The sequence below is a fragment of the Sphingobacterium sp. JUb56 genome, from assembly GCF_014191365.1.
Taxonomy (GTDB): Bacteria; Bacteroidota; Bacteroidia; order Sphingobacteriales; family Sphingobacteriaceae; genus Sphingobacterium; species Sphingobacterium anhuiense.
The window spans coordinates 461372-519042 of the sequence record NZ_JACHWL010000002.1; the positions used below are offsets into that span (position 1 = coordinate 461372).

47 protein-coding genes, 2 tRNA genes and 3 rRNA genes (2 of these 52 running past the window's edge) are annotated in these 57671 nt (G+C 36.4%); 22 read left to right on the forward strand and 30 right to left on the reverse strand.

The window, feature by feature from the left end; genetic code table 11:
• Positions 1-289 carry the end of a YjjG family noncanonical pyrimidine nucleotidase gene (locus FHR29_RS21535; protein ID WP_132770987.1) on the forward strand. The gene continues 416 nt to the left of window position 1, outside the view, so 289 of the gene's 705 nt are visible here — the last part of the coding sequence; the start codon falls outside the window, past its left edge; it ends in the stop codon at positions 287-289.
• Between the two features lie 85 nt (positions 290-374).
• Here the strand turns inward: FHR29_RS21535 and FHR29_RS21540 are convergent, their stop codons facing one another.
• From FHR29_RS21540 to FHR29_RS21550, 3 genes are all read right to left on the reverse strand, one after another.
• Positions 375-1181 (reverse strand): DUF1080 domain-containing protein, encoded by an 807-nt coding sequence (locus FHR29_RS21540; RefSeq protein WP_132770988.1) that lies wholly within the window; start codon positions 1179-1181, stop codon positions 375-377.
• A 57-nt stretch (positions 1182-1238) separates the two neighbouring features.
• Positions 1239-3686 (reverse strand): TonB-dependent receptor domain-containing protein, encoded by a 2448-nt coding sequence (locus FHR29_RS21545; protein WP_183917175.1) that lies wholly within the window; start codon positions 3684-3686, stop codon positions 1239-1241.
• A 108-nt stretch (positions 3687-3794) separates the two neighbouring features.
• Positions 3795-4076 (reverse strand): ATP-dependent Clp protease adaptor ClpS, encoded by a 282-nt coding sequence (locus FHR29_RS21550; RefSeq protein ID WP_132770990.1) that lies wholly within the window; start codon positions 4074-4076, stop codon positions 3795-3797.
• 72 nt (positions 4077-4148) lie between these two features.
• On the opposite strand from FHR29_RS21550, the gene FHR29_RS21555 reads away from it, so the two are divergent.
• From FHR29_RS21555 to FHR29_RS21570, 4 genes are all read left to right on the forward strand, one after another.
• Positions 4149-5195 carry a 3-oxoacyl-ACP synthase III family protein gene (locus FHR29_RS21555; RefSeq protein WP_132770991.1) on the forward strand — a complete coding sequence of 349 codons (1047 nt, stop codon included), beginning with the start codon at positions 4149-4151 and terminating at the stop codon, positions 5193-5195.
• Between the two features lie 102 nt (positions 5196-5297).
• Entirely contained in the window at positions 5298-6362 is a 1065-nt protein-coding gene (locus tag FHR29_RS21560) for a DUF2157 domain-containing protein (protein ID WP_183917177.1), read from the forward strand.
• Positions 6352-7443, forward strand: coding sequence for a DUF4401 domain-containing protein (locus FHR29_RS21565; RefSeq protein WP_183917178.1), 1092 nt, complete (start codon positions 6352-6354; stop codon positions 7441-7443). Before FHR29_RS21560 ends, FHR29_RS21565 begins: the two co-directional genes overlap by 11 nt.
• On the forward strand, positions 7430-7918 hold the full coding sequence (locus tag FHR29_RS21570) for a GDYXXLXY domain-containing protein (protein WP_132770994.1): 489 nt from the start codon (positions 7430-7432) through the stop codon (positions 7916-7918). Before FHR29_RS21565 ends, FHR29_RS21570 begins: the two co-directional genes overlap by 14 nt.
• 61 nt (positions 7919-7979) lie before the next feature.
• On the opposite strand, the gene atpG is transcribed toward FHR29_RS21570, so the two are convergent.
• The 9 genes from atpG to FHR29_RS21615 all read right to left on the reverse strand — a co-directional run bounded on the left by atpG (position 7980) and on the right by FHR29_RS21615 (position 16069).
• Positions 7980-8873 carry an ATP synthase F1 subunit gamma gene (gene atpG, locus FHR29_RS21575; protein ID WP_021188670.1) on the reverse strand — a complete coding sequence of 298 codons (894 nt, stop codon included), beginning with the start codon at positions 8871-8873 and terminating at the stop codon, positions 7980-7982.
• 79 nt (positions 8874-8952) lie between these two features.
• On the reverse strand, positions 8953-10527 hold the full coding sequence (gene atpA / locus FHR29_RS21580) for a F0F1 ATP synthase subunit alpha (RefSeq protein ID WP_021188669.1): 1575 nt from the start codon (positions 10525-10527) through the stop codon (positions 8953-8955).
• A gap of 49 nt (positions 10528-10576) precedes the next feature.
• Positions 10577-11122 carry a F0F1 ATP synthase subunit delta gene (locus tag FHR29_RS21585; RefSeq protein WP_021188668.1) on the reverse strand — a complete coding sequence of 182 codons (546 nt, stop codon included), beginning with the start codon at positions 11120-11122 and terminating at the stop codon, positions 10577-10579.
• Between the two features lie 31 nt (positions 11123-11153).
• Positions 11154-11654 carry a F0F1 ATP synthase subunit B gene (locus FHR29_RS21590; protein ID WP_021188667.1) on the reverse strand — a complete coding sequence of 167 codons (501 nt, stop codon included), beginning with the start codon at positions 11652-11654 and terminating at the stop codon, positions 11154-11156.
• Positions 11655-11746: 92 nt separating this feature from the next.
• The gene (atpE, locus tag FHR29_RS21595) at positions 11747-11935 is read right to left on the reverse strand and encodes an ATP synthase F0 subunit C (protein ID WP_021188666.1); all 189 of its coding nucleotides are present in this window, start codon (positions 11933-11935) and stop codon (positions 11747-11749) included.
• Between the two features lie 36 nt (positions 11936-11971).
• Entirely contained in the window at positions 11972-13084 is a 1113-nt protein-coding gene (gene atpB, locus FHR29_RS21600; protein WP_132771069.1) for a F0F1 ATP synthase subunit A, read from the reverse strand.
• Between the two features lie 77 nt (positions 13085-13161).
• Entirely contained in the window at positions 13162-13566 is a 405-nt protein-coding gene (locus FHR29_RS21605; protein WP_183917180.1) for a hypothetical protein, read from the reverse strand.
• Positions 13559-13780, reverse strand: coding sequence for an AtpZ/AtpI family protein (locus FHR29_RS21610; RefSeq protein WP_021188663.1), 222 nt, complete (start codon positions 13778-13780; stop codon positions 13559-13561). The genes FHR29_RS21605 and FHR29_RS21610 overlap by 8 nt, the downstream gene beginning before the upstream one ends.
• 48 nt (positions 13781-13828) lie before the next feature.
• On the reverse strand, positions 13829-16069 hold the full coding sequence (locus FHR29_RS21615) for a helix-turn-helix domain-containing protein (RefSeq protein WP_183917182.1): 2241 nt from the start codon (positions 16067-16069) through the stop codon (positions 13829-13831).
• 258 nt (positions 16070-16327) lie between these two features.
• Between FHR29_RS21615 and FHR29_RS21620 the strand changes: the two genes are divergently transcribed.
• From FHR29_RS21620 to FHR29_RS21635, 4 genes are all read left to right on the forward strand, one after another.
• The gene (locus FHR29_RS21620; RefSeq protein WP_021188662.1) at positions 16328-16825 is read left to right on the forward strand and encodes a phosphomannose isomerase; all 498 of its coding nucleotides are present in this window, start codon (positions 16328-16330) and stop codon (positions 16823-16825) included.
• A gap of 255 nt (positions 16826-17080) precedes the next feature.
• On the forward strand, positions 17081-17812 hold the full coding sequence (locus FHR29_RS21625) for a hypothetical protein (RefSeq protein ID WP_183917184.1): 732 nt from the start codon (positions 17081-17083) through the stop codon (positions 17810-17812).
• 11 nt (positions 17813-17823) lie between these two features.
• Positions 17824-18933: a hypothetical protein gene (locus FHR29_RS21630; protein WP_021188659.1), complete on the forward strand. Its 1110-nt coding sequence runs from the start codon at positions 17824-17826 to the stop codon at positions 18931-18933.
• Positions 18934-18961: 28 nt separating this feature from the next.
• On the forward strand, positions 18962-19954 hold the full coding sequence (locus FHR29_RS21635; protein ID WP_183917186.1) for a hypothetical protein: 993 nt from the start codon (positions 18962-18964) through the stop codon (positions 19952-19954).
• Positions 19955-20025: 71 nt separating this feature from the next.
• Here FHR29_RS21635 and FHR29_RS21640 read toward each other — a convergent pair whose 3' ends face one another.
• Together FHR29_RS21640 and FHR29_RS21645 are read right to left on the reverse strand one after the other, a co-directional pair.
• Positions 20026-21135: a zinc finger domain-containing protein gene (locus FHR29_RS21640; RefSeq protein WP_168127093.1), complete on the reverse strand. Its 1110-nt coding sequence runs from the start codon at positions 21133-21135 to the stop codon at positions 20026-20028.
• A gap of 9 nt (positions 21136-21144) precedes the next feature.
• A complete protein-coding gene (locus tag FHR29_RS21645; protein WP_132771001.1) occupies positions 21145-22275 on the reverse strand; it encodes an SPFH domain-containing protein in 1131 nt (376 codons plus the stop codon).
• 203 nt (positions 22276-22478) lie between these two features.
• On the opposite strand from FHR29_RS21645, the gene FHR29_RS21650 reads away from it, so the two are divergent.
• Both FHR29_RS21650 and FHR29_RS21655 read left to right on the forward strand, forming a co-directional pair.
• Positions 22479-24350 (forward strand): DNA topoisomerase IV subunit B, encoded by a 1872-nt coding sequence (locus FHR29_RS21650; RefSeq protein WP_021188656.1) that lies wholly within the window; start codon positions 22479-22481, stop codon positions 24348-24350.
• A 235-nt stretch (positions 24351-24585) separates the two neighbouring features.
• Positions 24586-26367: a hypothetical protein gene (locus FHR29_RS21655; RefSeq protein ID WP_183917188.1), complete on the forward strand. Its 1782-nt coding sequence runs from the start codon at positions 24586-24588 to the stop codon at positions 26365-26367.
• A gap of 104 nt (positions 26368-26471) precedes the next feature.
• Here FHR29_RS21655 and FHR29_RS21660 read toward each other — a convergent pair whose 3' ends face one another.
• Genes FHR29_RS21660 through FHR29_RS21670 form a run of 3 tightly spaced genes read right to left on the reverse strand, consistent with a single transcriptional unit; the run spans position 26472 to position 28936 of the window.
• Positions 26472-27377 carry a class I SAM-dependent methyltransferase gene (locus FHR29_RS21660; RefSeq protein WP_132771003.1) on the reverse strand — a complete coding sequence of 302 codons (906 nt, stop codon included), beginning with the start codon at positions 27375-27377 and terminating at the stop codon, positions 26472-26474.
• Between the two features lie 54 nt (positions 27378-27431).
• Complete coding sequence (locus FHR29_RS21665) at positions 27432-28184, reverse strand: ABC transporter ATP-binding protein (protein WP_132771004.1); 753 nt, start codon at positions 28182-28184, stop codon at positions 27432-27434.
• A gap of 17 nt (positions 28185-28201) precedes the next feature.
• A complete protein-coding gene (locus tag FHR29_RS21670; protein WP_183917190.1) occupies positions 28202-28936 on the reverse strand; it encodes an ABC transporter permease in 735 nt (244 codons plus the stop codon).
• Positions 28937-29225: 289 nt separating this feature from the next.
• Between FHR29_RS21670 and FHR29_RS21675 the strand changes: the two genes are divergently transcribed.
• Both FHR29_RS21675 and ispG read left to right on the forward strand, forming a co-directional pair.
• Positions 29226-30170, forward strand: a complete 945-nt coding sequence (locus FHR29_RS21675; protein WP_132843025.1) for a LiaI-LiaF-like domain-containing protein — start codon at positions 29226-29228, stop codon at positions 30168-30170.
• Positions 30171-30216: 46 nt separating this feature from the next.
• Positions 30217-32229: a (E)-4-hydroxy-3-methylbut-2-enyl-diphosphate synthase gene (gene ispG, locus FHR29_RS21680; RefSeq protein ID WP_183917192.1), complete on the forward strand. Its 2013-nt coding sequence runs from the start codon at positions 30217-30219 to the stop codon at positions 32227-32229.
• A gap of 57 nt (positions 32230-32286) precedes the next feature.
• Here the strand turns inward: ispG and FHR29_RS21685 are convergent, their stop codons facing one another.
• Positions 32287-32760 carry a T9SS type A sorting domain-containing protein gene (locus FHR29_RS21685; protein WP_052764493.1) on the reverse strand — a complete coding sequence of 158 codons (474 nt, stop codon included), beginning with the start codon at positions 32758-32760 and terminating at the stop codon, positions 32287-32289.
• 257 nt (positions 32761-33017) lie between these two features.
• On the opposite strand from FHR29_RS21685, the gene FHR29_RS21690 reads away from it, so the two are divergent.
• On the forward strand, positions 33018-34964 hold the full coding sequence (locus FHR29_RS21690; protein ID WP_132771007.1) for a KUP/HAK/KT family potassium transporter: 1947 nt from the start codon (positions 33018-33020) through the stop codon (positions 34962-34964).
• A gap of 139 nt (positions 34965-35103) precedes the next feature.
• Positions 35104-36015 (forward strand): 23S rRNA (adenine(1618)-N(6))-methyltransferase RlmF, encoded by a 912-nt coding sequence (gene rlmF / locus FHR29_RS21695; RefSeq protein ID WP_168127091.1) that lies wholly within the window; start codon positions 35104-35106, stop codon positions 36013-36015.
• Between the two features lie 62 nt (positions 36016-36077).
• On the opposite strand, the gene FHR29_RS21700 is transcribed toward rlmF, so the two are convergent.
• Together FHR29_RS21700 and FHR29_RS21705 are read right to left on the reverse strand one after the other, a co-directional pair.
• Positions 36078-37772 (reverse strand): amino acid permease, encoded by a 1695-nt coding sequence (locus FHR29_RS21700; protein ID WP_183917195.1) that lies wholly within the window; start codon positions 37770-37772, stop codon positions 36078-36080.
• 80 nt (positions 37773-37852) lie between these two features.
• Positions 37853-38536 (reverse strand): hypothetical protein, encoded by a 684-nt coding sequence (locus tag FHR29_RS21705; protein ID WP_183917197.1) that lies wholly within the window; start codon positions 38534-38536, stop codon positions 37853-37855.
• A 112-nt stretch (positions 38537-38648) separates the two neighbouring features.
• Between FHR29_RS21705 and tyrS the strand changes: the two genes are divergently transcribed.
• Positions 38649-39932 (forward strand): tyrosine--tRNA ligase, encoded by a 1284-nt coding sequence (gene tyrS, locus FHR29_RS21710; protein ID WP_132771011.1) that lies wholly within the window; start codon positions 38649-38651, stop codon positions 39930-39932.
• A 116-nt stretch (positions 39933-40048) separates the two neighbouring features.
• A complete protein-coding gene (locus FHR29_RS21715) occupies positions 40049-41026 on the forward strand; it encodes an energy transducer TonB (RefSeq protein WP_183917199.1) in 978 nt (325 codons plus the stop codon).
• A 68-nt stretch (positions 41027-41094) separates the two neighbouring features.
• Here FHR29_RS21715 and FHR29_RS21720 read toward each other — a convergent pair whose 3' ends face one another.
• Positions 41095-41793, reverse strand: coding sequence for a DUF4397 domain-containing protein (locus FHR29_RS21720; protein ID WP_165902431.1), 699 nt, complete (start codon positions 41791-41793; stop codon positions 41095-41097).
• A gap of 154 nt (positions 41794-41947) precedes the next feature.
• Here FHR29_RS21720 and FHR29_RS21725 point away from each other — a divergent pair, with 154 nt between their 5' ends.
• Together FHR29_RS21725 and FHR29_RS21730 are read left to right on the forward strand one after the other, a co-directional pair.
• Complete coding sequence (locus tag FHR29_RS21725) at positions 41948-44635, forward strand: DNA translocase FtsK (protein WP_183917202.1); 2688 nt, start codon at positions 41948-41950, stop codon at positions 44633-44635.
• A gap of 3 nt (positions 44636-44638) precedes the next feature.
• Positions 44639-45295, forward strand: a complete 657-nt coding sequence (locus FHR29_RS21730) for an outer membrane lipoprotein carrier protein LolA (RefSeq protein WP_183917204.1) — start codon at positions 44639-44641, stop codon at positions 45293-45295.
• Between the two features lie 53 nt (positions 45296-45348).
• Here FHR29_RS21730 and FHR29_RS21735 read toward each other — a convergent pair whose 3' ends face one another.
• Complete coding sequence (locus FHR29_RS21735; protein ID WP_031289146.1) at positions 45349-46161, reverse strand: lytic transglycosylase domain-containing protein; 813 nt, start codon at positions 46159-46161, stop codon at positions 45349-45351.
• Between the two features lie 246 nt (positions 46162-46407).
• On the opposite strand from FHR29_RS21735, the gene FHR29_RS21740 reads away from it, so the two are divergent.
• Entirely contained in the window at positions 46408-48036 is a 1629-nt protein-coding gene (locus tag FHR29_RS21740; RefSeq protein WP_168127085.1) for a pseudouridine synthase, read from the forward strand.
• 104 nt (positions 48037-48140) lie between these two features.
• Complete coding sequence (locus tag FHR29_RS21745; protein WP_021191669.1) at positions 48141-48611, forward strand: nucleoside triphosphate pyrophosphohydrolase family protein; 471 nt, start codon at positions 48141-48143, stop codon at positions 48609-48611.
• 33 nt (positions 48612-48644) lie between these two features.
• On the opposite strand, the gene FHR29_RS21750 is transcribed toward FHR29_RS21745, so the two are convergent.
• Positions 48645-49592: a TIGR01212 family radical SAM protein gene (locus tag FHR29_RS21750; RefSeq protein WP_183917206.1), complete on the reverse strand. Its 948-nt coding sequence runs from the start codon at positions 49590-49592 to the stop codon at positions 48645-48647.
• A 114-nt stretch (positions 49593-49706) separates the two neighbouring features.
• Here FHR29_RS21750 and FHR29_RS21755 point away from each other — a divergent pair, with 114 nt between their 5' ends.
• On the forward strand, positions 49707-50732 hold the full coding sequence (locus FHR29_RS21755) for a LacI family DNA-binding transcriptional regulator (RefSeq protein WP_132771020.1): 1026 nt from the start codon (positions 49707-49709) through the stop codon (positions 50730-50732).
• Between the two features lie 61 nt (positions 50733-50793).
• On the opposite strand, the gene FHR29_RS21760 is transcribed toward FHR29_RS21755, so the two are convergent.
• The 7 genes from FHR29_RS21760 to FHR29_RS21790 form a co-directional block, all read right to left on the reverse strand.
• Complete coding sequence (locus tag FHR29_RS21760; RefSeq protein WP_132771021.1) at positions 50794-50997, reverse strand: hypothetical protein; 204 nt, start codon at positions 50995-50997, stop codon at positions 50794-50796.
• A gap of 310 nt (positions 50998-51307) precedes the next feature.
• The gene (locus FHR29_RS21765) at positions 51308-52849 is read right to left on the reverse strand and encodes a sulfatase (RefSeq protein ID WP_183917208.1); all 1542 of its coding nucleotides are present in this window, start codon (positions 52847-52849) and stop codon (positions 51308-51310) included.
• Positions 52850-52944: 95 nt separating this feature from the next.
• Positions 52945-53056 (reverse strand): 5S ribosomal RNA (rrf, locus tag FHR29_RS21770).
• A gap of 93 nt (positions 53057-53149) precedes the next feature.
• A 23S ribosomal RNA gene (locus tag FHR29_RS21775) occupies positions 53150-56037 on the reverse strand.
• 222 nt (positions 56038-56259) lie between these two features.
• Positions 56260-56333, reverse strand: a tRNA-Ala gene (locus FHR29_RS21780).
• Between the two features lie 79 nt (positions 56334-56412).
• Positions 56413-56489, reverse strand: a tRNA-Ile gene (locus FHR29_RS21785).
• A gap of 190 nt (positions 56490-56679) precedes the next feature.
• A 16S ribosomal RNA gene (locus FHR29_RS21790) occupies positions 56680-57671 on the reverse strand; it runs 538 nt beyond the window's last position.
• The 16S, 23S and 5S rRNA genes sit together here with 2 tRNA genes alongside, the layout of an rRNA operon.

Here is a 57671-nt window from a genome sequence, read left to right on the forward strand (position 1 = left end):
CGAAGTAAAGCTTGATAAAAGTGATCTCAATAAATATTTTAAAAATATCTTCATTTCCGAAGTGGTTGGGGTCAACAAACCTGATCCCAGAATATTCAATTTCGCACTAGATAAAGCCGATGCAAAAATTGACAATTCCATCATGATCGGTGATAATATTGATGCAGATGTTCGAGGAGCAATGAATGTAGGTATGGATGCCATATTCTTTAATCCTAATCAAGGTGAAAAACCAGAAGATGTAATACATATGATCAGTAATTTAAAAGAATTACAGTCCATTCTATAAAATATAGGAAGGAAATAACAGAATCATAAAGCATAAAAAAAGCGAGCTTGATTTTCAAGCTCGCTTTTTTTATGCTTTATGGTAATTACAATTTTTTTACAGTAATATTTTTGAACCATACGTCATCACCATGATCCTGAAATCCGATAACGCCTGATTTAGTTTTGCCACCGACATTCTTCAATAATTCGTAAGCTAAAGGCCATTTTTCTTCACTAAATTTACTTTTTTGTAATAGATCAATCCATGATTGATCCCATAGTGTATATTCAACAACTTTGACGTCATTCTGCCACTGTTCAACTTTACCCTTATTAACAACGATTTTCACTTTATTCCATTCACCATAAGGCTTAGCATTTTGAGGCTTCGCAGGGATCATATCATATAACGACGTTGATTTACGATTTCCATCAACCCCCATCTTCGCGTCAGGATGATTTTCATTATCCAACACTTGACATTCTGGACTGGAAATATAAATTGGTTGTCCTTCAATTTCCTTTGCTAAAAAGAAAATACCAGAGTTCGCTCCTTTTGCCACTTTCCATTCCAGTTCCAATTCAAAGTTTTTGAAATCATGAGCAAAAATTAAATCTCCACCTTCATTATTTCCAACATTTGCCTTGCTGTCAAATTTTATAGCACCACCATCAATGATCCATTTTTTAGGCAATACAGCTTTATCATAACCACGCCATCCTGTTAAAGAAGTACCATCAAAAATGACATATGCACCTTGTTTATTTTTTTTAAAATTTTTCAAATCTACCTTAGGTAGATCCAAAACCTTATATGCAGGGACTTCTTTCTTCTGTTGAGCGACAGCAGTACCAACACTTGCAGTACCCGCGAGCATAGTAGCTGCTAAAACGATTGTTCTTAATTTCATATCTAGTATTTATATGGATTAAATTTAAAAAAAAATCATCGGAATCAAGAATATATCTTAATATTCTTCTCCGGATATTTCATTTGTATTAGTCTCCCTTTTCTTAGACTTTGTTAAATCCTGACCTCCGAATCGATACGAAACTGACAAAGTAACCATTCTTTTCATCCAGCGTCTTTCAAAATTAGAAATCAACTGAGGCGTTTCCGTATACCCTTCCATTTTTCTAGAATTGAATACGTCACGTACATTCAACATAACAGAAGCTTTCTTATTAAAGACATCTTTTTTCAAAGCTACATCTATACCTTTCATCGCATTCATCTTTCCTTGAGCCATTACACGAGAAGAATTATATTCACCCCTAACCTGTGCAGAAAATGTTGGTGTCATCCTATAGTTCATGGTTAAATTAGAATTATATGCAAATCCATTTGAGCTTTTAAGTTGATAAGCTTCATTCGCTTTAAAATTGATATTAATCAAGTTCAGATTGAATGTAAAATCAAAATCTTTTGTTGCATTTACCTTAGCAATAAATTCTAAACCAGATAAACTACGGCTTGTTAAATTCTCCCATTTACTATAAGTTACGCTATTCGTTGTATCGACAAAGAAGACATAAGGTTGGATTACTTCACTGGTATGGTTAAAATATGCTGAACTGACCAAATTTACTTTACCATAAGTTTTCGCATAACTCAACTCAAAAGCATGCACATCTTCTGGTTTTAGATTTGGGTTACCCTGACGTCGGTTCATATCATCAGTCACATCTGGAAATGGATTGATTTGCCATCCGCGAGCACGTTGCACTCTTCGGGAATAACTCAACTGTAACTTATCACCACTATCATCTAAATCATACGTTAAGAATACAGTGGGATATAGACGAAAGAAATTTTGATTTGCAGGAGTTTCTAATGGCGCTTCGGGATCTTTTGAAAAGTAAGTTGATTTTAATTCAAATTGCTCGCCACGTAACCCCAATTGATAGCCAATTTTTTTACTTAATTTATTTTGATAATTAACATATAGAGCATGAACCGAACTCGTAAAGTCAAAATCATTACTGATGTTATAATCTGGCAAATAATCCCCGTTGCTTACAACTAATGTATCTGAAAATTGTGTATCAAAAGATTTTCTAATCTGCGTCCGGTATCCAGCTTCAAACTTACTCGTCTCAGAAAATGGCAATACATAATCAGCTTGTAGATTAATCACCTTTCCGTTTTCAGAAGTCACATTTTTACGACCACTTCCGAGATTTGGATCACTAAACTTCTGTACGAAATCATTTGTTCCATCTTCCTTATCATTTCCATAACTTGCATTCGCAGTCAGCTCTTCTCCAGATCGCTTAAATTGATGTCTAAAATCAAAATTTAAATCATAAGCAAAGTCATCTTCAAATTGACGTGAATTACGATTACTAGTCCCCGAAAGTTTAGGATGATTAGAATATTGGTAATTCAAATCTTCAGAACGATCACTATTACGGATACTCATATTACCAGAAAGCCCCAAAGTAGTACGATCCGTTATATTATAATCAACTCCTGCCTTAATATTATGTCCGTTTCCTTTACGGGAAGACTCAGATTCATTATAGATACGGCTGTTATTATCTAAAAAAGTGTTATCAACCTTCCCGCTCCCAACCATATTACGGCGATTAAAATTATAACTACCAAAATAGTTGAACTTCTTATCTCTGTAATTAAGCGTCAATCCAGCCATATAGTTATCATAAGAACCTGCGGATGTATTAACAGCACCATTCAATCCCGTACGGATATTTTTTTTCAGAACAATGTTCACAATTCCAGTCTGCCCCTCAGCGTCATATTTGGAAGAAGGATTGGTTATAATTTCAACTTTATCAATTGAATTAGCTGGTAAACTCTGTAATAAGGCCGTCACATCATTACCTGCCATTGCAGATTCTTTACCATCAATCAAAATCTTAACATTAGATCCTCTTAAACTAACCGTCCCATCCTGATCGACTTGTAAAGTTGGTACATTTGCTAATAAATCGGTGGCTGTACCACCTGCACTCACCAAACTTTCTCCTACATTAAAAATCTTACGATCGATTCCAATCTGCATCGCCGGTGCTCTTCCTTCAATTACAACTTCACTAAGCAATTCACCAGAAGGTTTTAAAACTAATTTACCGAGATTAAGATTGGAAGAATTTGATACGACAATATTTGTTTTCACGAAGTCGGAATAGCCAACATAAGTAACACGTAACGTAAAAGTACCATTTGGAACATCTTGAAAAATGACTACGCCATTCTCATCAGATTGGGCACCCTTTAAATAAGCTTGAGCACTACCCGTCAGTAATGATGCACTAGCAAAATTGACTGGAGATCCGGTTTTTTCATCAATAAGAGTAGCAGATATTTTACCAGATTGAGCGAAAGCAATTATCGGAAAGAATAAAAACGCAATAAGAAAAGTAAAGAAATGGGTCTGATTTTTAGAGAACATAATAAAGTTATAAGCTGTAATACTACAAAAATGTATTTTTTTGTTGAACTAAAACGACTCGTAACCACTTTATTACTCAATAAAATGACCTATATCGGAAAAAAAAATCTACTCGACAGATACAGTAAGACCTTCTGCTTTTAGAATTTTTCTATAGACCTCCATCTCCGTCAAAGATCCCTCCAAGACTGCACATTTACCATCATTATGCACTTTAAAAGCAATTCTTTCAGACTCAGGTTCCGAATATTGCAAATGATGCATCATACAAAAAATAACATGGTCAAAAGTATTGATATCGTCATTCCACAAAATCAGTCGGTTGGAATCTTTAACTGAAGCTAAAATTTCGGATAAGGAATAGGTTTCTTGTGCAGTTTCTGTACTCATACTACAAAAGTACTTTAATTTTCAAAAATTACGTAATTTTACTTAATTTGAACTTAACATAAATACAATCATATGTTTCAATCCAAAATTGCAGGTATAGGATACTACGTACCAAAAAATGTTTACACCAATCAAGACTTAACCCGTTTCATGGATACAAGCGATGAATGGATTCAGGAAAGAACAGGTATTAAAGAACGTCGTTATGCGGATAGAATTGGTGAAACAACTACCACTATGGCTGTTGAAGCATCAAAAATAGCGATTGAACGCGCTAATACAACAGCTGAAGAAATTGATTTTATTATTTTTGCAACGCTTTCGCCTGATTACTATTTCCCTGGTTGTGGAGTACTTCTACAGCGGGAAATGGGTATGAAAGAAGTAGGTGCTTTAGATATCAGAAACCAATGTTCAGGTTTTATTTATGCATTATCTGTCGCTGACCAATTTATCAAAACGGGGATGTATAAAAATATTCTTGTCGTTGGCTCTGAAAAACATTCTTTTGCCCTAGATTACTCAACACGCGGAAGAAGTGTCTCCGTTATCTTTGGAGATGGCGCCGGAGCAGTTGTTCTTCAACCTACAACTGAAGCAGATAAAGGTATTCTAAGTACACATTTACATTCTGACGGTGCGGATGCTGAAAAGTTAGCGATGTATTACCCTGGTGCATCTGGTGGCATATGGTTAGATGAAAAACCAAAATGGCCTGAACAAGAGCTTGGCGGAATGTTAATGACAGCAGAAATGCTAGAAGATGGAACAGCATTTCCAGTCATGGACGGTCAGGCTGTATTTAAAAAAGCAGTGGTAAAATTTCCAGAAGTAATAGGAGAAGCATTAGCCAAAAATAATTTAACAACACAAGATATTACCCTCTTAGTACCCCACCAAGCAAATCTTAGAATTTCGCAATTCATCCAGAAGACATTGAAGCTAAATGACGATCAAGTATTTAATAACATTCAAAAATATGGAAATACAACCGCGGCATCAGTTCCAATTGCATTGTGTGAAGCATGGGAAGCTGGAAAAATTAAAGAAGGAGATCTTATTTGTTTAGCTGCTTTTGGCGCAGGATTTACATGGGGATCAGCCCTCATCCGTTGGTAGAAAACACACCGTAATTTTTTTTAAAAAATTAAAATTTACTGCTAGCCCTCCGAATTAAAACTGTGTTTTCCACATGAGTTATTAACATTGTGTTAATAACTCATGTGGAAAACATCATATAGAGTATCAGATTCCGAAGCCTCTCTCACCTTCAATCTTTTTCAGATCCATTCTATTACAGAAAATTACCACAATTTTTCGTTAGATTTAGTAATGGAAAAACTAAATCGTGAAGACATATCGATTGCAAGTATGCATAGTAATCTTTCAAGAGAGCAGATAGAAAATCTTTTAGAAGAAAATGTCTATGTAAATACCAAAGACTGGAAGCGATTCTTAGATTTATTCTTACTTGTATTAGGAATTGGATTTGTTGTATCTGGTATTATATTTTTCTTTGCATTCAATTGGGCAGATTTAAACAAATTCATTAAAATCGGAATTATACTTCTTCTATTGGTTGCAACTGTACTTTGTGCACTTATATTAAAAATAAATGAAGTATATAGAAATACATTATTGACCGCTGCTTCCATGTTAGTCGGTGTATTATTTGCGGTATTTGGACAGATATACCAAACAGGAGCTAATGCCTATGACTTTTTTCTTGCCTGGACGATATTTATCACGATTTGGGTAATCGCAACACGATTTTATCCACTTTTCCTTCTCCATATAATTCTTATTAACACAACCATTTTCCTTTTCAACGATCAAGTTCTAAATAGTTTTGACCCCGTTAGTATGTCCACGCTACTATTCTTTATCAACGGTAGTGCGTTAACGGCCTTATTATCTCTAAATCATTATCGGAAAATACAGATACCACTATGGTTTAGAAATACGTTTACTCTTATTGTAACCTCAATTGCAACAATCGGTTTGTGTTACCTCATATTTGACTCAAGACTCCTAACCGGATTATTATTAATTTTTGGTACGCTAGCATGCTACTCTTACTACATCTATTATGCCTTACAGACAAAAAGTACATTTTTCATTGGAACCATAGCTTTCAGTATTTTAATTATCACTAATTGTCTGCTTATTAGAATCTTTGAAGATGAATTTGTCTTGATCATCATCAGTCTTTTTGTAATAATAATGGTGACAGCCATTATTAAATTATTGTTAAATCTTCAAAGAAAATGGACCAATGAAAAATAAACAAGAAATACTAAACAAAATAGAACTATTGAGGAAAGGCAACGAGCCCAGTTTTCAGATCAATATAAATGATACACTAACGGCGTATCAACATTTGGAGGAAAACAGATCAAATCTGACTATAAAAATACTATCCATACTTGGAGTTATATTAAGTGTTTTAAGTTTTTTAGGAGCCTTATTTTTACTAAACATCTTAAACGACAAGTTGAATTTAATCATTTGTGGATCCATCTTTCTTGTTCTTTCTCTTTATTGCATTAAAAAATATAATGCCATTATCATTGATACCGCAAGTATTGCATTTTATATTGCGGGAGGATGGATGCTCATATATGGTTTCGATATCCATGATTTAAATTACATATTTATACTCTGTTTTATCATCAGCTTATGTACACTATTAATTGTACAACGCCACCTGTTATCCCTGTTAAATATACTTGGCATTATTTATTCCATAATAGCTTTAATCAATCACAATTATCAAAATATATTATTCATTACACTGATCAATGCTATTCTCATAATTGCATTGATCTATTTTTTATCACATGAAGCAGCTGTACTATCCAAACGAAATTTAATCAGTACAATCTATAATCCATTGCGCTTAGGGCTTATTCTTGCAACAGTAGCCACGACAGCATTCATTATACTATCCCATTATGAGACTTACAATGAGCAAGTAAATAACAACTCATTCGCATTATATATATTATCGGTACTATATGCATTTGCAATTTTATGGGTGGTTTATAAAATCACAAGTAAATTTGAGATCACAACATCCAAAGTACTTTTTCCTACATATGCACTTCTCATACTGATGCTAGGTTCAACAGTTATTAATCCTGGTATCGCATGTTCAATACTACTCATCTTAACTTGTTTTAATTATCAATATAGGATGGGTCTATCAATTGGTCTTATTTCCCTACTCCTTTCCTTATGGCATTTTTACTATAATCTAACCTTTTCATTATTGGTAAAGTCATTGATTTTAGTTATTTCCGGACTGTTATTTTTAGCCATTTACTTTGTTATAAATTCAAACAAAATCAACAATGAAAAAATATAAAAACTGGATCATTGCAGTGAACTTATTGGCCATCATTGCTTATTTCGCTTTTACGATCCTGCAGAAGGAAAAAATTCTAAAAGAGGGTAAACTGATTCTTTTAGAGTTAGCACCTGTCGATCCGAGATCACTTATGCAAGGCGATTACATGCGCTTAAGATATAGTATAGCAGACAGTATAACGCCTTCTGAAGTGCCTCCACGTGGATACGTTGTTGTCAAATTAAATACTAAAGGTATAGCAAGTGGGGTTCGCTTGCAAAACAATACGACACCGTTAAAGAAAGACGAACTCTTAATCAAATACACTATGTCTAATAGACATAGTTTAAATATTGGTGCCGAATCCTTCTTTTTTCAAGAAGGGCATGCCACAAAATATGAACAAGCAAAGTTCGGAGGGATCAGAGTAGATAATAAAGGAAATAGTTTGTTAGTCGGGCTTTATGACGAGCGGGAAAAAATGATCAGGTAAAGCATAAAAAAGGCGATGAAAATAAATTCACCGCCTTTTTCTATATTGATATTACTCTTAATTATCCGTTTGATAATGCCGCTGCACCAGAAACAATCTCTGTTAATTCTGTTGTAATAGCAGCTTGACGTGCTTGGTTGTATGAAAGCTTCAATGCTTTTAACAAATCTCCAGCATTATCAGTTGCTTTGTCCATTGCAGTCATACGGGCACCATGCTCAGAAGCATGAGAATCCAAAATAGCCTTATACAATTGAATTTTAATAGCTTTAGGAATTAATTCCTCAATAATCTTCTCTTTCGAAGGTTCGATAATATAATCAACCTCAGCAGTTTTTTCCTTAGTCGAAAGGGTATCTTCCGTAGGAAGTAATGGTAAAATTTGTTCCGAAGTCAAGATTTGTACCGCTGCATTTCTGAATTGGTTATACACCACTTCTACACGGTCAAAGTTACCTTCTTTGAATTGTTCCATTACAAATTCAGTGATTTTTGAAGTATTCTCAAAATTTAAAGCACCGAATAAATCACTATGATTGGCAATAATATTATAAGCAGGCTTTTTAGCATAGAAATCATATCCTTTCTTACCTACAGTAATGATACTTACATCACCTTTACGTAATTGATCAGCATACTTTTCAGCAACTAAATTATTTGCAGTTTTGATTGCATTCGCATTAAAAGCACCAGCCAAACCTCTATTAGAAGAAACAACAATAATCAACACTTTATTTGGTTCACGATCTACCGTATAAGGAGAATTACTTCCTTCTACACTTGCAGATACATCTGCCAAAATTTCACGAAGTTTATTCGCATACGGACGCAATTGAACAATTGCATTAGTAGCGCGTTTTAGTTTCGCTGCAGATACCATTTTCATCGCTTTAGTAATCTGCTGTGTTGATGTTACCGATGCGATACGGATTCTTACTTCTTTTAAATTTGCCATATTTAATTTGAGATTTGAGTATTGAGTACTGTGTATTGAGTATAACTCGCTATACTCAATACTCTATACTCATATCTAATTAATATTTTGATGCTAAATCTTTAGCTACTGTTTCTAATACTGAAGTTAACTCATCTGAGAATTTACCTGCTTTAAAAGCATTTAAAACTTCTGGATGACGTTGCTCTAACAACGTTAAGTATTCTTCTTCAAATTCTCTCACTTTATTTACTGGAACTGAACGGAATAAACCTTTAGTACCTGCATAAATAATTGCTACTTGTTTTTCAACAGAAACCGGAGAGTATTGAGCTTGTTTCAAAATCTCAACGTTACGGATACCTTTGTCTAAAACTCCTTTAGTTGCTGCATCTAAATCAGAACCAAATTTCGCGAAAGCTTCTAGCTCACGGTATTGTGCCTGATCTAATTTCAATGTACCAGCTACCTTCTTCATCGGCTTAATCTGAGCATTACCCCCTACACGAGATACAGAAATACCTACGTTGATCGCTGGACGGATACCTGCGTTAAACAAGTTAGACTCCAAGAAAATCTGACCATCAGTAATTGAAATTACGTTTGTAGGAATATAAGCAGAAACGTCACCCGCTTGAGTCTCAATAATTGGAAGAGCAGTCAATGAACCACCACCTTTTACCAAGTGTTTGATAGACTCAGGAAGATCATTCATATTTCTAGCAATCTCATCAGAAGCATTGATTTTCGCAGCTCTTTCTAATAAACGGCTATGTAAGTAGAAAACGTCACCTGGGTATGCTTCACGTCCCGGAGGTCTTTTCAATAATAAAGAAACCTCACGGTAAGCTACCGCTTGTTTTGATAAATCATCATATACGATCAATGCTGGACGACCTGTATCACGGAAAAATTCTCCGATAGCAGCACCCGCCATTGGCGCGTAAAACTGTAATGGAGCTGGATCAGCAGCAGAAGCCGCAACAACAACTGTATAAGCCATAGCACCACGTTCCTCTAAAGTACGAACGATATTCGCAACTGTAGAGTTCTTTTGACCAATAGCAACATAAATACAGAATACTGGTTGACCAGCATCATAAAATTCCTTTTGGTTTAAGATTGTATCGATACATACTGCAGTCTTACCTGTCTGACGGTCACCGATTACTAGCTCACGCTGTCCACGACCTACTGGAATCATTGCATCGATCGCTTTGATACCTGTTTGTAATGGCTCCGTTACTGGCTGACGGAACAATACACCTGGAGCTTTACGCTCGATTGGCATTTCGTATGTCTCACCTGTAATAGGTCCTTTACCATCGATTGGCTGACCTAATGTATTTACAACACGTCCGCACATACCTTCACCTACTTTAATAGATGCAATACGATTAGTACGTTTAATAGTATCACCTTCTTTCACGATGTCTGAAGGACCTAAAAGTACAACACCAACGTTGTCTTCTTCTAAGTTTAATACGATACCTTGTAATCCGTTATCAAATTCAACCAATTCACCGGACTGAACTTTAGTTAAGCCGTAAATACGAGCAATACCGTCACCAATACTAAGTACGGTACCAACTTCCTCTAGTTCGGCTTCTGATTTAAAGCCCGACAATTGTTCTCTTAAAACTGCCGAAACCTCATCTGGTCTTACCTCTATCATTGTTATTATTATAAGGGGTTCTTGATTTTGTTAAATGCTAAAATCAACACTAAACGCGTTGACCTTCAAAATATCTTTCTAATCTATTTAATTTACCTGCAATACTTGCATCATATTGTTTGTCACCAATAGTGATTACAAACCCACCGATCAAAGATTGATCAACTTTATTTGTAATCAAAACCTGCGCATTAACTTGATTTGCAATTGTTGCTTTTAATTCTGATAAATTAGTATCAGAAAGTGGTGCTGCAGATATCACTGTAGCTTTTACAATTCCTTTTACTTCATTGTACTCGCGAACAAATTCATGAGCAGCAGCCTCGATCACTTCAGCACGACCTTTTTCAATCATGATCTTGAAGAATGATAAAATAGCAGGATTGATTTTATCTTTAAATAATGCCTCTAAGATATTTACTTTCTTGTCCAATTTAATAATTGGATTAGACAATACTGCACGTAGCTCAGGATTAGCTTTCAAAACCTCGATGAATTGATCCATATCCGTTTTGATAGCGTCCAAACTACCTTGTTCTTTTGCCAAATCAATTAATGATTTCGCATATCTTGATGCTACTTTAAATACTGACATACTTCTTTAATGATAAAATTTGAATGACCGATTAGTTTACTTTCACGTCTTTAAGCAAATCTGCAATTAACGTTTCTTGCTTATTTTGGTCTTCAAATTCTTTGCTTAATACTTTACGAGCAATATCCAATGCCAAAGTAGAAACTTGATTCTTTACTTCTGCCATTGCTTTGTTTTTTTGCTCATTGATTTCAATTGATGCTTGAGCTATCATCTTAGCACCTTCAGTATGGGCTACATTTTTTGCTTCAGCAACAATCTTATCTTTCATTTCTTTAGCCTCTTTCAAGATTAGATCACGTTCTACACGAGCTTCCTTTAGTAAGGATTCGTTTTCATTGGTTAAGCGCGCCATCTCTAATTTAGCTTTTTCAGCAGATTCCAAAGCATCAGAAATACCTTGTTCACGTTCTGCTAAAGCAGCGATGATAGGTTTCCAAGCAAATTTACCTAATAAAAAGATAATGATTAATAAGATGATGACTTGCCAGAAAAACAAACCAAATGAAAACTGTTCTATTAATTTTTCCATTGATGTATGATAATATTTTTTGTATTTCGTCTAATTGAAAGTATTATTTATGACCAACCGTCATAAATAATACTTTTAAATTCATTGGGTGATTATTTACCTAATAATAACGCACCGAAAGCTAAACCTTCTAATAAGGCTCCGATAATGATCATCGCAGTTTGGATTTTAGATGCTGCTTCTGGTTGACGTGCGATAGCTTCCATTGCTGAACCACCGATTTTACCTAGACCTAATCCTGCTCCGATAACGATTAAACCCGCTCCAATTAAATTGTACATAATAAATGATTTAAATATAATTAAACAAAAAATTTCTTAGTGATGTGCTTCGTTGTGCTCTTCAACAGCCATTCCAATAAATAGCGATGACAACATCGTGAAGATAAACGCTTGTAAAAATGCTACTAATATTTCAATTACCATCAGGAAAGTTGTCAATAGCATAGACACCCCGATACTACCTCCCAATGTTAATTGTTGTTGCAATACATAAACAATTGCAATCAATCCCATAATAACAGTGTGTCCAGCTGTAATATTGGCAAACAAACGAACCATTAGAGAGAATGGTTTTGTAAACATTCCTAATACTTCAATTGGTGCCAAAACAAATTTAAAAGGAACTGGTACTCCTGGCATCCAGAAAATATGCTTCCAGTAGTCCTTATTTGCTTTAATATTCACAAATAAAAATGTAAAGATTGCTAAACATATCGTTACTGAAATATTACCTGTAACATTGAATCCCAGCGGTGTTAAACCTAATAGGTTTAAAACTAGAATTAAGAAGAAAACAGACAATAAGTACGGCATAAATTCTCTATAACGATGTCCAATATTTGGAACCGCCATCTCGTCACGTACATATAAAACTAAAGGTTCTAACACGCGACCTGCACCCTTAGGTAAATTATTCGCTCCCTTTTTGTATGTTTTTGCTAGGCCAATAAATCCCCAGAATAACAAAACAGTTGCTAAAATTAAACCCACAACATTTTTAGTAATTGATAGATCTAATGCCTTAGCATTTGTCGGGTGATGGTGTTCATCATAATTAAGTGTACCGGTAGCATCTGTTTTGTAGATTTTACCATGGTATAATTTATAAAACTGTCCATCTTTTTCAACAGTATTTTTACCAAAATCAAATTCTGAGGACATAAAAATTTTAACACCCCCGTCAATGATAATCACTGGCAAAGGAAATCCATAAGTCTTACCTTCTTTTTTATCTGTATACAAAGAGAAATAATGATCGTCTTGTAAGTGGTGATCAATATACTCATCTATTTCCTCCCGCTGAGTTTTTGGCTCTTCTGCGTGAGTTGAAATCTCAGCTGTATGAGACTCAGATGCCTTTACTAAAAATGGACTAACAGCAAATAAAATTACTGCAAAAAAAAGAAATGCTTTCTTAACGCTCCCCATGTTCTGTTTTTTATTTTTGCGCAAAAATACAATATTATTTGTCAATTTTTGCGATTAATTTGAACTTTTTATTAAAACTACTTATTGACTGATTCCACTTCTTTATTAATGACCTTAAAAGCAACTAATACGTCAAAAAACAAGTGTAGAAAAAATACGATTAAAAAATTATATTCGAATATATCATCCGACGAATGATTCAATCCTCCTCTAAAAAAAACATAACTTAATGCTGCTTTTAACGTAATTAGGCCCAAAAAAATGAAACCTATATTTTTAGGCATTACGGAATCGGAGATCAGGATAACAATTAATACAACTAATGAAGCAACAGATTCAAATGCGTATAAACTATACAATTCAAAACCAGTTAAACTTTTAAAATCAGCAATCCCAAAAGAGGGTAGTGCAAAGTAGTGCGCCCCAAAGAGGACCGCAGTAAAAATTAGAAGTATTGCAATAAATTTAATGTAATTATTCATCCCTGTTCAATCGATTAGCTTCTCGTATAAAATGATAAAGTGAGGCGAAAATACCTATAAATGTGCATATTTTCATGGCAAGACCATTAGAAAAATGGTATTTCTCATCTAGCCAGGTGCCTAACATATACATCAAATAAATTGTGACTCCCATTTGCAGAGGCAATGAGATAAAAACCATCCACTTATTTGGGTTTTTATTAGACTTTCCCATGGCTATTTATAGCTAACTTTTACAAACATACACATATTTTGAAACATCTTAATCATGAACTGGATTTTCTAAAACTTTTTGTCCGATTTTAATATGCGGATAGTCTATACTAGCTCCCAGCATCATCTTTAATTCTGACGAAGATTTACCTGGATGTGCTTTTATGGTATTAATGATGAGATCCAGCTTATCCTGTTCAATCAATTCTGTGGCCTCCACTTCTGTCCCAACAAAATGAATAAGATGTCCATAAATTGTTCCCGCTACCATACCTCTTTTCACCGCGATCTCTTCAATACTAGCACCATCCTTGTAGAGTTCAAGAGTTACCTGCTTTGTATCCAACTTTTTAGAGCTCTCCCCCTCTTCACTTTGCACGACTAAATCTTCTTTTTCTTTTGTCTTTGACTGCTCCTGCACCTGTTCCAAAGCTTCCTGAAAATTATCTTTTTTAGATAATGCATCTGCGATAATCAAACACTGCTGAAGTTGCTCACGCTTACGCTTAAAATCCAACAACAGTTCTTTAGCCTCATCAATGTATTTTTTAGTTCGTTTCTTAATCTGCCATTCCTTAATATGCTGTTCCAACGCACCAACGAGATCATGATCCATCTTAGGTAAGAACCAATTGACCGCTGAAGTCGTACGGTCACAGATCAAAGCGTAGTCTACATGTTGATCTGTTTTTTTTAAAAGCTCATATAATTGTGTAATGAATTTATGTGCTACTTTTTCTTGTGTGAGCAGATTTGACTGTATGGTAGACCAAAAAGCCTCTGCCTCCACTTTATTATCGATATTACGATCAGCTAATGCAGTAACTTGCTCTTGACATGAAGTAGTTAGATAATCCCAGCGAAAACATTGAATTAGGTTTTGTGCCAAATAAGACCTCTGACACTGTTCCAATATTTCTTTAATATCGGTTTGAAAAGAAGAGCGCAATGCAAAATCAACAACCTGACTATCTGTTCTAATTGCGTAGGTCGGTATAATGGATTTCAGGACCAACCCTTTTAAACTCGTCAATCTACTTAATGCAACATAAACCTGTCCTGCAGCAAATGAAGTACCCGCATCTATAATTGCTTTATCAAATGTCAGTCCCTGGCTCTTGTGAATAGTAATCGCCCAAGCTAACCGCAACGGAAACTGTGAAAATGTCCCCAGTACTTCTTCTTTGATCTGATCCTGCCCTTTATCATAGTTGTATTTGATATTTTCCCAAGTTTCTCTCTTAGCCGTCACATCCTCACTTCCATCGGGGAATTTAACAACCACAGTTCCAGCTTGCAAATTTATATCTTTCACAGTACCGATCTTACCATTATAATATTTCCGATCCTCACCGGTATCATTACGTATAAACATCACCTGGGCACCAATTTTCAAAGAAAGAATCTCTTCTGCGGGATAAGATCCTTGAGAAAAATCATCTTTAACAACAGCCTTTAAATTCAGCATCTTACCAGACAGATTAGCCAATGCTTTTCCATTAATATCATCAGCATTTCGATTATGTGAAGTAAGCGTAATAAACTGCTCTCCTTCCTTTGGCTCAAAATCTGGCTTATAGTAGGTATTCAATTCTTTCAACATTTCGCTATCACAGTTATTATTTCGAATTGCATTTAATATGGAAATAAAACCTTCATCCTGCTGTCTATAAATCTTATCTAACTCTAATAAAATCGGTGGATTGTCACGAAGAACCTTAGCATTAAAAAAGAATACAGAGCTGTAGTGATTTCGCAAAACCTGCCACTCATGATCACGCACTACGGGTGGTAATTGATAAAGATCGCCGATAAAAAGTAATTGTAAACCTCCAAATGGTCGCATATCACGACGCACAGATTGCAGAATAACATTAATAGCATCTAATGTATCAGCCCGAACCATCGATACCTCATCAATCACCAATAATTCCAATTCTTGAAGAATCGTCCGACGCTGTTTAGTTAGTTTAATAGTACTGAATAAGCGGCTTTTATTATAAATATGTCCATCCTGTTCATCCCATTTCAGCTCGTGATCTTCTATAAAAGTTCCGAAAGGCAACCAAAAAAGTGAATGAAGGGTTGTTCCTCCCGCATTCATAGCGGCAACACCTGTTGGCGCGGTGATCGCCATTTTTTTATAACTATGATCACGTATATATTTCAGAAATGTCGTTTTTCCGGTCCCTGCTTTTCCTGTAAGAAAAACATGTTGATTTGTCTGATTAACAAAAGCAACAGCTTGCATAAAAGACGTATTTTCACGATCTATTTTAATTTCTGACATACTGATAATTTTAATATAGGATTACAAAACTAATCAAATATTTTGAGAGGATATAATCATAGCACACTTCAAATAGGACGTATGCAACTTCTAATAAATATCAGATTCAGATGAAACCAAACGTAACTAGAAATAAAAACAATAGCTAAATTGTAAACAAAAAAAATATCGCTAAAACGTTTATGCACTTTTTATTTAAAAGATTTTATTTATATTTAGCACTAAAATAACCGTACATTCTTACTAAGACACATATTTATGGTAACTGATAAATCAACGCTATTTGAGGAATTAGATAAAGCGTTAAAAGAAAAAGGATTTGAAATTGATAAATCAGATCAGACAAGACCCTGGGGAGGTTTCTTTGTAATCAACGAAGATCAAGCACAAAAATTTGCCGATGAGTATTTCGACGGATTAGATGTAAAAGATCTAAAAATTTCTGGCAAATTAAGTCCAAAAATTCTCGTTGTAGCTCCCGAAAAAAGATTATCATGGCAGTATCACCACCGTCGTGCCGAAATTTGGAAAGTAATTCACGGAACTGTGGGCGTTATGGTATCGGATACAGATGACGAATCAGTTGTACAAACGCTAACAGCAGGTAGTGTCATCAAACTTCGTCAAGGTCAGCGCCACCGATTAATCGGATTAGATGGTTACGGTATATTAGCTGAAATATGGCAACATACCGATATCGAAAATCCTTCAAACGAAGACGATATTGTTCGTGTTCAAGATGATTTTGGTAGATAAAATAATCGTTTCAAATTATTATTTCTTATCATCACGAAAACTCGGAAATTAGCTTTCCGAGTTTTTTTTATCCCAAACTCAATAGATTGATTTATATCCCTCCTAGCCTATCCCTTATCATTAAATAGATTACAATTAAATTTCGGATTACCCGACAGAGCAATCGTGATATAAAATAAATGTTTTAAAAATGTAGTAATATGAATCAAGATTACCATTTTTTATTATTTTTACTAGACTTAACTAACAAAAATTATGACTGATCAAGGAAACAATAAAAGCTATAGTATATTGGATAGTCTTAAAAAGCTAATTTTTACAGATCAGGAAGAGACTCAGCTCAAAAACCCGTCTCCCGATATCCAAAAAAATCCACCCGCTACAGAAATAAAAGATTATTCAACATCCCCCGAAATAAAAACAGTTTCAAACCAGCAGCCTCCAGCCATACCCATTACAGCCAATGACGGTTCCACCGATATTAAACAAATGAAACTGAAAGTGCTCGGAATACTGGAAAGACTCAATGAACAAGGATTAGACTTTTTTGAGGTATGGAATGCTGCAGCTGCAATGGGAAAAGTAGACGAAACAACACTGAAAGCAGCCTATACTTCGCTTAAGTTTGTTGATAATACGTTAACAAAGGGCAAGCTGAAAACAACTGGCACTAATTATGCTAACAAACTGAAAGAAACCATAGCCAAAGAAACACAGCAAAAAGAATCGGAAAAGCATAAAGCAGAACAAGACCGTGAATTTGAAAAGACAACCTTAAATAATGAAATAAAAACATTGACCGATAGCATTGCAAAGCTTCAGGATGATTTGAAAAAGAAACAAATTACCCTAGCCCAGATTAATGATAAATATGAGCCAAAACTAAAAGAGATAGAGCAAAAGATATCAATTGGAAACGCCGCTGTCAATGAAGTCGTCAATGATATACAAACAACCTTAGCAATTATAGAAAGGTCAATCTCATAAGATATAAACCAATGGAAAAGAAAGAACAGTACATTAATATTCCAGCTGAAATAAAATCACAGCTACCAATTTTTCAAGTATTAGGAGACCATCTGCCTGCTCAGATGCAAACACCAGAAGCCAAAAAGACAATCTCCAGTATATTCTTTTGGGCATTGGTTATTGGCGGAGCAATTGCTTTTTTCAAGTTTTTACCCGTCATGCTTGAATATGCCGCTAAAAGTATTTTGTTCGTAATATTCAGTATTTTATTAATAACCTTATTACTATTAGCGCCAAAAATTATTCAGCTATTACATCGCTTTGGCACTGTCCTTTTATTTAAAGGCGAAAAAGCCATTATTCGTAATAATCCAATAGAGACCTTACAGCTTTTATCAAAAGACGCAAAAGATACCTTAAAAAGAGTAAAAGAAAAAATAAGTAATGTAGATGGCGTTCGTATCGATATGATTCAAAGCGGTGAAACCGCACAAAAAACAGCAGAAGAAAAATACATTTATGCAAAACGTTTCACTGCAGAAGCGGCAAGTCAAGATGAAAATGCCCAAAATGAATCGAAAAATAACAATACGGAGAAAGCGAATGCTTATATGCGAAATGCAAAAGAAACGCGGACAAAAGCATTTCTCTTAGGAAAAGAAGGAGAGTCTGAAGAGCAAAATGCGAGAAGCTATGTACAGTATGCTAATCAATTTGCAAAGGTACTAGAAGTACTAAAAGATAATGAAAGTGCTGCTCGAATTTATGTAAGTACTCTAGACAGCAGTATTTCGATTATCTCAAAAAAACTAGAAGCTACTCAAAAGATGAAAAATGCTACAGAAGGGCTTGCCGATGTCTTTAATATAAAAGACGGTTGGGCTTTCCAAGAAGCCATGAATGCCGCAACAGGAGCCATCAGCCAAAATATTGCTTCGATCAGATCAAACCTTGACTTTTTAGATCAAAACAATAACATAACAGTAGGAGGAGCTCCTACCCAAGTAGAATTAGAAGAATTTATCCGTAAAGTAGATGAACGAAATTTGAAAGTACTGAATGTAAGCCAGATGGCAGACGCAAGTTATGAACTCAAACCGGAAGAAAAAATAGATAAGGGATTTACATTATTAGATTAATCAATTTAAAAAAAAATACACTATAATTATGGAAGAAAAATCAACATGGGCTAGATTACGTTGGCCAATTAAAGCAATAATTATTGCAATCCCATTACTGGCTCTGGGCTATTGGGCTTTCGACTCTGGTAAATTTGATGGACAATCAACGAGCACCTCCGATACCACAGCTATTAATATATCGTCCAATCCATCGAAACAATCAACTGACGATAAAAGAACATTTAACTATCAACCTGAAAAACCTGTAAATGGTGAATATAAAGGAGTAATCGAAGTCGGAGCCTCAGGTTTCAATTCTTTTGTCGTAAATATCGATAAGCAGAATTACTGGGAAATCATTTCCAAAGATTTTGGCAAATCATTTGTCTATGAAGGTCTAGCCAGTACAGAAGATATCCGGAAAGGACTTAAAGACTACATTGGAACTATGTTTGACAAAGGTGTTAAATCAAAAAACATACACTTTGTCATCAGCTCCGGCGCACAAAAAGAACCTAAGACAGCAGTTATTGTTTCCGAACTAAAGAAAATGGGATTTGTTGTTAATTTAGTAACAGCAGAACAAGAAGGTAAATTAGCACTAAAATGCGTACTTCCTCCTTCTTATCAGGACAATTCCTTTGTCGTAGATATTGGCTCAGGTAATACTAAAATTTCATGGGTTGCTGGTGAAACAAAATCACTTGAAGCACCAGGTGCGAAATACTACGAAAAGAACTTAAAAGATGAAGATGTTTATACTGAAGTAAAAACGTTAACAGCAAAAATTCCTGCAGCCAACAGAGAAATCTGTTTTATCATAGGGGGAGTGCCATTTGAATTGGCGCAACAAACACGTACTGGCGAAGAACGTTTCACAGTATTAAATAATCCAGAAACCTATAATACCGATAAAGTAAAAATCAAAAGTGGGGTAAATATCTATAAAGCAATTAAAGATGCTACGAACTGCGATACCTTTGTATTTGACTGGGATGCCAACTTTACAATAGGCTTCTTACTTTCTTTAAACAAATAAAGCTATCGATCATATCATAAAAAATGGTCTTATTGTATTTTCAATAAGACCATTTTTTATTTATAAGAAGATTATCCCATTTGGCTTAACAAAACAACTAGAATTATTACAAACAATATCAAGAGCGCAATCTTCCAAAAGCTATATGGTCGTTGTCCATAAACCTTACCGTTAAATGCGTTAACCATAATCTGATAACTTTTACCCTTATATCGATAAGCCGACAGCCAAACCGGAAGTAAGATATACTTTAGCCTGATATCCTTATAAACAGAATCAATATCATCAATCCTTTGCGTATCTCCGCCGATATCCGATCTGACGGTATCAGCGATCTCATCATCCATAATTTTTTTGGCGGCATGAGCACCAGCCACATGATCAATACTAAAGGTTTCTGCGATAAATCCGCTAAGATATTGATCATTGAAAGGCTTCAGATATTCCATATTCCAAGGACCTATTTTTGAAGCAAAATTATTAGGTAATGACGTTGAAGCACTAACTATAACATCTTTAAATCGATTAAAAACACGTCCAGAAGCATAATACCATCTGGTCTGTTGCTCCTCATAGGTCTCTGTTTTGCCATCAGCAGTTCTTCTAGTTCTAGTGACATAATAATATTCACCTCGTTGCCCCTCATAAGAAGAACTCGCTTCGGCATCATAACTCCAAAAAGGAATATAAACACCTTTCAACCTATTATTTTGCGCACTAAAAATCCGCTTAAAATCATTAGGAGCAAACCATAAACCTCCAGCCCATTTTTTAAAAAGCGGAAATGCCTTATTCTCCTCAATAAAAAACGGAATCACCCCATGTGGTTTTACAATACGTTTTTCTTGATGGTCAATCACCAAAGGAGAAGCGCAAAAAGCACATAAATCTGCTGTAACATGCGGATCTAATGTAGAATTGGCTCCACAGTTTTGACAATGCACCACCTCAGCAGCAACCGTAAACCGAGCGTCATGAATATCTTGCATTGCTGCTGTAAATTCTTCATAATCAACCGGACTGATAACTTGGTTCGTTAACTCACTTTCCTTAATCTGATTTTCAGTACCACAGTAAGCACATTTTAGATATGACGTTCCTGGTTGGTAAGCTAAAATCGCCCCACAACCCTGACACTTTAAATCCTGACTAACTTCCGTTGTCTTTTCCTCAAAACTCATAAACAGAATCTATGCCCCCGGAATTGGCGGAGGGCCAGCATTAAACAAGCTTGTCAATTCGTCAATTTCACGCGCTTCAATCCAATTTTCCAGCCCAGCTTTCCAAACGAGTGTAGAAGAAACTAGTTTGCCGCTTCTTACCTCGTCTTTCAACTGATCAATCAAAAAAGGTCCTTCTTGAACACCATTAATCGCTAGAAAATACTGAACCGCTTGCGGTATCGCCGGTGGTGCCACCGATGGAGAGGCACCCGTCGGATTATTGCCTTCAAATTTATTCTGTTGAAATATACCTGACATCTGGCCAGCCATTCCGGCACCTAATCCAACACCCATTCCTGCGCCCATAAGACCACCGCCATTGGGGTTTTCAGCAGCTTTTTCCATGGAATTAGCTGCTTGAAATTGAGCATAAGCACCTAAATTTCCAACAATACCCATACTGCTTCTTTTATCCAGTACCTTTTCAACTTCTTCGGGCAATGAAATATTCTCAATTAGAAATTTATTTAGATTCAAACCGATCTCTTCAAATTCAGGACGTATTTTCTCTTGTATAAAGTTGGATACCTCATCATAATGAGAAGCTAGGTCTAAGACAGCAATTTTTGACTCTGCAATTGCATCCATCCCTCTGGTTACAGCGATATTTCGAAGTTGCTCATTAATACTTTCAACCGTAAAAGTTGGATTAGTCGACGCAATTTGCTTTAAGAAGACAGCAGCATCTTTAACCTGAAAAGCGTAAGATCCAAAAGCCCGAAGCCGTATAGGACCAAACTCAGCATCCCGTAACATAATAGGATTTTTAGTACCCCATTTTTGATTAGTAAACTGACGCAAACTTATGAAAAACACATCTGCTTTAAATGGACTATTGAATCCATATTTCCACCCTTGGAGGGTCGTCATGATAGGCATATTCTGAGTTGTCAGCACATGTCTACCCGCAGTAAAGACATCCGCAATCACCCCCTCATTCATAAACACAGCAACTTGTCCTTCTCGTACTGTTAACTGCGAATTCATTTTTATTTCATTCTGATACCGTGGAAATTTCCAGACTATAGTATCAGGACTATCATCTACCCATTCAATGATATCGATAAACTCATTCCGTATTTTATCAAATAAGCCCATAATTTCTATTTATAATGTTTCCTAAATTTAAGTAAATAATAGGGAATGCAATATAAATATTTATACAATTTATTGGAGAACAATTACACAAACGCTCCTCTAGAGAAATCTTCCATTCTAAATAAATGTTTTCAGATCGTGACTGCACTTATTTAATCTTTATTTTGCTATTTTTGCTACACACCGAAGAATAATTAAAAAACATGAGTACTTATAACGAAGATAGTATACGTTCCCTCGACTGGAAAGAACATATTCGCTTACGTCCCGGTATGTATATTGGGAAATTAGGAGATGGTTCTGCTTACGACGATGGTATTTATGTCTTATTAAAAGAAGTAGTCGACAACTCTATTGATGAGTTTGTGATGGGAGCTGGAAAAACGATCGATATTACGGTCAACGACAATAAAGTCGCTGTTCGGGATTACGGACGTGGAATTCCCATTGGTTCTGTCGTAGATGTAGTATCCAAAATCAATACCGGAGGTAAATACGATAGCAAAGCCTTTCAAAAGTCTGTAGGTCTTAATGGTGTCGGTACTAAAGCTGTCAATGCTTTGTCTGGACAGTTCACGGTACAATCGTACCGCGAAAAAGTAACCCGTATCGCACAGTTTAGTAAAGGTGAGTTACTATCAGATGAAGAAAAAGAAACAACACAGCGTAATGGTACTGCAGTTATATTTTACCCGGATGAGACCATCTTTAGAAATTACAAATATCGTTTAGAGTTTGTGGAAAACATGATCTGGAATTATGTTTTTTTAAATTCTGGATTAACTATTAATTTCAATGGACAGAAATTCATCTCTGAAAATGGTCTAAAAGATTTATTAGAGCGGAATATTGACACCGAATCCATGCGTTATCCTATCATTCACCTAAAGGGTGAGGATATTGAAATCGCGATTACCCACGGACAGCAATACGGTGAAGAATACTACTCTTTTGTCAATGGACAACATACAACGCAAGGAGGAACACACCAAGCAGCATTTCGCGAAGCCTTAGTGAAGACAATCCGTGAGTTCTATAAAAAAGAATTTGAAGCATCAGACGTACGGTCATCTATCATTGGCGCGATCGCAATCAAAGTGCAAGAGCCGGTCTTTGAATCACAGACCAAGACAAAACTTGGTTCCCAAAGCATCGGTCCAGATGGTCCAACTGTAAGAACATTTATCAATGACTTTCTAAAAAAAGCATTGGACGATTACCTGCATAAAAATTCAGATACAGCAGACGCTCTGTTAAAACGTATCTTACAATCGGAAAGAGAACGTAAAGATATTGCCGGTATTAAAAAACTTGCAAATGAACGTGCCAAAAAAGCTTCGTTACACAACCGTAAATTACGCGACTGTAAGGTCCATTTCTCCGATAAAAACGAACGTAATCAGGAAACAACCTTATTTATCACCGAGGGGGATTCAGCTTCAGGTTCAATTACTAAATCTAGAGATGTACAGACACAAGCTGTTTTTAGTTTAAAAGGAAAACCTTTAAACTCTTACGGCATGTCTAAAAAAATTGTCTATGAAAATGAAGAGTTCAATTTACTACAACATGCTTTAAATATTGAAGACGGTTTAGATGGCTTACGTTATAACAACATTGTATTTGCTACAGATGCCGATGTAGATGGTATGCACATCCGCTTACTTCTCTTGACATTTTTCCTTCAGTTTTTTCCTGATTTAGTAAAGGCTGGTCACGTGTCTATCTTACAGACACCCTTGTTCCGTGTACGGAATAAAAAAGAAACCATATATTGCTATTCCGATGAAGAAAGACAACGCGCAATTGCAAAATTAGGAAATAAGCCCGAAATTACCCGATTTAAAGGACTTGGAGAGATTTCCCCTTCCGAATTTGGTTTATTTATCGGAAAAGATATGCGCTTAGACCCTGTCTTCTTATCTAAAGACAATAAAATACAGCAACTTTTAGAATACTATATGGGTAAAAACACTCCCGATAGACAAAAACATATCGTGAATAATCTTCGTGTAGAACTAGATCTAGAAGAAGAATTAGCCAAACTGGCGAAATTAGAAAAACAAGCGGGTTAAGACCCCTTGTTTTTCTTTCATATTATCCATACAGCCATTTTAGAAATCCCATTCGTTCACCTGCTGTAAAACTGTACCACAACTAAAGGTGTAAAAGAATCATAACTATTACATGAGATCGGGCAGAAGATTCTTTAGGTATATAATAAAAGTGACGCATATCATTTTTTAAACACACAGACATTACTTTTTCATATCCTTTTTATTCGGTATTTCGTATTGAAATAAAACTGATATGACGCATTCATTCCATATTCCCGTTTTGGGTCTAGCATTTTCAATAGATTCCCCTTTAAAAGTCGCTCGATTTGGTATTTCATCTGTGATATCCATTGTAGATGATGAATTAATTGAGCGTATTCGAGCATACTATTGTACCCTAAACAAAAAAGAATACCATCCGATAACAAAAAAAGAACCTGACTACAGAGCTCATCGTATTTCCAGCTATTTAAATCTGGTTTCCAACATTGTTCAAGAACAAATTGAGCATATGCGTATAGAGTTTTTTGAAAAAGGATCAGAGATCGATCGCTACTTCCAGCTCATCCCCGAATCCCACCCCGCAAAAAACATCTATTATGCGATGCTTTCAGAAACAGATATCTTAGAAAAGGCTAAAAAAAAGCAAATCCTTAGATCCTTTATCAAAGCTGGAGATATCGATGTCAATATCATGTCTAAAGTCGACAAAATTAATTATGATAAAGATGGAATTGCATTAGATGATACTTACTCAGACGCGCTAGCTGCCTTACGAGGTTTTGCACAATCAGACCTGCAGTCGTCTGTCATCTTATCAGCAGGTATGAATTCAAGACTATACGCCTATTTAGCAGAGTTGCCTGCTTTCTGCCAGCAAGAAGATGGAACTTTTCAGAAAAAAATAACACTAAAAGTTAGCGACTACAGATCGGCATTGATTCAAGCAAAGTTTTTAGCGAAAAAAGGAATCTGGGTTTCAGAATTTCGTGTAGAGTCTGGGCTAAATTGTGGTGGACATGCCTTTGCAACAGAAGGATTTTTATTAGGTCCTATCCTATCCGAATTTAAAAATAAAAAACACGAATTACAGGAAGAACTATTCAGCATTTATCAGAATTATTGGTTACAAAAAGGTTGCAACTTCCAAGCTGCTCCGCCGATTAAATACACTGTTCAAGGAGGTGTGGGCACATCAAGTGAACATCAATTCCTACTTAAACATTATGAATTTGATGCTGTAGGATGGGGATCACCATTTTTATTGGTCCCTGAAGCAACCACAGTCGATGACGAAACATTATTAGCACTGACCACATCGGAAGAAGAAGACTTTTATATCAGTGGAGCTTCTCCTCTCGGAGTACCTTTTAATAATTTCAGAAAAAGCTCTGCAGAACGCCTTCGTTTAAAAAGAATAAAAGACGGAAGACCCGGAAGTCCATGTAAAAAGAAATATCTCGTATCAAACTTAGATTTCAGTAATGAACCGCTATGTACAGCTTCACGTGCATATCAAGACAAAAAAATAAAAGAATTACAGGCAAAATCATTAGATCAAAAAACCTATAATATGGAATATGATCTTATTACAGAAAAGACATGTTTATGTGATGGACTAGCTGCCCCGGCATATTTAAAATATAACATCCTGAAACATAAAGAACAAGATGCTGTATCCATTTGTCCAGGTCCAAATACTGTTTGGTTTAAAAATAAGTTCTCCCTTGATCAGATGATTAATCATATTTATGGCAAAGACGATTTGATCAAAAATGATAAAAGGCCATTTTTATTTATTAGTGAGCTATACTTATATGTAGCACACATCAAAAAATATGTAGAAATGAATGCCGACACGGTCAATGACAAAAAAATAAAATATGTTGAAAAGTTTAAAAATCAACTTATAGAAGGAATAGCTTATTACAGCAGATTAAAAAATGAGCTAAAGGGGTTTTCAGATCAAATTGTAGAATGTATACCGGAGCAACTCAAAAGTGCAGAAAGAGAACTCGCAGAAATAAAATTTTAATAAGTTCCAACAATACAATATACTGAATTAAAGAGAAACTTATTAATAGTAAAAAGGATAGCCGATTGGCTATCCTTTTATTAATTTATATTTTGTTATAGTATCTATTTAGCAACTTTTCTGAACTTACCAAAAACACCCAAAGGTAATTTTGGTCCCGCAGTAGCTTGCAAATATAACTCTCCGACTTCTAGATTTTCTACTTTTGGAAACGCAGTACGAATTAAGTTCTCCACAATAACAGAAGAGAAACCTAACGAATAAGTATTTAAAATCAAGAAATGCTCTTTAGGATCTAGTAATTGCACCACATCATGCATCATTTCCATGATATGATCTTCCAGTTTCCACTTCTCCCCTTTAGGACCATGACCATAAGCCGGAGGATCTAAAATAATACCATTATATTTATTTCCTCTTTTTACCTCACGCTTTACAAACTTCAATGCATCTTCTACTACCCAACGAATATTATCAATTTCCGACAACTCTTGGTTTTCATTAGCCCAGCTAACTACCTGTTTAATAGAGTCCACGTGAGTTGTATCTGCTCCAGCGGCACGCGCAATCAATGATGCACCACCTGTATAAGCAAATAAATTTAAAACCTTAGGATTTTCAGTTTCAAAAGCACGCACTGACTGTGAAATATAATCCCAGTTAACCGCTTGCTCAGGAAAAATACCAACATGCTTAAATGAAGTTAATCCCAGACGGAATTTAATCGCAACATCATCATTCTTATATTGAATATGCCAACGATCCTGCGCTTTAGGATTTTTTTTCAACCATTCTCCCGAAGTAGCAGAGCGGCCTTTAAATTTAATATCATGGCGTTTATTCCATTCCGCTGCAGATAGCGTTTTTGGCCATACAGCCTGCGGTTCTGGACGAATCAAAACTAAATTGCCAAAGCGTTCTAATTTCTCGAAATCACCACAATCGATTAACTCGTAATCTTTCCAATGTTGTGGTGTTAATAATTGTATATCTGTAGTAGTCAAAATCAATAATTTGGCGCAAAGATACGTAAATCTAAAAACAAATACGCAATGATGAATAGATTACATCGTTTCTTTTGCTCGCTTCATCAGTGGGCTTGCAAATACAAAATTATTTAATTCTTCCACATCAGACCGCATCATATCTTGATTTGAACCTTCCCAAAACTTTTGCCCTTTGTAGAGATATAGAATATATTCTCCAATACCCATTACCGAGTTCATATCATGCGTAACCACAATTGTTGTCGCATTATACTCTTCTGTTAGCTCTAAGATTAACTCATCAATCAAAATGGAAGTTTCTGGATCCAAACCCGAATTTGGTTCATCACAGAAAAGATACTTTGGACTCATGGCTATTGCACGAGCAATTCCAACTCGTTTTTTCATCCCTCCGGATAACTCTGAAGGATAAAGTTTATTCCTTCCTTTCAAATTAACCCGTTCCAAACAAAAATTAGCCCGGTCTAATTTTTCAGATTTAGACATCTCCGTAAACATATCCAATGAAAAAATAATATTTTGCTCCACAGTCATGGAATCGAATAATGCCGAATTCTGAAATAACATGCCAATTTCCTTTCGAATTGGAATACGGTCTTCAAAACTAAGTTTTGAAAAATCCTTACCATCAAAGAGAACACGGCCTTTGTCCGGCTCATGTAGCCCAACCATACATTTTAGCAAGGTACTTTTTCCAGAGCCTGATCCTCCAATAATTAAACTTACTTTACCTGGTGCAAAAGTGGCATCAATACCTTTCAATACCTCGTTACTTCCGAAGGATTTATAAATCTGCTCTATTTTTATCATAATTATTTTAAAAGAAATTAAAGCATGAGAGCCGTTATTAAATAATCAGCTGCCAATATTGTAATACAGCCAATAACAACTGCTTTAGTACTCGCTTGACCGACTTCTAAAGCCCCACCTCGAACCGTAAAACCTTTATATGCAGATATGGAAGTGATGATAAAGCCAAAAACAAATGCTTTTACAATTGCAACAGTAACGGTAAAGCCATTAAAACCCTCTTGAATTCCCATAATATAGTCTGATGGTGTTACTGCTCCAGAAAGAGCTCCTCCGATGAGTCCACCCAAAATAGCACAAAAAATTGCTAAGATAACCAAAACAGGAACCATGGTAATTCCAGCCAATATTTTGGGTAGTATAAGGTAACCTGGTGCATTAATACCCATAATCTCTAAAGCATCGATTTGCTCAGTCACACGCATGGAGCCGATTTGTGATGAAATAGAAGACCCAACACTTCCCATAAGCACCAAAGCAGAAATCGTAGGTCCCAGTTCCAAAATGTTGGAATCTCGGTTAATGGAACCAATTATTGAATTTGGAATCAAATCAGAAACCAACTGAAAGGCAATTTGCATCGTCATAACTGCCCCAATAAACGTAGAAATAATAAGAATGAGACCTAAAGACCCTATACCAATTTCGTTCATGGCATGCATCGTTTCCTTCCAATAAATTTTTCCTTTTTCTGGTTTCTTAAAAACCGACCGCAGCAATAACAAATAAGAACCAATATGGTGAAATATCATATATAAATAGTATTTTTCTTCTTTAACGTCTAATATACTACTATAACACCATATATTACAAATTGGTTTGCCATAACATTACGATAGCGATACAAGATTCATAAAAATACCATAACCTCAAAACAAGCAAAAATAGATCGTCCCCAAGAAATACAATCTCTCAATTACCGATGAAATCATATATTTTACCGAGATTAGTACATGAATAACCTAATTCATAAAATCAAAAATTTATTTTAGATTACATTTGTATTGTAGTTTTAAAAACAAACGAACAAATAATTTTATTATGGACGCAAAAAGAATCACCACAGGCATTATATTTTTATTCATCGGAGTAATCTTACTCTTAAGTAAAATGGATATTATTGAGTTTAATTGGTTCGAAGTTTTTCGCTATTGGCCATTATTAATCATTTTGGTAGGCGTAAATATTCTTGTTCCTAAGAAAGACATTGGATATATGATATCTATCGGAACCACATGCGTCATTTTAGCAATATTCACATTTATAGGCATCACAACACCTAACCAAAGTTTCTTATCCCGAATCATGGAAAATAGAGATCTGGATATTGATTCCGAAAATGAAGAAGATTTCATCGGAACCTCAAACGCTGTCTCTGCCAAAAAAAATATAAATACCAGCCACGCGACTGCCAATATTGACTTAGGAGCTACCAAGTTGGTATTAAAAGATACAACCGTAGCAAATCTCTTTGAAGCAGCCAATACATCTGACAAATATTTTCTATCATTAAATACTGATGTTAAGAATGACGGGGCTGCAACGCTTAATTTAAGTGGAAAAACAAAAAAAGGAATAGATTCAAAAGGAAATTCCACCATTATCAAGCTAAACAAAAATATCATCTGGGATTTAAACTTTGACGTAGGTGCTGCAGATATGCAAGGTGACTTATCAAATTTTAAAATTAAAAATCTTACAGTTGATGCTGGCGCGAGTAATCTAGATCTTAAACTCGGAAATCCACAAATGATTTCTAATATTAATATTGACGCCGGTGCTTCTTCCATAAAAATAGCATTACCAAGAGAAGTCGCATGCCAGATTATTACAGAAATGGCACTGTCAACTGTAGATGCTGATGACAGTTTTATAAAAGGTGGAGACAAAGGAATACTGACAAGTCCTAATTTTGAAAATGCCAAAAATAAATTCAAAATTTCAATTGATGGTGGTATAACCTCAGTAACAGTTAGCCGCTACTAAAAAGACCCTAGAGAAGTGCAGTAGAATGCATAACTTTGCATTAGATATGGACACAAGTAAACTTTTGACATTACCTGGTATTTATTGCAACTCGCAAACCACCTATTCAAGGTGGAAGACAAGAGAAGTACAAATTGGAGATGTACCCATGGGTGGAGACAATCCGATACGTATTCAAAGTATGACAACAATCGACACCATGGATACCATGGGTTCTGTGGAACAAACCATCAGAATGGTCGATGCTGGTTGCGAATATGTACGAATAACAGCTCCTTCTATAAAAGAGGCTAATAATCTGGCTAATATTAAGCAAGAATTACGCGCTCGAGGATATCATGTTCCTCTAGTAGCAGACATTCACTTTACCCCCAATGCGGCAGAAGTTGCAGCAAGAATCGTTGAAAAAGTACGTGTAAATCCGGGTAACTATGCCGATAAGAAGAAGTTCGACCAACTGAGCTATACAGACAGTGAGTATCAAGCTGAATTAGACCGTATTTATAAAAAATTCAAACCCTTAGTCAATATTTGTAAAGAATATGGCACTGCTATGCGCATAGGAACCAATCATGGTTCCCTTTCGGACAGAATCATGAGTCACTATGGTGATACTCCAGAAGGAATGGTTGAATCGGCTATGGAATTCATCAGAATTTGTGAAGACTTAAATTATTACAATTTATGTATCTCCATGAAATCAAGCAATCCGCAAGTGATGGTTCGTGCCTATAGACTGCTGGTTGAGAAGATGATTAATGAGAACATGAACTATCCATTACATCTAGGTGTAACGGAAGCTGGTGATGGAGAAGATGGACGCGTCAAATCAGCTGTTGGAATAGGAACTTTATTAGAAGATGGTTTAGGTGATACAGTACGTGTTTCGCTGACTGAAGAGCCAGAAAAAGAAGCTCCAGTTGCTATTGCTTTAGTTAATCGATATACAAAAAGACAGCACGATTTCAATACGTCTGTGATTCCTCCAATCTTAAAATTAACAGACAATAACAGCCCTACTCCCTATATCTCAAAAGAAGTCAATACTTTTATTGGAGGATCATTGGTCCCACGTGTGGTAGTTGACATATCCAGACAAAATCTAAAAGATGCCGGTTTCTTGTCGCAAGCAGGCTACCGCTACGATATGCTGTTAGACAAATATCACATGGGAGAGCAGTCGGTTGATTTTGTTTATCTAGGCGATCAATTGCCATCTTTTAACATGCCGGCAAATTTAAAACAACTGTATAATTACAACACGTGGAAAAGTATTCAAAATAAAGCCAATATACACCCTTTATTTACGCTGGAAGAATTCAATCAAGCTAATGAGAAGGATGCTTCTTTAAATATAGTAAAAATTAAAAACGAAGATTTAGTAACAAGTTTATTTGAAACGCTACCACTTGATAAAACTATTGTGTTTCTTTTAGAGACAACAGCAGTTCATGGCATGGCAGAACAAAGACAATTCTTCAAAAATCTTCAAGAAATTGGCTTAGATAACCCGGTTATCATTAAAAGAACCTACGAAGCCGTGGCATTTTCTGGACCAATAGGTGATTTCATGAATCCGGAAGAACCAATTTCGAAACTTCAGTTATACGCGGCGACCGATTTAGGAGCACTTTTAATTGATGGCTTTGGATCCGGAGTTTGGATTGATTCGCCAGCAACACCTTTGGACAAAATAGTATCCTTATCATTTGGAATTCTACAAGCAACAAGATCTAGAATTTCTAAAACAGAATATATATCATGCCCAAGCTGTGGACGTACATTATTCGATCTGCAAGAGACCACGCAGATGATTAGAAATAGAACAAATCATTTAAAAGGATTAAAAATAGGTATTATGGGCTGTATTGTTAACGGTCCAGGTGAAATGGCTGATGCCGATTATGGCTATGTAGGAGCCGGGCCTGATAAGATTACACTTTATCGCGGACAAGAAGTTGTTAAGAAAAATGTAAGTTCAGCACATGCTTTAGACGAGCTCATCAACATCATTAAATCGGATGGCTTGTGGATAGAAGAAAGTGAAATTCCTAATTAACGAAAAAGGCTTAAATGATATCATTTAAGCCTTTTATATTTTTTATCGTTCTAATTTCTATTTACGCACAGAAAATCTCTTTACAACAGTTTCTGAGCCAGAAACAACACGGATAAAGTAAAATCCTGAATTAAGTTTACCAGTTGGATCAAAAGAAAGATTTTGATTACCAGCATCTAAACTTCCATTCATTAACTGAACGACTTCATTTCCAAGTGCGTCCATCACTTTAATTGCAACTGAACTTTGTTTCCCTAATTTAAATGATAAACTTATTTGTTCTGAAATCGGGTTATAAAAAACTTTAACATTATTAATCAGCTTATCTACTTCCTTCGTATTATCAGAATTAGCGGTTAATCCCATAGAATAAGCCAGATGATCAGCCTTATCCAAATAAGATAGTCCATCGTTATTGGCCGTTTCAGTAGAATTCGAAGTATGCAATACAGATGCATAGCCTAAACTTCCTGTCAGCGTAATCACACAGAGCAGGCCTAAATAAGCTATTTTTTTAATAATAATTTTCATTTGTATATAGGACTTCTTAGATCGGTTATAGTTTAAATCAAATATAATATTTCCCAATCAATTTATCAACAACAAAAGTAGGTTATTTGTTTAGATATTATTAACTTATATTGAATAAAAATTTGCCATTTAACAATTTTTAACAAGATTTGCCGTTGTCAAACTAATTGCTAAAATTTGGCACGAGTTTTTCTATTGCAACGAACCTTCATATTCGTGTTAAAATGAAGGTTTTTTTACTTAAATCAAATAAAAAAATGACGACTAGTCATCAAAGTACCGCACAAAAAGTAAGTCTTGCTGGTCTACTAATTAGTTTAGGGATCATATTTGGAGATATTGGTACCTCTCCACTTTACGTTTTCAAAGCCATTATGAACAAAGGTGTCATTGACAAAGACCTTGTTCTGGGTGGATTATCATGTGTCTTCTGGACAGTTACCTTACAAACAACTGTTAAGTATGTCCTGATTACCCTTCAGGCAGACAACAAAGGTGAAGGAGGAATTCTCTCTCTTTTTTCATTGGTACGTAAAAGAGCACCTTGGTTGATTTTTCCAGCAATGATCGGTGCAGCTACTCTCCTTGCAGATGGCATGATTACACCTGCCATCACCATCTCTTCGGCGATTGAAGGATTAGACATTAAGTATCCGGGTCTACCAACAATTCCAATTGTGGTAACAATTATTACCTTATTATTTGCTATCCAACGCTTTGGAACATCGGTAGTTGGTAAAATCTTTGGTCCACTGATGTTCGTTTGGTTTTCTACCATCGGAGTATTAGGTATTAGTAATATTCATCTTGAATATGAAGTATTAAAGGCGCTTAATCCTTATTATGCTATTAAACTACTCATAGCATATCCGAATGCCCTTTTCATCATTGGTGCTGTATTCCTATGTACAACAGGAGCAGAAGCTCTCTATTCTGATATGGGACATTGTGGTAAAGGAAACATCCGCATCAGCTGGATTTTCGTAAAACTAACACTCGTATTGAACTACTTTGGTCAAGGTGCTTGGTTATTGACACAAGAAGGCAAAGTACTAGGAGAAAATAATCCTTTTTATGCCATCATGCCACATTGGTTTCTTGGTTACGGTATTGCGATTGCAACCATGGCTGCAGTAATCGCCAGTCAAGCCATGATCTCAGGGTCATATACCCTTATTTCGGAAGCTGTACGCTTAAATATATGGCCGAAGGTTGCTATTCGCTATCCAAGTGATCATAAAGGCCAATTATATGTTCCTTCCATCAATCTAATTTTGTGGGCTGGATGTATGCTGATCATTAAAATTTTTGGAGAATCTAGTAATATGGAAGCCGCCTATGGTTTGGCCATCAACTTGACATTCTTAACGACAACAATTTTGATGACTTTCTTTCTTGCAGCTAAAAAAGTCAATAAATATTTCATTGCATTATTTACAGGCTTCTATTTAATATTAGAATTGATGTTTCTAGTCGGAAATGGTGTAAAAATTGCGCATGGAGGATGGCTTACATTATTATTAGCATCGCTTCTATTTCTCATTATGTACGCTTGGTGGAGTGCCAGACGTATTAAAAACAGATTTGTTAACTTCATCAATATCGATAAGTACTATCCGATCATTTCAGAATTGAGCGAAGACAAGTCTGTACCTCCATACGCTTCACATTTAGTGTATCTAACAAGTGCAAACTTCAAATCAGAAATTGAATCCAAAATAATTTATTCGATATTAAATAAAAAACCAAAACGTGCCGACGTGTACTGGTTGGTTCACGTTGATGTTATGGATCATCCCCACACACGTGAGTATACAATCGATCAATTAATTCCTGGAAAACTAATTCGTATAGATTTCAAACTAGGCTTTAGGGAGGAGCAACGTATCAGTTTGCTATTCCGCAAAGTAGTGGAAGATATGGTGCAAAAAGGTGAAATTGATATTACCAGCCAGTACGATACTTTAAAGAAACACAAAATCCCAGGAGATTTTAAATTTGTTGTATTAGAAAAAGTACTCTCAAAAGGAAATCAATTAAGTTGGTCCGAACGTATTATCATGGAGATATATGGTTATCTTAAAAAATTAAGTCTATCCGAAGAAAAAGGATTTGGTTTAGATGCTAGTTTTGTAACTATAGAACGCGTACCACTAAGTTTACCGCAAACAACAACCATAGATTTAAAGCGGAAAAACAACTGATAGTATCCTGTTTATACCATAAGCCTCCAAGAAGTTAAACACAGCTTGGAGGTTTTTTTATTGAGCATTTACCACCAGCTATTTTTTATTTCAGCGATCTCTTAAAATAAAAGCTTATTTTTGCATCAAATACAACATTATGGCAGGAACAGCAACAACTCCCACAAAAAAACTTCACCCTAGAAATAAACATCTTGATGCATACGATTTTGCGAAATTAATCAAAGTCGTTCCTGAACTCAAACCATTCATTTTTGTTAACGATTACCGAACAAAAACAATAGATTTTACAAATCCAGAAGCAGTAAGACATTTAAATAAAGCATTGCTTCAGCAATACTATAACATTCAATATTGGGATATTCCGAAAGAGAACCTTTGCCCTCCTATTCCAGGGCGGGCAGACTACATTCATTACGTTGCTGACATATTAGCGAAAGGCAACAATAATGAAATTCCAAAAGGAAAACAAGTTAAAATCCTTGATATCGGAGTTGGCGCAAATTGTATCTACCCAATTGTCGGTCATCACGAATACGGTTGGTCATTTGTAGGTTCAGAAATTGTAAAGAAAGCGTACAAAAATGCCATTGAAATCGTTCGGTTAAATCCAGAACTTAAAAACAATGTGCAGATTAGATTACAGAATAACCCCAAAGCTATCTTCAAGGATATCATTCTCGAAAATGAAAAATATGATATGGTGATCTGTAACCCACCATTCTTTTCCTCTCAATTAGAAGCATTGGCACAAGCAGACCGCAAAATAAAAAGTTTAAAGCCCGCTGAGCAAGAAAATATCGTTCAAAGTTTTGCAGGTCAAGGAAGCGAACTGTGGTGCGATGGTGGCGAAAAAGCTTTTATCGGACGAATGATTTTTGAAAGCCAATTTTATAAAGATCAAGTAAAATGGTTTTCGACATTGGTAGCTCACCGCGAAGATATCAGAGGTTTACAACACAAGCTTAAAAAGCTGAATGTAACCGAAATGGAAGTCATCCGAATGGAACAGGGAAATAAAGTTGGTAGAATCCTTCTCTGGAGATTCTAGCAGATATAAAAAAAGCTCTAAACAATGTTTAGAGCTTTTTTTATATCTAGTCATGATGCACGTTAAGAAATACTTTCTTTATTCAATTTAGAGTGCTTATATCCATAAAGGAAATAAATAACTAATCCACCAATAAGCCAAATAATAAAGATAATCCAGTTACTCGCTCCCAATTCTGTCATTAAATAAAGATTAATCAAAATACCAGTTACCGGCAATAAAGAGAAATTCATTTTAAAACTATAAATGCTAAGTCCTAACCAGGTTAACCAAAAAATTATGATCAACACCTTATGTTCGATTATCTCCATAAAAGTCAGGTTCTTCCATTCTAATAGGATTGCCTGTCCATAAATCCACATCAAAACAATAGCACCCAGTAAGCCTAGACCAACTAAATATTTACCATTTACATAAGGAACTCTAAATTTTGACTTTTCAGATAATCCAGAATAATCCATATAAAGAACACCCGCACATACCATAATAAAGGCAAAGAAAGTACCTACACTTGTTAAATCGACAAAAAAATCCATCTTAAAAAACAATGATGGAACTCCCACAACGATACCTGTTACTATAGTTGCATAAGAAGGGGTTCGATATTTAGGATGTATACGTGCAAAGCGTTTAGACATCAGCCCATCCCGGCTCATCGTCATCCAGATCCTCGGTTGCGCCAATTGGTACACCAATAATGCACTTGTAATGGCAATTACGGAAGTAACCGATATAACACCAGCCATATAATCAAACCCAACATACTTAAACACAAAAGCTAAAGGATCTTTTACATTCAACTCCGTGTAATTAACCATACCCGTTAATACGAGGGTTATAGCGACATATAAGACCGTACAGATTACTAAACACCAGATCATCGCCTTAGGTAAATCACGTTGCGGATTCTTACATTCCTCTGCGGTCGTTGAAATCGAATCAAAACCAATAAAAGCAAAAAACACAGCCGCAACACTTCCCATAACACCGTGCATTCCGTTTGGAGCAAAAGGTGTCCAGTTTTCCGGTTTCACATAAAAGATACCCCCAAAAATTACAGCCAATATAATCCCGACTTTGATCATAACCATGATCGCACTAGCACGTTGTGATTCTTTAATCCCAATATAGACTAAAGCAGTTACTAGTACAGTAATAATACCTGCAGGGAGATCAAAGATGATTGGTACTCCTCCGATTCGCGGAGCGCTTAAATAAGCTTCTAATCCATGCTTATCTGCTGCCGTCAACGCATTTGCACCGTGCTCAGCAAGCTTTTGTGATGCGTCCAATGCATAGCCAGGAGCCATCGATAACCAAGCGGGTATATGTATCCCAAACCCTTCCAGCATCGAAGCAAAATACTGAGACCAGGAAATTGCAATTACGGTGTTAGAAACAGCATATTCCAAAACTAAAGCCCACCCGATAATCCAAGCAAATAATTCCCCAAAGGCAACATATGCATAAGTATAAGCACTTCCCGAAACTGGAACTGTACTGGCAAACTGAGCATAAGACAAAGCCGTAAAAACACAGGCAAAAGCTGTAAAAATAAACAGAAGTGAAACCGCAGGTCCCCCCTCATAGCTTGCTAGGCCGATTGTGCTGAAAATTCCTGCACCGACAATAGCCGCAATACCTAGTGAAACCAAATCTCTTACTCCGAGTACCTTTGCAAGTCCTGAACCCTCACCATGTTGCGAGTCGTAGATAATCTGATCAACACTTTTCTTACGAAAAAGTCTTTTAAACATGTAGTTTATGTTAATATGTTAAGTAATTTGCTACGAAAATAAAAAAAAATAATACGGATAATAGTAATGCATGACAAATACTATTCAAAATCTATCATTTCATAATGAATATATTGATAGATGTCATGAAAATCCTTCATATTTTCTTTTACATAAAGGCTCAATTTACTGCTTAACGACAAAACTTGATCTTCATGAACATCAAAAGACCATAAACGTTTGCAAATCTGAAATAACGCACGGGTAACCTGTATCAGATCCGTATATTCATAAATGTATTGAGAGGCAATAAATCTATCAAAAAAAGCATCAAACTTCGCGACATCCTTTAGTTCACTAGTAACTAGAAAAGATCGTAAAGAGTTACGGTCTACCCGCTCAAGAGCGGTATAAAACTTAGCAATAGAAATAGCTTTATGTTGAATTAAAAGATGATCTAATAACAGTTCCAGTGCGATATGCGCAAAAAAAGAAGGCCTAATCGGAAGTCCGATCAATTCATTCTTGACAGATTCTTTGATCTCATGTGTATGGTGGAAAAAGTAATCCGAATTGTGGAACAGACGGTCAACTTCAATATGCCCATTCCACCCTTTAAGCAATTCCGATTGTAACGGTTTGGCTCCTATCTGATCTTCAAAATTATTGGGTTTGAGGATAAAGGCCTTATCGGCATTTTTCAATAGATCAGGTAATAAGCTACCAACAACTCTTTCAGGAGTCGTCGCAAAACGTTCAAAATAAAAGTGTGATAAAAAATTCATAACAGCATTTTTATACCTACCGTAGTCATTTAACGAGAAATATTCACTCAATATACAGCTTAATCTCTTATATTTGTGGCTTATATTAAAAATTTTTAACCCATTTTACACAATGAGCTTTGTAGAAGAATTACGCTGGAGAGGCATGCTTCAAGACATTATGCCCGGAACTGAGGACTTACTAAATAAAGAAAAGGTATCTGGTTATATTGGTTTTGATCCAACAGGAGACTCTTTACACGTAGGTCACTTGACACAAATCATGACGTTGATACACTTCCAAAATGCAGGACACAAGCCTGTTGCTTTGGTTGGTGGTGCGACAGGAATGATTGGAGACCCTTCATTCAAATCTGCAGAACGTAACTTATTGGACGAACACACATTAAATCACAATGTGAACTGTTTGAAAACTCAGTTAGGTAAATTCCTTGCATTTGGAGAAGGTGAAAATGATGCCAAAATGGTTAACAATTACGATTGGTTTAAAGATTTCAAATTTTTAGATTTTATTCGTGATGTTGGTAAATTAATTACTGTTAACTATATGATGTCTAAAGATTCTGTAAAAAAACGTTTGGAAGGTGAAAACGGCCTTTCGTTTACAGAATTCTCGTACCAATTGATTCAAGGATATGACTTCTATTATCTATGGAAACATCACAACTGTAAAGTACAAATGGGAGGTTCCGATCAGTGGGGAAATATCGTAACGGGTACAGAATTTATCCGTCGCCAAGATCAAGGGACTGCTTTTGCTATCACAACACAGTTAATTAAAAAAGCTGATGGCCAAAAATTTGGTAAAACTGAATCCGGAGCGGTATGGTTAGATCCTAAGAAAACATCACCATACAAATATTACCAGTTCTGGTTAAATACTTCGGACGATGATGCTAAAAATTGGATTAAGATCTTTACTTTAAAATCTAAAGAAGAACTTGATAACATCATTGCCGAGCACGATGCAGCTCCACATACAAGAGCAGTACAAAAAGCCTTAGCAAAAGACATTACTATCCGTACACACTCGGAAGAAGCATATGAAACAGCAATCAAAACTTCTGATTTCTTATTCGGCAATGGTACGCTTGAATTCTTAAATGGATTAGATCATGAAGCTATTTTAGATGTATTCGAAGGTATTCCGCAATTCAATGTTTCACCAGAAACTTTGAGCAGTGGTATTAACATATTAGATCTACTAGCAGTCAACACACAGGTATTCCCTTCTAAAGGTGAAGCGCGTAAAATGCTACAAGGTGGTGGTGTGTCAATCAACCGCGAAAAAGCGACAGATATTGAACAAGTAATCAATGCTTCTCACTTGATTAATGATAAATATATCATTGCACAAAGAGGAAAGAAAAACTACTATTTAATTATAGCGGAATAAACTTTTTTAATTACATAAAATAAAAATGACCGACTTGATCGGTCATTTTTATTTTATGAACTTTTACTATCTTTACACTTTAAAAAAATTACATATCCAAACAGACATTAAGTTAGATGAGAAAAATCGCATTAATAAGCCTGCTGTATCTTATAACGTGTACTTTTAGTTATGCACAAGTAAACATTCAAACACTTTATACAAAAAATAACGAAGTAACAAAAGAGTTAGATAAAGCATATTATGTACGTCTTGTCAGCATTCCAGATCAAAATACAAAAGATACCTTAGTTGAAGAATTTTATCTTTCTAATAATGCACTCAAATTGCAAGGAAAAGTAACCAATATCTCCGGAACAAAATTTAAAGGTAAGAAATACGAAATGTTTGAAAATGGGAATCTCAAATCAGAGCAGATGTATTCAAATTATTCAGAACAGATCGATACGGCATTCTACTATCATCAAAATGGTAAAATAAAATGTATTCTATATTATCCCTTTGCGATCGATAAAAAAGGTAAATATAAAATTGAAGAACCGCTTTATTTAGCCTACGCAGATTCAACAGGAAAGATCCTGCTAAAAGAGGGCAATGGTTTCGCTGTATCAGATAACTCCTATAGCTACGAAGAAGGTTACTATGTCAATCACAAAAAACAAGGTGATTGGAAGGGGCACTTTAATGGAAAGCGATATACCTTTACAGAAACTTTCACAGAAGGTAAACTGATTTCAGGCATCACAACAGATTCAATAGGAAATAGAACACCTTATGATTCAATTACGGGCTGGAAAGAACCCACCTATCCAGGAGGTATTAACACATTGATGCAGTATATTGGGCGAAATTATGATTACCCTATGCAAGCATTACATGCTGGTGTAAATGGTATCGTAGAGATCGAATTCGTTATCGATAAAAGTGGAGAACCCCGTGATTTCAAACTTAAAAGAGATCTCGGTTATGGAACCGGAGAAGCAGGACTGAGAGTCGCTAAAAAGATGAAAAAATGGGAACCAGGACGACAAAGAGGTATACCTGTCAATGTTAAATACGTACTTCCAATTCGATTAAATACAGTACAGAGATAAAAAAGCCTGTTCTTTTCAGAACAGGCTTAGTTATTATAATCAACCACAATTATAACCAGATCTTCTACTTATTTATGCTTAACAATTTGGAAGCTATATTTTTTATTGGCATCGCTACTTGACTTCAAACCTGCGGCATAAATGGTATAAACTTCCTTATCTTCAGGTTTAAAATCTCCTAACAATTCAGTCATACCAACACCATTTATTTTCAGTTTATATACATCAGCAATTTTAATATTCTTAAAAGGGGCCAATTCTTTATAAGCTTTATCTTTAACAGCTAAACTATCAACATCATTTAATGTAAGCGTCAACTTAGATGCTTCAGGACTCAAATTCATAAATCTAAATTTTGCATATCCTGTTTTCAAAGTTCCAAAATCATCTTCAGTAGCTAATACATCAACTTTATCTTTACCGATCACATAGAGGCTGTAAAATTTACCTGGAGTAAAATCTACTTTTTTACTCACTAGGGCTGTATCTCCAGGAGTTGATTTCGGATCAAATACCCGCACGAGTCTACTACCAGGATATGCATTTTTATAACTCAAAACGCGATTAAAGGAGAAAACACCCTCCCAGTTATTATTCAATTTATTCTGGTCGAGACCAATATCTAATCCTTCAGATCCAGGTACAGCATTCACAGCAGACACAGCCGAGATTTCCACATAAGCGTAATCATCATCCAGCTTATTACATGAATTTAATGTCAGCATAAAAACCATTATACTGATTCCAAAAAATAATGCTTTTTTCATTTTCATTTTTTATTTACAACAAAATTCAACGATCGTCTCATTAAAAAACGTATGTTAGAAACAAAATGCTACAAGAAAAAATAAAAGGTTTAGTAAGCCAATTAAATTTCCTCCTAAATACTTAAGTTTGTATGAAGGATAACTGTGAAAATTCATGTCAAATAAAGGAAATACATTTAGACCATCTAGCGCTAATACATCATTTAAAAGGAGTCAAAAAAAAGAAGCTCCCAATAATAAGAAAGTAGAAAATAAAGAAGAAGCTCCCGCTAGAGACTTATCAGAACTGCAACAAAAATTAATTAAAATTTTAGGGGCTTTCCTGATACTATGTGCGATATTATTGGGGATAGCTTTTGTTTCATATTTATTCACGTGGTCTGAAGATCAAAGCTATATTGCAACCAATAATGGTGGTTGGGGCGTAGTGATGAATACAGCGGAAGAAATTGATAATCCCGATGTAGAACTACCTGTAGTACAAAATAGATTGGGAAAATATGGTGCATTATTTGCAAACCAATTTATTTACAATTGGTTTGGCATTGCGTCCTTCCTCTTTGTACTGGTTTTCTTTGTAATCGGGTATAAATTATTGTACAAAAAATCAATATTACCAGTTTACCGTACCATTATATACTCTTTTATCGCGATCGTATTTATATCTGTTACATTAGGTTTCTTGCATAGCTTCATTACAAAAGTGCCTCACATCTTAGAAGGTAAGTTTGGTTTCTGGACTAATAAATTATTAGAAGCTCAAATTGGAACAGTTGGTGTTGCCGGAATCTTAATCTTTGCCTATTTGACGACATTGATACTGGTATACAACCTAGATCTAAAATTTAGTATTTTCGACTCGCGTAAAAAACAAGATGAGGAAGATGAAAATTTTGATACGGAAGAAGAAGAAACAAACTACACAAACTCCATCCGTACAGCAGAACCATCAGTATCTGAACCATTAATTAATAGAAGGGAAACCTATACACCTGCACCTAGTCTGAATGACAAATTTCAATCGAGTAGAAATGCTGATATTCAATTAAATGAAGAATTCACTTCTCCTCATAAAGAAATCATTTTACCTGTTTCGGAAATTAAACCAGAGAACAAAGTGCTCATCCCATTCGAAATCGAAGAACCAACTCCAACGGATGAGGATACGAATATAATGAATGAAAATACCGTTTCATTTACGGTAGACGAACCTCTTCAAATAGATCCTATTGTAGAAGAAAAACCGGTACAAAGTCATGAATTAGAAGTAGAATCACCTAAAGAAGAAAAGACGATTACGGCTAATGATCTAGTTGCACAATTCGGTCAGTATGATCCTAAATTAGATTTATCAGGATATCAACATCCAACCTTAGATCTATTAAAAGATTATGGAACTGGAAAAATCACGATCAACCAGCAAGAGCTGGAGGCCAACAAAAATAGAATTGTTGATACCTTACGTAATTATAATATTGAGATTGAACATATCAAGGCTACAATCGGTCCTACGGTAACATTATATGAAATCATTCCTAAACCTGGAGTACGTATTTCAAAAATCAAAAATCTAGAAGACGATATTGCACTGAGTTTAGCGGCTTTAGGTATCCGTATTATTGCTCCGATGCCGGGAAAAGGAACTATTGGTATCGAGGTCCCTAATAGCAATCCTGAAATGGTTTCCATGAAATCAATTATTGCAACAGAAAAATTCCAAAAGACGGATATGGACTTGCCAATCGCCTTAGGGAAGACAATTTCGAATGAAGTTTATATTGCCGATTTAGCGAAAATGCCCCACTTACTGGTAGCCGGTGCTACAGGACAAGGTAAATCCGTAGGTATCAATGCGATCTTAACATCGCTACTGTACAAGAAACATCCTGCAGAATTAAAGTTTGTATTGGTCGATCCAAAAAAAGTAGAGCTTTCTTTATTCAAAAAAATAGAGCGACACTTTCTCGCGAAATTACCAGGAGAAGAAGATGCTATTATCACAGATACAAAGAAGGTTATCAACACATTAAACTCACTTTGTATTGAAATGGATCAACGTTATGACTTGCTAAAAAATGGACAAGTACGTAATTTGAAAGAATATAATGCAAAATTTGTCAATCGCAGATTAAACCCTGAGGAGGGTCATCGATTCTTACCCTTTATAGTTCTTATTGTAGATGAGTTTGCCGATCTGATGATGACAGCTGGTAAAGAAGTTGAAACACCGATTGCACGTTTAGCACAATTGGCACGTGCGGTAGGTATTCACTTGGTAATTGCCACCCAACGTCCTTCAGTCAATATCATTACAGGTACGATTAAAGCCAATTTCCCGGCACGTTTGGCATTCCGTGTATTATCTAAAGTAGATTCACGTACTATTTTAGATTCAGGAGGTGCAGATCAATTAATTGGTCGTGGAGATATGCTTTTATCAACAGGTAGTGACTTGATTCGTATTCAATGTGCATTTGTAGATACTCCAGAAGTCGAAATGATTTCTGACTTTATCGGAGGTCAACGTGGATATCCATCCGCATTTATGCTACCTGAATATGTTGATGAAAGTGGCGATGGTTCAGGTTCTACAGATTTTGATTTCTCAGACAGAGATCAATTATTTGAAGAAGCAGCACGCCTAATTGTTATGCATCAACAGGGGTCAACCTCACTCATCCAGCGTAAATTAAAGCTGGGGTACAATAGAGCTGGGAGAATAATTGATCAGTTAGAGTCCGCAGGAATCGTTGGTCCTTTTGAAGGAAGCAAGGCCCGTGAAGTACTCTATCCCGATGAATATTCTTTAGAACAGTTTTTAGAAACATTAAGGAAGGATTAAAAGATGAAAAAAACAATGGGCATCATGCTAGGTTTTATAACCTTAGCAGTCGCAACTCCAGCACTGGCACAACAAGATGCTGCTGCAAAAAAAATATTGACTGAAGTAAGTAAAAAGTATGATAGTTACCAAACGGTACAAGCGAACTTTTCATTTTCAGCAATTCAGGGTTCAAATAAATCGGCCTACACCGACGCAGGGACACTCTATTTAGATAAGAAAAACAATAGATATCATATTACGATGAATAGTCAGGAAATGATATCAGATGCAAAGAGCTTATATACTATTTTGAAAGAAGAAAAAGAAGTTCAGATTGCAGCAATAGAGAATAGCACAGATGCAATAGATCCTAGTAATATTTTTAGCTTTTATAAAACCGGATTTAAATATAACTTGGTTGCAAATGAAAAAGCTGGAAACACACTTTTAAATGTCGTTCATTTAACACCAACTGATAGCAAAAAGAACTATTCTAAGATAAAACTCCGCATCAATAGAGCAACAAAACTGATATATGATGCGACTATCTATGATAAAAACGGTGGTCAATACAGTTACACGATTAAGAGTCAGGTTTCTAATAAGAATCTGGACAACAGTTTATTTAGCTTTAACAAAAGCAAATACAGCGGTTATGAAATTGTAGACCTCAGATAGGTAGAACAGACTCTAGAAAAAAAGGCTTGAATTATATAATTCAAGCCTTTTTCTTATAACATATTCTCATTTGGATCTTTCTGATCCGTTCGGTTCGCATATCGCGTATAACCATGTTTTTCAGGATTCTCGATAATCTCTTTCATCGAAATCAACTTATAGACATAAGAACCAGTTTCATTATTCAACTTTAAATTGTAATAACTATCCTCTTTCTGGCGTCTAATAGAACCCTTTAAGCTTCCTCCACCTACATTATAAGCAGCAGCTACAAGAGTCCAGTTTCCAAACTGCTTATAAAGTGATTTAATGTACTTAGCAGCGGCATGAGTAGACTTCGTCAAATCTCGTCTCTCATCAACATTTCCATTCACTTTCAATCCATAAAGTCTAGCAGTTGCAGGCATAAACTGCCAGTAGCCACCAGCCCCTTTAGAAGAAACGACTCCTCGATCCAATCCACTTTCTACCAATGGAACGTACTTAAAGTCTTCAGGAATACCGTAGGATGCTAAAATCTTCTCAATCTGCGGCAGATAGGCCTCTGCTTTTTTATGTAGACTGTAAGAGCCTCTCTTTTTGAAAGAGAAGTTTTTAAAATATCGCAACAACTTGCTTTCAACATGTGGCCGATTTATCGGCAACGTATCATTGGCAAATGTCAACGAACTCAAATAATGATCATTATTATTATCATTATTTTCATTTTTCTCCTTTTCATCTTCCCCATTAGAAAGATTACTTGGCGCTTTCACAGTAATGATCTTATCATCACCTGCAGCAATTGTGTTTGGGTTTGAGTACAATTTTGACAACACTAACGCCGACAAAATCAGACTACAACATAATACTTTTTTTCTAAACATTCACTCCCTTAATGCTACCCTATCCACGATAAAATCGATCAAAAAATAGCTTGGTACAAATTCAAGGCTACAAAGATAAAGACTATTTACTTAAAAAACAAACACTTAACCTTTTCAAGGTTTAAACATGTTTCAAGCTTGATTTTTTTGTAACTTTTCATCCCTCAAAAAAAAAAATAAATTTATTTCTAGAAAAAAAGAAAATTATGGGTAACTTTGCCGTTCACATTATTTTATAGTAATAAGATGCCATTCAGCAATAAAAGGAACAGTCGTGATGACAAGTCCAAAAACTCAAGAAGTACCTCAGAAAACTTCAAACCAAGAGGCGATCGTTCAAAGGATGATAGATCCTCTAATTTCAAAGAAAACAAAAGACCGAGAAGTTCATCATTCGGCAATAAAGATAACACAGACAGACCATATAATAACGACAAAAAATCTTTTGGAGGTGATAGACCTTTCAAAAAATTTGATGGCGAAAACTCCGATAGAAAAAGAAGCTTTGACAAACCCTTCAATAAAGAAGGTAAATCTTTTGGCGGTGACAGACCTTTCAGAAAAGAGGGTGATAGCTCCGACAGAAAAAGAAGCTTTGACAAACCTTTTAACAAAGAAGGTAGATCTTTTGGTGGTGATAGACCTTTCAGAAAAGAGGGTGATAGCTCCGACAGAAAAAGAAGCTTTGACAAACCTTTCAACAAAGAAGGCAGATCTTTTGGTGGTGATAGACCTTTCAGAAAAGAAGGCGAAAGTTCCGACAGAAAAAGAAGCTTTGATAAACCTTTCAACAAAGAAGGCAGATCTTTTGGTGGTGATAGACCGTTCAGAAAAGAAGGTGAAAGTTCCGACAGAAAAAGAACTTTTGACAAACCTTTCAACAAAGAAGGTAGATCTTTTGGCGGTGAGAGACCTTTCAGAAAAGAAGGTGATAGCTCCGACAGAAAAAGAACTTTTGACAAACCTTTTAACAAAGAAGGCAAATCTTTTCAAAAATCTGATGGTGATCAAACTGACTTCAAACGTCCAGCTAGAGACAAATCAGATAGACAATATAAATCTTCTTATAAAAAATTCAATAATGACGAAGATCGTAAAGAGGGTTCTACTGAAAGAAGATCAACAGAAAGACCTCAACGTTCAAAATCTTCTCAAAATGACGGCCTAATTCGTTTAAATCGTTATATCGCTAATTCTGGAGTATGTTCTAGAAGAAAAGCCGATGAATTAATCGCAGCTGGCGTTGTTAGTGTTAATGGTGAAGCCGTTACTGAATTAGGTGCTAAAGTAGATCCAGCTAAAGACGACGTTAAATATAATGGTGAGCGTTTGAAACGTGAAAAAATGGTTTATGTCCTATTAAATAAACCTAAAGATTACATTACTACTACCGAAGATCCTCAGGAGCGTCACACAGTAATGGAATTAGTTTCAAAAGCTACTAAAGAACGTATCTATCCAGTAGGTCGTTTAGATAGAAATACAACTGGTTTATTATTAATGACAAACGATGGTAATTTAGCTGAAAAACTTTCGCACCCTCGTAATAACATCAGTAAAATCTACAACGTAGAATTGAATAAAAGCTTAACACAAGGTGATTTTAATAAAATTGTTTTCGGTCTTGAACTGGAAGATGGTTTTGTAAAACCTGATGATTTAAGCTACGTAACTGGCGGAAGTAAAAGAGAAGTTGGTGTTCAGATCCATAGTGGTAAAAATCGCATCGTAAGACGTATTTTTGAATCGTTAGGATATGAAGTAGTAAAACTAGACCGTGTTGTATATGCTAACTTGACTAAAAAGGATTTACCAAGAGGTCGTTGGAGATACATTGAAGAGCGCGAGCTAGTTCAATTGAAACATTTAATTTAATATTTACTCCTTTATATAGAAAGCAGCTTCACAGCTGCTTTTTTTATTTGACTCAATTTTTAAATTAGATTATATTGCATAATTTAGCAAAAATAAAATATAACATGACTGATCCAAAAACATTAACATCCGTAGCCGAATTTCATAAAGTTTTCCAGCATCCGATATTAGAAAAACCAACAATCCCAAGTGAAAAACGCAGTGCATTACGTGTATCTCTTATTGCTGAAGAATTAAAAGAGTTGGAAGAAGCTATCCAAAATAATGATCTTGTAGAAGTAGCAGATGCATTATGTGATATACAGTATGTGTTAGCAGGTGCTGTACTTGAATTTGGTTTAAAAGACAAATTTAATGAGCTATTCGAAGAAGTGCAACGTTCCAACATGAGTAAAGCCTGTCAATCCATTGAAGAGGCTGAAGCAACAATAGCACATTACAAAACTTCAAAAGATGTCGATAGTTACTATAAAGAAGTAGATGGTCTATTCTTAGTATTCAGAACAGAAGATAACAAAACATTAAAATCGATCAATTACTCTCCGGCCGATTTAAAATCAATCATAGAAAAATAAAAAAAAGGTTGCTATAATGATAGCAACCTTTTTTTATCCTATATATTTCGAGCCTTGTATGGCCCCTTTACGTTCCAAAGCCTTATCTATGTACGTTTGAATAGCTGATTTCTTCATTCCCCAATTTGGAGCAATCAGTAAATCTTGATCTGCCAACCCAAATAAACGTTGAATAACAATATCCGGTCGCAATAGCGGAATAAATTCTGCTAGAAAGTCACAATATTCATCAATGGAGAAAACATGAAAAGGTTCACGCTTGTACTGAACGCCCATGATCGATCCCTCAACAATATGCAGATGATGCAACTTCACAAATTTAATCTGCGGGTGCTTATTTATTTCATCAGCATATCTTAACATCATTTCATGCGATTCCCAAGGAAAACCAAAAATAGTATGTACACAAATTTCCAATGGACTATTTTCAACTAATTTTAGTGCTTTTTCCAATTCATCATGAGAACAGCCACGGTTAATTCTATTCAAAGTTTCATCATAAATTGATTCCATCCCCATTTCCAGATCAACATCATAACGATCACAATAACTTTCTAACAAAGCTACCTTTTCAAAATCAATACAATCTGGTCTTGTTCCAACAGAAAGACCAATAGTATCTTCAGGACAAACAGCTAAAGCTTCGTCATACATAGCCTTTAAAAAATGTGCAGGAGCATAAGTATTTGTATTGGGTTGAAAATAGATAATGAATTTATCAGCCCGGTACCCTTCTCGCGCTCTTTTAATGCCTTCTTCCACCTGTTCACGAATTGTTGGTAATTTTCGTGCAGATTCAGGTGTAAATGAATCCACATTACAATATGAACAACCGCCATACCCCTTACTTCCATCACGATTAGGGCAAGTAAAATTCCCATCCACAATGACTTTATATACGCGTTGACCATTATATTTCTTTTTCAAGTAAGATCCATAATGATTATATGGCTTTTGTCCTATATCTAATAATGTACTCATAAATACAAAGATAGAAAGATTTCATAGGATTTAATTATTGGAAACACATTATGTCCCTTACAATGATCGAATCTTTACACAATTTAGTATCTTTATAAGTTATATTAGGAAATTATGAAAAGATTAACTCTTAAAGATATCGCAAAAGCGCTAAACTTATCAGCTCCCACCATTTCCAAAGCCTTATCCGATAGTTACGAAATAAATAAAGAAACAAAAGAGAAGATCATTGCTTATGCCCATGAACATAATTACCAGTATAATGCATTAGCTAGAAGTTTAAAAACCGGTAAAACCAATATTATAGGAGTTATTGTTTCGACTATCAGTAATTCATTCTTTTCACAAATTTTGGAAGGAATAGAAGAGTCCTCGCTTTTTCAGAAATACAATATCATTATTATGCAAAGTCGAGAAAGCCCTGCAGTAGAAAAAAAATGTATTGACATCCTATATTCAAAAGGCGTTGATGGTATATTAATTTCACCTGTATCAGATAGTGCTAACTTAAGTTATCTACAACAACTCCATAATGGCAATTGTCCTATTGTTATCTTCGATCGTATCAATAATAATCTACAAACCTTCAAAATAGGAATTGATAATAAAAAAGCAGCACAAAAAGCAACGCAAGAACTTATTGATAGAAACTACAGCAAGATACTGCACATTACAGGAGTTGCTAATGGTGTTACAAATGAAAGACTTCTAGGTTTCCAGGAGGCTTTAAAACAAAATAACATCGCATTTGATGACAAAAAACTACTGAGATGCGATCTATCACAAATTCAAATCGTTGAAGAACAAATCCTAAATAAATTAGAAGAATTAAAAAATGACAATAAAAGTCCTGATGCCATTTTTACTGCTACAGACTTATTGACAAATCGTACAATAGGTTTATTAGCACAACAAAAAATTAAAATTCCATCGGAAATTGCCCTTATTGGATTTTCAAATACGAATTATGCCTTTTCTTTTAATCCACCATTGACCTGCATTTCTCAACCAGCTACAAGAATAGGAAAATTAGCTTTTGAAAAAATGATTCATATTCTAGAATTTCGATTAAAAAAGAGAGAAATTGTCTACGAAACGATAGAACTAGATGCCGCGATTACCATTAGAGAATCTATCTAAACAATCAGAAATGATCATTATATCATAACATAATAAGGGGATATATAATCCCCTTATTATGTTAATGTCCTCCTCTATTTCTTCCATTACCTTTATGGTGCTTGTTATGCCCCTTTTTGTAATGTTTATTATGTCCTTTCTTATGGTGACCGTGATGATGCCCCCGTTGAGGTCTATGACCATGATCATGATAATATCCTACACAAGAACTAACAGATAGCAATAACATTAACCCTCCCAAAAAAATTGCAAATTTTGCCTTCATAAATAACCTATTCTTTTCAGAAAATAGCCAAATACTATACCAAAAGAGTCCATCGATAAAAATTACAGCTGTTTCATCTCATAACATCCTGTTTATAAAGTAGTTTATGCAACAAATAAATCTGACATAATAAATTACAACTAAATAGGAGATCAGATTAAGCTTAATAATTGGATGAACTCATCAACCAGCAAAAGCCATATATGCTGTCATCGTTATAATCTTGGCAAAATAAATCCGATATAGGAATTCTAAAAGTACCATATATATACCTAAAAAGTCAATACAAGTACAAAAAAAGGTAGATGTTTTATTTACTCATTATCTCTGCAGCAAGATCATCCTTGTATTCTTTAATTGATATTGCCAGATCCTTTTTTAATGCAATTAATAGTTCGCTATTTTCAAACTCACTATAAATATTATTCAATTCTTGAGGATCTTTCTCAAGATCGTAAAGTTCCCAAAAATCTTGTTCTCCATAAAAACGAATCAACTTAAACTTTGCAGTTCTGATACCAAAATGTGGCATCACACGATGAGGTTGTGGATATTCATAATAATGATAATAAATTCGATCGCGCCAAGATACTTCATCATTTTTTAAAAGATCAAAAAAAGATTTTCCTTGAATTTCTTTTGAAGCAGGAGCATCTGCCATCGCTAACAATGTGGGAGCCCAATCAATATTCAAAACAGGCTGTTCAATGACTGTACCCGCTTTGATAACCCTAGGATAGCGGATCATAAAAGGAGTTCTCAAAGATTCTTCATATATGAAGCGCTTATCAAACCATCCATGTTCGCCTAAATAAAACCCTTGGTCCGAACCATAAATAACAATCGTATTTTCAGCCAAACCATTGTCATCCAAGAAATTCAAAATCTTTCCGATATTACGATCCAGCGCCTTAGCTGTAGAGAAGTAATCGCGCATGTAACGTTGAAATTTCCACTCTGCGAGCTTCTTACCGGTTAGTTTTCTATCATTGAATTCTTTACTTATCCGATCACCGTAATAAGCACGGTAAGCATTACGTTGGTTGCTATCCAATCGGCTATAAATCCAGTCGGTTTCATAATCAACATTTACTTTCAGATCAAAGCCCAGTTTCATTGTTCCTGAAATACTCATATCCTGATGAGCTGCAGCTTTCCTATTCTCATAAGTATCGTAGAAAGTTGACGGAACTGGAAAAGTAACATCATCATATGCTCCGAGATCTTCTAATGCAGGCAGCCACTCGCGATGTGTGGCTTTCTCACCGATTACAAGAAAAAATGGTTTATCCTTATCTCTTTTTTCTATCCAGTCCTTTGAAAGGTCTGTAATAATATCTGTGACATAACCTTTATGATTAACCGTATCATTCGCCTGTGTAATAAAATCTGGATTAAAATAATGACCTTGATCAGGAAGAATAGTCCAATAACTGAATGCGTCCTGAGGTAATGTTTCCAGATGCCATTTTCCTATCCATGCAGTTTGATATCCAGATTCAGCTAAAGATCTGGAGAAAATAAACTGATTAATATTGAATTTTTTGTCATTTGAAATAAAACCATTCACATGACTATACTTACCCGTTAATAGCGCTGCTCGACTAGGACCACAAATAGAATTGGTTACAAAAAAATTATTAAATAAAGCACCTTCATTAGCGATCCGGTCAATATTAGGAGTTTTTGCTAATTTATTGCCATATACACCGATTGCTTTATTCGTATGATCATCTGACAAGATAAAAATAATATTCGGCTTCTTATGTTTCACATCCTGAGCTGGACTAGCATATGAAAACCATATGGGTATAAATAATGCGAAGAGTTTATAAAAAGTAGGTTGTGACATATTGATCAAAATTATTCTTAAAGATAAGATAATCTTGATAAAAAAGGTATAAACACAAAAAAGCCTCTGCTGTATAGCAAAGGCTTCTGTATAAAAAAAGGCACCGACCTACTCTCCCACCTGTTACGGCAATACCATCGGCTCTGGCGGGCTTGACTTCTCTGTTCGGAATGGGAAGAGGTAGACACCGCCGATATAGGCACCTAAAATGTTTTTATGTGATATATGCTCTATAAAAAGCATTATCTATAGACAATTGAAAGAAAAACTAAAAGAGGAAGACAACAGTGTTTGCGTTGCTTGAGAAAGCTTCGGGTGATTAGTATTGCTCAGCTATGGTATTTCTACCTTTACACCTGCAACCTATCAACGTAGTAGTCTACTACGGCCCTATAAGGAAGTCTCATCTCGTGGCTAGTTTCGCACTTAGATGCTTTCAGCGCTTATCTATTCCCGACGTAGCTACCCAGCCGTACACCTGGCGGCATAACTGGTTTACCAGCGGTCAGTCCATCCCGGTCCTCTCGTACTAAGGACAGATCCACTCAAACTTCCAACGCCCACAACAGATAGGGACCGAACTGTCTCGCGACGTTCTGAACCCAGCTCGCGTGCCACTTTAATGGGCGAACAGCCCAACCCTTGGGACCTTCTCCAGCCCCAGGATGTGACGAGCCGACATCGAGGTGCCAAACCTCCCCGTCGATATGAGCTCTTGGGGGAGATCAGCCTGTTATCCCCAGCGTACCTTTTATCCTTTGAGCGATGGCCCTTCCATACAGAACCACCGGATCACTATGTCCGTCTTTCGACCCTGTTCGACTTGTTGGTCTCACAGTCAAGCAAGCTTATGCCATTGCACTCCTCGTACGGTTACCAAGCGTACTGAGCTTACCTTTGAAAGCCTCCGTTACCTTTTTGGAGGCGACCACCCCAGTCAAACTACCCACCAAACAATGTCCTCGACATGATCGAGTTAGAAACCGAATACAGAAAGGGCGGTATTTCAAGGTTGATTCCATGACTCCTGGCGAAGCCACTTCAACATCTCCCGCCTATCCTACACATCCTGTACCCAATTTCAATGTTAAGCTATAGTGAAGGTGCATGGGGTCTTTCCGTCCCGTTGCGGGTAATCGGCGTCTTCACCGATACCACAATTTCACCGAGCTCATGGCTGAGACAGCGCCCAGATCGTTACACCATTCGTGCAGGTCGGAACTTACCCGACAAGGAATTTCGCTACCTTAGGACCGTTATAGTTACGGCCGCCGTTTACTGGGGCTTCGATTCAATGCTTCTCTTGCGATGACATCCCCTCTTAACCTTCCAGCACCGGGCAGGTGTCAGGCCTTATACTTCATCTTTCGATTTTGCAAAGCCATATGTTTTTGTTAAACAGTCGCCTGGGCCTTTTCACTGCGGCTTCTCCATCGCTGGAGGAAGCGCCCCTTCTCCCGAAGTTACAGGGCCATTTTGCCGAGTTCCTTAGCCATGATTCACTCGAGCACCTTAGGATTCTCTCCTCGACTACCTGTGTCGGTTTACGGTACGGGTTTTTATAACCTGAAGCTTAGCGGGTTTTCTTGGAAGTCTGTTTACCTGCTCTATCAGCGCCGCCGAAGCTTTGCTGTACTATTGGGTTTCAGCAGGGTCGGCGGATTTGCCTACCGTCCCTATACCTACGCCTTTTAACGAACTATTCCGTCAGTTCGCGGCAGTGTCACTACTCCGTCACCACATCGCAGTTATAAAAAGTACTGGAATATTAACCAGTTGTCCATCGGCTTACTCCCTTCGGATGCGCCTTAGGCCCCGACTAACCCTGATCCGATTAGCGTTGATCAGGAAACCTTAGTCTTTCGGTGGGCGGGTTTCTCACCCGCCTTATCGTTACTTATGCCTACATTTGCTTTTCTATCAACTCCACGGCCCATTACCAGACCGCTTCTCCGTAAATAGAATGCTCCCCTACCAGACATACATATAATGCATGAATCCATAGCTTCGGTAATACACTTGATGCCCGTTTATTATCCACGCCCGACCGCTCGACTAGTGAGCTGTTACGCACTCTTTAAATGAATGGCTGCTTCCAAGCCAACATCCTAGCTGTCTGTGCAGTCGGACCTCGTTAGTTCAACTTAGCGTATATTTAGGGACCTTAGCTGATGGTCTGGGTTCTTTCCCTCTCGGCCTTGGACCTTAGCACCCAAAGCCTCACTGCCGGCCATATCTTATAGCATTCGGAGTTCGTCTGGATTTGGTAGGATTTGACTCCCCCGCACCCAATCGGTAGCTCTACCTCTATAAGACTCCATGCCGACGCTGTTCCTAAAAACATTTCGGGGAGTACGAGCTATTTCCCAGTTTGATTAGCCTTTCACCCCTACCCTCAGGTCATCCGGAAACTTTTCAACGTTTATCGGTTCGGTCCTCCATTACATGTTACTGCAACTTCAACCTGCCCAAGGGTAGATCACAAGGTTTCGCGTCTACCTCATCTGACTATGCGCCCTATTAAGACTCGCTTTCGCTTCGGCTGCGTGGCTGAACCACTTAACCTTGCCAGACAAGAGTAACTCGTAGGCTCATTATGCAAAAGGCACGCCGTCACTGGACCTGCCAGCTCCGACCGCTTGTAAGCACACGGTTTCAGGTTCTTTTCACTCCTCTGTTCGAGGTTCTTTTCACCTTTCCCTCACGGTACTAGTTCACTATCGGTCTCTCAGGAGTATTTAGCCTTATCAGATGGTGCTGACAGATTCCCACAGGGCGTCTCCGACCCCGCGGTACTCAGGGTACTGCTAGGCTAGCATTCTATACGTGTACAGGGCTATCACCGTGTATCGCTGGGCTTCCCATCCCATTCCACTTCTGTTTGCTAATACCATATCGCAGCCCTACAACCCCAACAATGCCGTAACATTATTGGTTTGGGCTCTTTCCCGTTCGCTCGCCACTACTTGGGAAATCATTATTATTTTCTTCTCCTACGCCTACTTAGATGTTTCAGTTCAGCGCGTTCGCGTATTTTACAACATACCTTCAGTATGCTAGGTTGCCCCATTCGGAAATCTTCGGATCAAACTCACATTTGCTAATCCCCGAAGCTTATCGCAGCTTATCACGTCCTTCATCGCCTCTGAGAGCCTAGGCATCCCCCGTGTGCCCTTATTTACTTTCTTCACCTCATAGCCCTTTTGCTACTATGGGTTGCTTTTGATATATAACCGTGATGCTACGCATTAATCCGTTCGGCCTTGACCGAGGGTCTTCATAATACATCAAGCACATCACAGTATTGTCTCTACTGTTGTCTTCTCTTGTAATTTTTTTTCTTTCAATATGTCAAAGAACTCTTTGTAGCCTTATCGTGAACACAATATCTTAGTGTCCGGGCATACGTGTGGAGAATATCGGAGTCGAACCGATGACCCCCTGCGTGCAAGGCAGGTGCTCTAGCCAGCTGAGCTAATTCCCCGTGGTGTAGATTATAGATTCAGGAACAGAGAAAGTAGACTTTACGTCTCAGATCTCATGTCTGTCATCTCACATCTAGATGGTAGTCCCGAGCAGATTTGAACTGCTGACCCCTACATTATCAGTGTAGTGCTCTAACCAACTGAGCTACGGGACTAGCTTATCATTCTATCTCTCTGGACCATCCATTTTCAGGGATGGGCACATTTCTTCAAATGCTTTTTTATAGTAATCAGTACTTAGATATCAGTAGTTAGATAGAAAATAATCTAAATACTAAATACGCTGTACTAAATACTTTTTTAATCATGTGTATCCGTAACGAGCTTCAATTCCGAATGCTCTAGAAAGGAGGTATTCCAGCCGCACCTTCCGGTACGGCTACCTTGTTACGACTTAGCCCCAATTATCGGTTTTACCCTAACACGCTCCTTGCGGTTACATGCTTTAGGTACCCCCAACTTTCATGGCTTGACGGGCGGTGTGTACAAGGCCCGGGAACGTATTCACCGCGTCATTGCTGATACGCGATTACTAGCGAATCCAACTTCATGAGGTCGAGTTGCAGACCTCAATCCGAACTGTGAACGGCTTTTAGAGATTAGCATCATATTGCTATGTAGCTGCCCGCTGTACCGTCCATTGTAGCACGTGTGTAGCCCCGGACGTAAGGGCCATGATGACTTGACGTCGTCCCCACCTTCCTCACAGCTTACGCTGGCAGTCTGTTTAGAGTCCCCACCTTAATGTGCTGGCAACTAAACATAGGGGTTGCGCTCGTTGCGGGACTTAACCCAACACCTCACGGCACGAGCTGACGACAGCCATGCAGCACCTAGTTTCGTGTCCCGAAGGACTGATCCGTCTCTGGATCATTCACTAACTTTCAAGCCCGGGTAAGGTTCCTCGCGTATCATCGAATTAAACCACATGCTCCTCCGCTTGTGCGGGCCCCCGTCAATTCCTTTGAGTTTCAATCTTGCGACCGTACTCCCCAGGTGGATAACTTAACGCTTTCGCTTGGACGCTTACTGTGTATCGCAAACATCGAGTTATCATCGTTTAGGGCGTGGACTACCAGGGTATCTAATCCTGTTTGATCCCCACGCTTTCGTGCATCAGCGTCAATACTAACTTAGTGAGCTGCCTTCGCAATCGGAGTTCTAAGACATATCTATGCATTTCACCGCTACTTGTCTTATTCCGCCCACTTCAAATAGATTCAAGTCCTACAGTATCAAAGGCACTGCGACAGTTAAGCTGCCGTCTTTCACCACTGACTTATAGGACCGCCTACGCACCCTTTAAACCCAATAAATCCGGATAACGCTTGGATCCT

Excerpts from the sequence above, each read along its gene's own strand:
- FHR29_RS21540 (WP_132770988.1), bottom strand. The coding sequence starts at position 1,181 with ATGAAATTAAGAACAATCGTTTTAGCAGCTACTATGCTCGCGGGTACT.
- FHR29_RS21545 (WP_183917175.1), bottom strand. The coding sequence starts at position 3,686 with ATGTTCTCTAAAAATCAGACCCATTTCTTTACTTTTCTTATTGCGTTT.
- FHR29_RS21550 (WP_132770990.1), bottom strand. The coding sequence starts at position 4,076 with ATGAGTACAGAAACTGCACAAGAAACCTATTCCTTATCCGAAATTTTA.
- FHR29_RS21555 (WP_132770991.1), top strand. The coding sequence starts at position 4,149 with ATGTTTCAATCCAAAATTGCAGGTATAGGATACTACGTACCAAAAAAT.
- FHR29_RS21560 (WP_183917177.1), top strand. The coding sequence starts at position 5,298 with ATGTGGAAAACATCATATAGAGTATCAGATTCCGAAGCCTCTCTCACC.
- FHR29_RS21565 (WP_183917178.1), top strand. The coding sequence starts at position 6,352 with ATGAAAAATAAACAAGAAATACTAAACAAAATAGAACTATTGAGGAAA.
- FHR29_RS21570 (WP_132770994.1), top strand. The coding sequence starts at position 7,430 with ATGAAAAAATATAAAAACTGGATCATTGCAGTGAACTTATTGGCCATC.
- atpG (WP_021188670.1), bottom strand. The coding sequence starts at position 8,873 with ATGGCAAATTTAAAAGAAGTAAGAATCCGTATCGCATCGGTAACATCA.
- atpA (WP_021188669.1), bottom strand. The coding sequence starts at position 10,527 with ATGATAGAGGTAAGACCAGATGAGGTTTCGGCAGTTTTAAGAGAACAA.
- FHR29_RS21585 (WP_021188668.1), bottom strand. The coding sequence starts at position 11,122 with ATGTCAGTATTTAAAGTAGCATCAAGATATGCGAAATCATTAATTGAT.
- FHR29_RS21590 (WP_021188667.1), bottom strand. The coding sequence starts at position 11,654 with ATGGAAAAATTAATAGAACAGTTTTCATTTGGTTTGTTTTTCTGGCAA.
- atpE (WP_021188666.1), bottom strand. The coding sequence starts at position 11,935 with ATGTACAATTTAATTGGAGCGGGTTTAATCGTTATCGGAGCAGGATTA.
- atpB (WP_132771069.1), bottom strand. The coding sequence starts at position 13,084 with ATGGGGAGCGTTAAGAAAGCATTTCTTTTTTTTGCAGTAATTTTATTT.
- FHR29_RS21605 (WP_183917180.1), bottom strand. The coding sequence starts at position 13,566 with ATGAATAATTACATTAAATTTATTGCAATACTTCTAATTTTTACTGCG.
- FHR29_RS21610 (WP_021188663.1), bottom strand. The coding sequence starts at position 13,780 with ATGGGAAAGTCTAATAAAAACCCAAATAAGTGGATGGTTTTTATCTCA.
- FHR29_RS21615 (WP_183917182.1), bottom strand. The coding sequence starts at position 16,069 with ATGTCAGAAATTAAAATAGATCGTGAAAATACGTCTTTTATGCAAGCT.
- FHR29_RS21620 (WP_021188662.1), top strand. The coding sequence starts at position 16,328 with ATGGTAACTGATAAATCAACGCTATTTGAGGAATTAGATAAAGCGTTA.
- FHR29_RS21625 (WP_183917184.1), top strand. The coding sequence starts at position 17,081 with ATGACTGATCAAGGAAACAATAAAAGCTATAGTATATTGGATAGTCTT.
- FHR29_RS21630 (WP_021188659.1), top strand. The coding sequence starts at position 17,824 with ATGGAAAAGAAAGAACAGTACATTAATATTCCAGCTGAAATAAAATCA.
- FHR29_RS21635 (WP_183917186.1), top strand. The coding sequence starts at position 18,962 with ATGGAAGAAAAATCAACATGGGCTAGATTACGTTGGCCAATTAAAGCA.
- FHR29_RS21640 (WP_168127093.1), bottom strand. The coding sequence starts at position 21,135 with ATGAGTTTTGAGGAAAAGACAACGGAAGTTAGTCAGGATTTAAAGTGT.
- FHR29_RS21645 (WP_132771001.1), bottom strand. The coding sequence starts at position 22,275 with ATGGGCTTATTTGATAAAATACGGAATGAGTTTATCGATATCATTGAA.
- FHR29_RS21650 (WP_021188656.1), top strand. The coding sequence starts at position 22,479 with ATGAGTACTTATAACGAAGATAGTATACGTTCCCTCGACTGGAAAGAA.
- FHR29_RS21655 (WP_183917188.1), top strand. The coding sequence starts at position 24,586 with ATGACGCATTCATTCCATATTCCCGTTTTGGGTCTAGCATTTTCAATA.
- FHR29_RS21665 (WP_132771004.1), bottom strand. The coding sequence starts at position 28,184 with ATGATAAAAATAGAGCAGATTTATAAATCCTTCGGAAGTAACGAGGTA.
- FHR29_RS21670 (WP_183917190.1), bottom strand. The coding sequence starts at position 28,936 with ATGATATTTCACCATATTGGTTCTTATTTGTTATTGCTGCGGTCGGTT.
- FHR29_RS21675 (WP_132843025.1), top strand. The coding sequence starts at position 29,226 with ATGGACGCAAAAAGAATCACCACAGGCATTATATTTTTATTCATCGGA.
- ispG (WP_183917192.1), top strand. The coding sequence starts at position 30,217 with ATGGACACAAGTAAACTTTTGACATTACCTGGTATTTATTGCAACTCG.
- FHR29_RS21685 (WP_052764493.1), bottom strand. The coding sequence starts at position 32,760 with ATGAAAATTATTATTAAAAAAATAGCTTATTTAGGCCTGCTCTGTGTG.
- FHR29_RS21690 (WP_132771007.1), top strand. The coding sequence starts at position 33,018 with ATGACGACTAGTCATCAAAGTACCGCACAAAAAGTAAGTCTTGCTGGT.
- rlmF (WP_168127091.1), top strand. The coding sequence starts at position 35,104 with ATGGCAGGAACAGCAACAACTCCCACAAAAAAACTTCACCCTAGAAAT.
- FHR29_RS21700 (WP_183917195.1), bottom strand. The coding sequence starts at position 37,772 with ATGTTTAAAAGACTTTTTCGTAAGAAAAGTGTTGATCAGATTATCTAC.
- FHR29_RS21705 (WP_183917197.1), bottom strand. The coding sequence starts at position 38,536 with ATGAATTTTTTATCACACTTTTATTTTGAACGTTTTGCGACGACTCCT.
- tyrS (WP_132771011.1), top strand. The coding sequence starts at position 38,649 with ATGAGCTTTGTAGAAGAATTACGCTGGAGAGGCATGCTTCAAGACATT.
- FHR29_RS21715 (WP_183917199.1), top strand. The coding sequence starts at position 40,049 with ATGAGAAAAATCGCATTAATAAGCCTGCTGTATCTTATAACGTGTACT.
- FHR29_RS21720 (WP_165902431.1), bottom strand. The coding sequence starts at position 41,793 with ATGAAAAAAGCATTATTTTTTGGAATCAGTATAATGGTTTTTATGCTG.
- FHR29_RS21725 (WP_183917202.1), top strand. The coding sequence starts at position 41,948 with ATGTCAAATAAAGGAAATACATTTAGACCATCTAGCGCTAATACATCA.
- FHR29_RS21730 (WP_183917204.1), top strand. The coding sequence starts at position 44,639 with ATGAAAAAAACAATGGGCATCATGCTAGGTTTTATAACCTTAGCAGTC.
- FHR29_RS21735 (WP_031289146.1), bottom strand. The coding sequence starts at position 46,161 with ATGTTTAGAAAAAAAGTATTATGTTGTAGTCTGATTTTGTCGGCGTTA.
- FHR29_RS21740 (WP_168127085.1), top strand. The coding sequence starts at position 46,408 with ATGCCATTCAGCAATAAAAGGAACAGTCGTGATGACAAGTCCAAAAAC.
- FHR29_RS21745 (WP_021191669.1), top strand. The coding sequence starts at position 48,141 with ATGACTGATCCAAAAACATTAACATCCGTAGCCGAATTTCATAAAGTT.
- FHR29_RS21750 (WP_183917206.1), bottom strand. The coding sequence starts at position 49,592 with ATGAGTACATTATTAGATATAGGACAAAAGCCATATAATCATTATGGA.
- FHR29_RS21755 (WP_132771020.1), top strand. The coding sequence starts at position 49,707 with ATGAAAAGATTAACTCTTAAAGATATCGCAAAAGCGCTAAACTTATCA.
- FHR29_RS21760 (WP_132771021.1), bottom strand. The coding sequence starts at position 50,997 with ATGAAGGCAAAATTTGCAATTTTTTTGGGAGGGTTAATGTTATTGCTA.
- FHR29_RS21765 (WP_183917208.1), bottom strand. The coding sequence starts at position 52,849 with ATGTCACAACCTACTTTTTATAAACTCTTCGCATTATTTATACCCATA.